Raw genomic sequence first — 55594 nt, 5'->3', positions numbered from 1 at the left:
CCTGGATGTGAGAGCATCCCAGATTGCGGACGAGCTCGATCTCGTCCTGCACCTCGACGCCCTCCGCGGTCGTCTCCATGCCCAGCGCGGTGGCCAGCGTGACGATCGCCTGGATGATCGCCGCATTGCGGCTGCCCGCCATGGCGGCGCCGCGCACGAAGCTCTGGTCGATCTTGATCTTGTCGAAGGGCGCCGACCGCAAATAGCCGAGCGAGGAATAGCCGGTGCCGAAATCGTCGAGCGCGAGCCGCACGCCCACGCCTTTCAACGCCGCGAACATCCGGTCCGACGCCGCCGAGTCGGTCAGGAAGACCGATTCGGTGATCTCCAGCTCGAGCCGGCCGGGGGCGACCCCGCTGCCAGCGAGCGCGCTCATCACGATGCTGGGGAGGGCGGGGTTGCTGAACTGGATCGGCGACACGTTGACCGCCAGTCGGATGTCGGGACCCCAGGTGGCCGCGTCGCGCGTCGCGGAGCGGAGCACCCATTCGCCGATCGCCTCGATCATCCCGCATTCCTCCGCGACCGGGATGAACTCGGCCGGGGACACGGCGCCCCGGGTCGGATGGTTCCAGCGGACCAGCGCCTCGAATCCGACGATGCGCGTGCTGTTCGCGCAGACCACGGGCTGGTAGGCGACATGGAGCTGGTTGGACTGCAGCGCGAGGCGCAGATCGTCCTCGAGCCGCTTGCGCCCTTGTGCCCCCGCCAGCAATTCGGGGCGATAGAAGCGATGAAGGCCGCGTCCGTCGGCCTTGGCGGCATAGAGCGCGAGGTCGGCGTTGCGGACCAGCGTGTCGGCGTCGCTTCCGTCCTCCGGCGCGATGGCGACACCGATCGAGCAGCCGATCGATATCGACGATCCGCCGATAAAATAAGGCTGGCTGAGCGCGCCGATAAGGTCGCGGGCCAGATCGGCGACGCGCTCGCGATTGCCTTCGCCGCATAGCAATACCTGGAATTCATCGCCGCCGAGCCGCCCGACGAGCCCGGCGTCGCCGATGGAACGGGTAAGGCGCTGTGCCACCTGCTGCAGCAGCGCGTCGCCGGTCTGGTGGCCCAGCGTATCGTTGACGGCCTTGAACCGATCCAGGTCGAGCAGCAGCAGCGCGTTCGCGCGGTAGCCGGCGCCTGCGGTCGACAAGGTTCCGTCGAGCGATACCTTCATCCGCTGGCGGTTGGCGAGCCCGGTAAGACCGTCGAACAGCGCGAGCTTGGTGATCTCCGCCTCCGACCGGCGCTTTTCGGTCAGGTCGCTGCCATGGCCGGCGAAGCCGTGAAAGCCGCCGAATTCATCGAACAACGGCCGCCCGGAGACGGACCACCAGCGATCCTCGCCGGCGCCCGCCGTCGTGACCGACAGGTCGGTGAAGGCGGTACGCGACGACAGGTGAAAAGCGAGCGTGCGCTTGTTGTGGCCGTCCTCGTCGGTGCGGAACAGGCGGGAAAAGGGGCCGCCGCCGCCGGCCGTGTCGGCGATCACCGCGACGACCTTGGCCGACAGATAGGTCATCTCGCCGTCGCGGTCGGTGCGCCAGAACCAGCCCGCGCCCTGCGCCTCGAACTCCCGCACGAGCGTGAGCGCCAGGCGGCCGCGTTCCAGTTCGAGCTGCTCGGACGTCGTGCCGCGCTCTTCGGAGGCGAACAGCCGTCGGAGCCGGGACGGTCGGGCTGTCTGGGGCGACGAACTCATGCGGCCGATTAGCCGAGCGCGGATTGCGAGCGCGTTTCGCATCGCGGTTAACGCAGGTTAGGCGGTCACCTCGGACGGGCTGGTCGCGCCCGAGCGGTGAAGGACAGTCACTCGGCCTCCACGACCTCGTTCAGGTCGATGCTGTTGGCGTCGAGCATCTCGGCGGCGTCGTTCAGCTGGCGCGCTTCGTCGGTGGTGACCTGACCGGGCTCGTCAGGCGTGGCCGAGCAGGCGGCGAGAAGCAGGGCAAAGGAGAAAATGGAGAGGCGCATCGGCCGACCATAACCCCCTCCCGCGAAAGCGGGAGGGGGTGGATCCTCAATCCTCGATCGCCTTGCCCGCGCGGGTCATCGCGTTGCGCGTGGCGTCGGCGACCGCGTCGGCGCCGTTGCCGATCGCGGCACCGGTCGCGTCCGCGCCGTTCTCGATCGAGCGGCCTGCCTGATCGACCGACTGCTCGGCCGAACCAAAGGCGTTCTCGGTCGCGGCGTCGACATCCTCCACCGCCTCTCCCGTGGCGGCGGATGCATCGGCGGCGGTGGCGTTCGCGGCCTCGGCGCTCTCGTTCTGGGCGTTCTGGCTGCATGCGGCGAGCGCGAGCGCGGCCGCAATCGGGAGGGCAAGCTTCTTCATCGACATACCTTTTAATGATTATATCCAGGACGGAGAACGCGGGGAAGTCGTTCCGGGTCCGTCGGGATGGTCGGTTGACCCCATATAAAGATATCTTTATATCCTTATATCATGACGGAGCCGCTCGACATCTTTCGCGCCCTGGCGGACGCGACGCGGCTGCGCATCCTGGCGTTGGTGCAGCGCATGGAGCTGTCGGTGGGCGAACTGGCCCAGGTGCTCGGCCAAAGCCAGCCGCGCGTGTCGCGCCATGTCAAGATCCTGATCGACGCCGGGCTGGCGGATCGTCGCAAGGAGGGGAGCTGGGTATTCGTCGCGCTGGGCCCCGACCTGGTCGTCGCCCCCGTGAGCGCGGCGCTCGACGCCTGGGGACGCGGGCGGTTGGACGAGTGGGTCGCGGCCGATCTCGCGCGGCTGGCGGCGGTGCGCGCGGACCGCGCAACGGCGGCGGCGGCGTGGTTCGAGGCCCATGCAGGCGAATGGGACGCGATCCGGTCGCTCCACATCGCCGAGAGCCAGGTCGAGGCGGCGATGGCGGCGATGCTGGGCGAGGCACCGGTGGGGGTGCTGGTCGATATCGGCACGGGCACCGGGCGGATGCTCGAACTGTTCGGGGAGCGCGCGCGCGAGGCGATCGGGATCGACCGTTCGTCCGAGATGCTGCGCCTGGCGCGCGCCAAGCTCCACGACCGCGCCAATACCGAACTCCGCCAGGCAGACCTGTACCGCCTGCCGATCGGCAGCGCGCAGGCGGACCTGGCGATCCTCCATCACGTGCTCCACTTCGCCGAGGCGCCTGATCTCGCCATTGCCGAGGCGGCGCGGGTGCTGGGGCCGGGGGGACGGTTGCTGATCGCCGATTTCGCACCGCATGGCCGCGAGGAACTGCGCCAGCGCGACGCTCATGCGCGGCTGGGCTTTTCGGACGAGCAGGTGGCGGGCTGGTTCGAGGCGGCGGGCCTCGCATCGACACGGACCGAGACGCTGGAGGGCGGCGAGCTGACGGTGAAATTATGGCTCGGGCGACGCCCCGGCGCGCGATTGAAGGAGGTGAGGGCGGCATGACGACACTTACGGTCCCGCAGATGGACGAGGCGCGGCGCGCGCTCGCCGAACCGATGTTCGCCGATCTGGCGGGCGACATGGCCGTGTCGTTCGAATTCTTTCCACCGAAATCGGACAAGATGGACGCGCAATTGTGGAGCGCGGTCGAGATGTTGGCGCCGCTGGGTCCGCGTTTCGTGTCGGTCACCTATGGCGCGGGCGGGTCGACGCGCGAGCGGACGCATGCCACGGTGGCGCGCATCCAGCGCGAGACACCGCTCGCCGCCGCGGCGCACCTGACCTGCGTCGAGGCCTCGCGCGAGGAGATCGATCAGGTCGCGACCGACTATTGGGCGGCGGGCGTGCGCCACATCGTCGCATTGCGTGGCGACCCGCCCACGCCCGACACCCCCTTCGCGCCGCATCCCGGCGGCTATGAGAATGCGGCGGCGTTGGTGGCGGGGCTGCGCAGGCTGCACCCGTTCGAGATCTCGGTCGCGGCCTATCCGGAGCGGCATCCCGATTCGCCGTGCGATCAAAGCGACCTTGACAATCTGAAGCGCAAGATCGACGCCGGGGCGAACCGCGCGATCACGCAGTTCTTCTTCTCGCCCGACGTCTATTTCCGGTTTCGTGACCGGGCGGCGGCGGCGGGGATCACGGCGGAAATCGTGCCGGGCATCCTGCCGGTGATGAGCGTGGCCCAGGTCCGCCGGTTCGCGGGCCAGTGCGGCGCGGCGATCCCCGACTGGATGGACCGGTTGTTCGAAGGGCTGGACGACCATCCCGGCGCCCGCCAGCTCGTCGCGGCGACGATCGCGGCCGAGATGTGCCGGCGCCTCTATGCGGGCGGCGTGCGCGAATTCCATTTCTACACGCTCAACAAGGCGGAGCTGGCCTATGCGATCTGCCACATGCTCGGGCTTAGGCCCAAGGCAGCGATCCGGGCGGAGGCGGCGTGATGGGCGCACGTGCCAAGCTGCTGGCGGAGGCCGAAAAGCGCATCCTGATCACCGACGGGGCGTTCGGGACCGAGATTCAGAACTGGAAGCTGGACGAAGGGGCCTATGCGGGCGAGCTCGGGCTCGGCCATGACCAGAAGGGGAATAACGACATCCTCGCGCTGACCATGCCCGAGGTGCCGCGCGCGATCACGCGGGCGTATCTGGAGGCGGGGTCGGACATCGTGTCGACCAACACCTTTTCCGCGAACCTGATCAGCCAGGCGGATTACGGGGCGGAGCATCTGGTGCGCGACATCAACCTCGCCTCCGCACGGATCGCACGCGAGGAGGCCGATGCGGCGGAAGCGTGCGATGGCCGCCCGCGCTTCGTCGCGGGGGCGATCGGGCCGACCAACAAGACGCTGTCGCTGAGCCCGGACGTCAACGATCCGGGTTATCGCGAGATCGATTTCGACCATCTGAAGGGCGTGTACCGCGACCAGATCGACGCGCTGGTGGAGGGCGGGGTCGATTTCGTGCTGATCGAGACGGTGTTCGATACGCTCAACGCCAAGGCGGGGATCATGGCCGCGTTGGAGGCAGGATGGGCCCTTGGGCGCGACCTGCCGATCATGCTGTCGATAACCCTGACCGACCTGTCGGGGCGGAACCTGTCCGGGCATACGGTGGAGGCGTTCTGGTACGCGGTCCGCCACGCCAAGCCGGTCACCATCGGCCTGAATTGTTCGTTCGGCGCCGAGCAGTTGCGGCCGCATGTTCGTACCCTGTCGGAGATCGCCGACACGCTGATCATGGTCTATCCGAACGCTGGCTTGCCCAACGAGCTGGGCGCCTATGACGAGGCGCCGGCGACGACGGCCGGGCTGGTCGGGGAATGGGCGCGGGCGGGGCAGGTCAACGTGCTGGGCGGGTGCTGCGGGTCGACCCCGGCGCATATCCGCGCGATCGCGGACGGCGTGGCGGGGCTGGCGCCGCGCCGCGTGCCGACGCCCGCGGTCAGGACGCGGCTGGCGGGGCTGGAGCCGATGACGATGGCGGCGTGATTTTCATACTCCCTCTCCCCGTCGGGGAGAGGGTTGGGGAGAGGAGCCGTCCAGAGCGCCCATCCTCTCCCTCGAACGGCCCCTTTCCCCGGCCCTCTTCCCAAGGGGAGAGGGAGAAGGCATCAGATGACCCTCACCACCGCCCAGTTCGTCAATATCGGCGAGCGCACCAACGTCACCGGCTCGGCCCGGTTCAAGAAGCTGATCATGGCGGGCGACTATCCGGCCGCGGTCGAGGTCGCGCGTCAGCAGGTCGAGGCCGGCGCCCAGGTGCTCGACGTCAACATGGACGAGGGGCTGCTCGACGGCACCCAAGCCATGACCACCTTTCTGAAGCTGATCGCGGCCGAGCCGGACATCGCGCGCATCCCGTTCATGGTCGACAGCTCGAAATGGAGCGTGATCGAGGCGGGGCTGAAATGCGTGTCGGGCAAGCCGATCGTCAACTCGATCAGCATGAAGGAGGGCGAAGCTCAGTTTCTCTCTCAGGCTCGCACCTGCATGGCGTACGGCGCGGCGGTGGTCGTGATGGCCTTCGACGAGGTCGGCCAGGCGGACACCGAGGCGCGCAAGGTCGAGATCTGCGCGCGGGCCTACGACCTGCTGACCGGCATCGGCTTTCCGCCGGAGGACATCATCTTCGATCCCAACATCTTCGCGGTCGCGACCGGGATCGAGGAGCACAACAACTATGCGGTCGACTTCATCCAGGCGTGCCGCGCGATCAAGACGCGGTGCCCGCACGTCCATATCTCGGGCGGGCTGTCGAACCTGAGCTTCTCGTTCCGCGGCAACGAGCCGGTGCGCCGCGCGATGCATTCGGTGTTCCTCTACCATGCGATCCCGGCGGGGCTCGACATGGCGATCGTCAATGCCGGACAGCTCGACGTGTACGACACGATCGACGCCGAACTGAAGACGGCGTGCGAGGACGTGATCCTCAACCGCGATCCCGGCGCGACCGAGCGGCTGATCGTGCTCGCCGAACGCTATCGCGGATCGGACCCGGTGGTCGAGGCGCAGGCGGCGGAATGGCGCGGCTGGGACGTGCGTCGACGGCTGGAACATGCGCTGGTCAAGGGCATCGACGCGCATGTCGTCGAGGACACGGAAGAAGCGCGGCAGGGCTATTCGCGCCCGATCGAGGTGATCGAGGGGCCGTTGATGGACGGGATGAACGTCGTCGGCGACCTGTTCGGATCGGGCAAGATGTTCCTGCCGCAAGTCGTCAAATCGGCGCGGGTAATGAAAAAGGCGGTGGCGCACCTGCTGCCCTATATCGAGGCGTCCAAGGAGCCCGGCGCGCGCGGCAAGGGCAAGATCGTGATGGCGACCGTCAAGGGCGACGTGCACGATATCGGCAAGAACATCGTCGGCGTCGTTCTCCAGTGCAACGGATTCGACGTAGTCGATCTGGGCGTCATGGTGCCCTGGTCGAAGATCCTGGAGGCCGCCAACGAGAACGACGCCGACATGATCGGGCTGTCGGGGCTGATCACGCCCTCGCTGGACGAGATGGTGACCGTAGCGGAGGAGATGAAGCGCGCGGGGATGGCGATGCCCCTGCTGATCGGCGGCGCGACGACGTCGAAGGTCCATACCGCGCTGCGCATCGCTCCGGCCTATGACGGGCCGGTCGTGCACGTCCTCGACGCCAGCCGCGCGGTGGGCGTCGCGACGACGTTGGTGAGCGACACGACCCGCGACGACTATGTCGCGGGGATCGCGGCCGACTATCACGCGGTGCGCGAGGCGCGGGCGGGGCGGGGCAATAACGATCTGCTGCCGATCGCCGAGGCACGGGCGCGGGGCTTTCCGGCGGACATGGCGCTGAAGGCCCCGGCGGCCGCGAAGCCTGGGGTGCACCGGTTCGACGCCTGGGACCTGGCCGACCTGCGCCGCTACGTCGACTGGACGCCCTTCTTCCGCGCCTGGGAGCTGGCGGGCACCTTTCCCGCGATCCTCGATGACGCGGTGGTGGGGGAAAGCGCGCGCGGGCTGTACGCGGACGCGCAGGCGATGCTCGACCGGATCGTCCGGGAGCGGTGGCTGACCGCGCGCGGCGTGGCCGGGCTGTGGGCGTGCCGCCGCGACGGGGACGACGTGGTGCTGGAGGACGGGACGCGGCTGCCCTTTCTGCGCCAGCAGATCGCCAAGCGCGAAGGACGCGCCAATATGTGCCTGGCGGATTTCGTCGATCCGGCCGGGGACTGGATCGGCGGGTTCGCGGTCGGCATCCACGGGATCGACCCGCACATCGCCGCCTACAAGGCGGGGCATGACGATTATAACGACATCCTGCTGAAAGCATTGGCCGACCGCTTGGCCGAGGCGTTCGCCGAGGCGTTGCATCACCATGTCCGCACCGACCTGTGGGGCTATGCCCAGGGCGAGCAGATGACCAACGAGGCGCTGATCCGCGAGAAATATCGCGGCATCCGGCCCGCGCCGGGCTATCCGGCCTGTCCGGAACATTCGCTCAAGCGGCAATTGTTCGACTTGCTGGGGGCGGAGGACGCGGCCGGCTTGGAGCTGACCGACAGCTTCGCGATGCTGCCGACCGCGGCGGTGTCGGGTTTCTATTTCGGCCATGCCGAGGCCGAATATTTCGGGGTGGCGCGGATCGGGCGCGATCAGGTGGAAGAATATGCGATCCGGCGCGGCGTGCCGATCGAACAGGCGGAGCGGTGGCTGCGGCCCAATCTCGACTGACCGGCCCGTTTCGGGACGGCGCGGGCGTTAACGCCGTTTCGCCCTAGCCGGGGCGGGCGAGAACGCGCAGGTCGGAAGTCGAAAGGTATCCCTCCCATGCGCCTCACCATCGCCCTGCTGCTCGCCCTCGCCGCCCCCGCCGCCGCGCAGACTGGCGGGCCCTATCTCGTGGCGGAAACGGGCGAACGGTTCGGCAGGCTCGGCGACGCGCTGATGTCGGTGCGCGGGCGCGACGCGACCATTACCATCGCGCCCGGCGTCCACCGCGACTGCGGCATCCAGCAGGCGGGCCGGATCATCTTTCGCGCCGAGCGGCCGGGAACGGCGATCTTCGACGGAACGGCGTGCGAGGGCAAGGCGGTGCTGGTGCTGCGCGGGGCTGGGTCGGTCGTCGACGGGCTGGTATTCCGGGGCATCCGCGTGCCCGACGGCAATGGCGCGGGCATCCGGCTGGAGACGGGCGACTTGACGGTCACCAACTCCATGTTCCTCGACAGCCAGGAAGGCATACTCGGCAATGTCGAGGATGCGCGCCAGATCCTGATCGACCGGTCGACCTTCGCCGAGCTGGGCCAGTGCGACGAGACGCCCGACTGCGCCCACTCGATCTATCTGGGCACGCCGGGCAAGGTGACGGTCACCAATTCGCGTTTCGAGCGAGGGCGGGGCGGGCATTACGTTAAATTGCGCGCGGCGACCGTGTCGATCACCGACAACAGCTTCGACGACGTTGGAGGATCCAAGACCAATTACATGATTGATTTGCCGGAAGGCGCGTCGGGGCTGATCGCGCGCAACACCTTCGTCCAGGGCCGGGCCAAGGAGAATTGGTCCGCGCTGATCGTGGTCGCGGCCGAGCAGAAGCGATATCCGTCGGCCGGACTGCGCATCGAGGGCAACGACGCCAGGCTCGCGCCCGGCGAGACGCGCTCGCCCGCGTTCGTCGCCGATGCCAGCGGGGAGCGCGTGACGATCGGCGCGAACCGGCTGGGTGAGGGCATCAAGGCGTATCAGGTGCGCTAGAGCGGTCGGCAGGTGTCCGCCTCGCCGGGATCGAGGTCGAGGCAGCGACCGTCGATGCCGGGCACGACGAGCCCGAGCGGCGCGGCCAGTGTGGGGAGGATGTCGACCGTCTCGACCGATAGCGGCTGCTCGAAGCCGGGTTGCCCCTTGCGCCAGAATAGCAGCGGCACGCGGCGGTCATAGTCCCACGGGCTGCCATGCGTCTCGACATAGCCGGGGCCGGGCTTCTCGATCGCGGTGACGCGGGGCTTCAACAGCACCAGGAGGTCGCCCGAGCGTGTCGGGTCGTGGCTGGCGCGGGCGCGCTCCAGCAGCGTCCAGGTCTCGGGCGGGGTGGTCGGCAGCGGGGTGGCGGCGATCTCGGCGGCGGTATGGGCGGCGGCGACCTGGGTCTGGCCCGAATAGCGGCGCTTGGCCGCGGCGAGGACGCGGGCGCGGGTGGCGGGCGGCAGTTTCCGGTCGATATACACGTCGCCCTCGGCGGCGAGCAGGACGGGGCCGGCCAGTTTCAACTCGGCGGCGATCGCGGCGTCCATCGCTTTCAACGACAAGGCGGGTTCGACGCGCGCCTCCATGGGCATGGCGCGCTCGCGCTGGCGCTCGGTCGCGTCATGCGCGCCGTGATCGGCGGTGAGCATCACCTGATAATCGACGCCGGTCCGGTCGAGCACCTCGAAGAACCCGGCCAGCGCCGCGTCGAGCTCGGCCATCTGCAGGCACATCTCGGTGCCGCCGGTGCCGAAGCTGTGGCCGATATAGTCGGTCGCCGACGCCCCGATCGAGATCACGTCGACCGCGGGCCCCCGGCCGAGCTTCATGTCCTGGATCAGCCCCGCGGCCATCGAGAGCACGGCGGCGTCGGCGGCGGGGGAGGCGCGAAAGGCGCGCGTGTCGCCGGCGGCGCGTTCGAACCGGCCCCTGCCCAGCACCTGCTCGCCGATCCGCGTGGCACGGTCGACGGGGGCGCAGAAGGCGGGGAGCGAAAGCGGCTCCTGCGGCTGTGCGATCATCGCGGCGACCGCGTCGCGCGTCCGCTGCACGACCGGCGGGATCGCACGCCCGGCATAGGAGCTGAACGTCTTGCCGTCCCACCACCAAAGCTCGTCGACCTTGTGGCCGCCCATCATGATCGCGGCGCGATCCTTGCCCGCGACCGACACGACGCGCGACGCGGGGGTGACGGCTTTCAGACGCTCGCCCAAGGTCGGCACTTTCAGGTGCAGGTCGGAGGCGGTGTATCTGTTGTGGTCGGAGCCCGGCGCGCGCTCGTCCTCTGCGCAATAGACGAGCTTGTCGGCGCGCGGGGCGTTCTGGTCGACCCAGGTATTGGCGACGATCCCGGTCCGGGCGGGGTGATAGCCGGTCAGGATCGTCGAATGGCCCGGGCAGGTCTCGGTCGCGGCATGGCCCTGATAGGCGGAGGGGAACACCGCCCCGCGCAGCAGCCGCGCGAAGCCGCCGGTGAAATGGCGGCGATATTGCGCGAACAGGTCGGCGGAAAGCTGATCGACCGAGATAGCGACGATCAGCTTGGGCGGGGTGCGCGGCGCGGATACGGAGGTCGGCGTGTTCGTCTGGGCTGGCAGGGGCGCGGCGACCGTGGCGAGGAGGGCGGCGAGCATCGTCTTCATGGAAGCGGTCCTTGGCATGGCGGCAGTCCTTGGGGTCCGGGGCTGGCCGCGCTATGTGCGGGCGATGGACTTCCCGCAATGATCCGCGCGCTTCTTTGCATCGTGATGACGCTGCTCGCCTGGAGTGGAGTCGCGTCGGCCCAGGCGCCGGGGCCTAAGCATATCGCGATGGAACTGGTCGCCGAAACGCCGCGCCCGGCCGCGGGCGGGCGGGTCACGCTGGCTTTCGTCTCAACGCCCGAGCCGGGCTGGCACGGCTATTGGAAGAATGGCGGCGACGCGGGGGTGGAGACCATATTGAAATGGGCGCTGCCCGCAGGCGTGACGGCGGGGCCGCTGCGCTATCCGGTGCCGAGCCGGCTGATCGTCTCCGGGCTGATGAATTACGTGTATGAACGGCCCTTCGTGCAATTCGCCGAGCTGACGGTGCCGGTCGGGCTGCCCGCGGGGACGCGGCTGCCGGTGCGGGTCAAGGCCGATTACCTGGTCTGCACGGTCGAGATCTGCGTGCCCGAGTCGCGGGAGCTGGCGACCGAGCTGGTGGTCGGCGACGGCGCGATCGACCCGGCGGCCCGCGCGCGCTTCGACGGGTGGCGCCAGGCGCTGCCCAAGCCGCTCGGCAGCGAGGCCAGCTTCGCGATCGCGGACAAGCGGTTCCGCATGGCGGTGCCCTTTCCGGCGGACGCGCCGCTGGGCGATGCCTATTTCTATCCGCTGGAGGGCGGCGCGATCGATTATGCCGCGAAGCAGGCGGTCACGCGGTCGGGCGACACCGTGCTGATCGAGACGGCGGCCGCGCCGATCGGCACCCCCCCCGCGCTGCTGACCGGCGTGCTGGCGACCGGCGAGGGGCGCGGCTTCGCGATCACCGCGCGGCCGGGGACGGTGACGGCGGGCGTGTCGGAGGCGGCCGGGATCGACTGGTCGGGGGCGTTGCTGGCCTTTGCGGGGGCGGTGCTGGGCGGACTGCTGCTCAACGTCATGCCCTGCGTGTTCCCGATCCTGAGCCTCAAGGCGCTGAGCCTCGCCAAGTCGGGCGCGAGCGAGCGCGCCGCGCGGCGCGAGGCGCTGGCCTATACCGCCGGCATCGTGCTGGTGTGCCTGGGGCTGGGCGCGGCGATCCTGGCGCTCCGCGCGGGCGGCTCGATGGTCGGCTGGGCGTTCCAGTTGCAGGACCCGCGCGTGATCGTCGTGCTGCTGGCGCTGTCGGTCGCGATCGCGCTCAACCTGTCGGGGCTGTGGGAGGTGCCGTCGGTGAGCGTCGCCACAAAAGGCGGGCCGGGCGGCGCGTTTGCGACGGGGGTGCTGGCGGCGGTGGTCGCGACGCCGTGCACCGGGCCGTTCATGGGCGCGGCGCTGGGCGCGGCCTTGGTGCTGCCCTGGTATGCGGCGCTGCTGATCTTCGGGGGGCTGGGTCTGGGGCTCGCGCTGCCCTTCCTCCTCATCGGCTTCGTGCCCGCGCTCCGGCGGCGGCTCCCCAAGCCGGGGGCGTGGATGGAGCGGTTCCGCCGGGTGCTGGCGGTGCCGATGTGGCTGACCGCGCTCGCCCTGGCCTGGGTGCTCGGGCGGCAGGCGGGGGTCGACGCCATGACGCTGGGGCTGCTCGCGGCGCTGCTCGTCGGCTTCGCGCTGTGGATCGCGGGACGGCGACAGGGCGCGGGGCGCGGCGCGGGCACGGCGTTGATCGCGGCGCTGGTGCTGACGATCGGCGCGGCGGCGCTGGTCCCGCGCGCCAAGTCATCGGCCGAGGTCGCGCAAGCGGGCGACGAGGCGTTCAGCGAGGCGCGGCTGGCGAGCCTGCGCGGTGAGGGGCGGCCGGTCTTCGCCTATTTCACCGCAGACTGGTGCCTGACCTGCAAGGTCAACGAAGCGGGCGCGATCGACCGCGCCGCGGTGCGCGACGGCTTCGCCGCGAACAGGGTGGCGGTGCTCAAGGGCGACTGGACCGACGGCGACGCCGAGCTGGGCCGCTTCATCGAGCGTCACAATCGGGCGGGCGTGCCGCTTTATTTGTGGTATGCACCGGGCCAGGCCAGCCCCCGCGTCCTGCCGCAGGTGCTGACGCCGTCGATGTTGACCGCCCTGGCCGGCGAACGGCGGGGCTGAACGGAGGAGAAGACCGATGCGTTTCCAGATCGTCGCCGTCATCACCGCGCTCGCGGTCGCCCCTGTCGGCGCGCAGCAGACCACCGGCAAGGCCGCCGGCAATTTCCGGCTCACCGACATGAACGGCAAGGTCGTCCAGCTGTCCGACTATCGCGGGCGGCCGGTGGTGCTGGAGTGGAATAATCCGGGCTGCCCCTATGTCAAAAAGCACTACGACAGCGGCAACATGCAGCGCACCCAGGCCGCGGCGACCGCCGGCGGGGCGGCGTGGCTGACGATCAACTCGGGAGCGCCCGGCAAGCAGGGCCATATGACGGGCGCGGAGGCGAAGGCGTTCGTCGCGAGCGCGAAGGCCAAGCCGACCGCCTATCTGCTCGACGCCGAAGGGCGCGTCGGGCGCGGTTACGCCGCCAAGACGACCCCGCATCTGTACGTGATCGATGCGCGGGGCGTGCTGCGCTATCAGGGCGGGATCGACGACAAGCCGACCGCCGACCGGTCCGACATCGCCGGCGCGCGCAACCATGTGCTGGCCGCTTTGGGCGAGCTGAAAGCGGGCAAGCCCGTGTCGATGGCGGAGACGCGGCCCTATGGGTGCAGCGTAAAATATGCAGGCTGATCTAAAGCACTTGCCAGCGGCCGTTCGCCTGCGCAGCATGGACGAGTGAAACGACCCGCTTATGACGAGATAAGGGACCGCGCCGAGCCGGGCTTCGCCGCGCTCGGCGAATGGCTCGACGGCACCGCGCCCGGCGACCTGCGGCGGCGCCAGGCATCTGCCGAGGCGACGTTCCGCCAGCTCGGCATCACCTTCGCGGTGTACGGCGAGGGCGAGGCCGCGGAGCGGATCATCCCGTTCGACATCGTCCCCCGGCTGTTCACCGCCCCCGAATGGTCGCGGCTGTCCGAGGGGCTGGTGCAGCGCGTCCAGGCGATCAACGCTTTTCTGGAGGATATCTACGGCGATCAGCGCATCCTGAAGGAAGGGGTGATCCCCGCCGATCTGGTGCTGGGCAATTCGCAATATCGGCGCGAGGTGGCGGGGGTGCGGCCGCCGCACGGCATCTGGGCGCATATCTGCGGCATCGACCTGGTGCGGACGGGGCCGGACAGCTTCTTCGTGCTGGAGGACAATGCGCGCACGCCCTCGGGCGTCAGCTACATGCTCGAGAATCGCGAGGCGATGCTCAGGCTCTGCCCCGAACTGTTCGACCGGCTGCGCGTGGCCGCCGTGGACAGCTATCCCGACCGGCTGCTGCGCATGATGCAGTCGGTGGCGCCCAAGGGCGCGGGCACTTGGCCGACCTGCGTGGTGCTGACGCCCGGGCGCCACAATTCGGCCTATTACGAGCATAGCTTCCTGGCCGATTCGATGGGAGTCGAGCTGGTCGAGGCTCCCGATCTCGTGGTCGAGAACGATTGTGTGTGGATGCGCACCATCGCGGGGCCGGTGCGCGTCGACGTGATCTATCGCCGGGTCGACGACGATTATCTCGACCCGCTGGTGTTCCGCCCCGATTCGCTCCTGGGTGTGCCGGGATTGATCGGCGCCTATGCGGCGGGCGCGGTGGCGATCATCAACGCGCCGGGCAACGGCATCGCCGACGACAAGGCGATCTACAGCTACATGCCCGAGATCGTGCGCTTCTATGCCGGCGGCGACGCCACGCTCCCGAATGTCGAGACATGGCGCTGCCGCGAGCCCGACGCGCTCGCCTATGTGCTCGAGCATCTGCCCGAACTGGTGGTCAAGCTGGTCGACGGATCGGGTGGATACGGGATGCTCGTCGGGCCGACCGCGAGCCGTGTCGAGATCGAGCGCTTCCGCGCGGCGCTGATCGCGGAGCCGCACCGCTACATCGCCCAGCCCACGCTCGCCTTGTCGACGGTGCCGACCCTGGTCGAGCAGGGGGTCGCGCCGCGCCATGTCGATTTCCGCCCCTTCGTGCTGTCGGGCGCGCACGGCGTCGACATCGTGCCGGGCGGGCTGACCCGCGTCGCGCTGCGTGAGGGGTCGCTGGTCGTGAACTCCAGCCAGGGCGGGGGCACCAAGGACAGTTTCGTGCTGATGGGCGACGAGGTACCTGCGCGACGCCAGAGCCAGTCGCAGTTCCAATCGCAGTCACAATCTCAATCTCAATCCCGGGGCCTGGGCCGGTAATGCTGTCGCGTACCGCCTCGTCGCTCTACTGGCTCGGCCGGTACATCGAACGCGCCGATTTCATCGCGCGCCTCGTCGAGGCCACCGTGCGGCTCGACACGCTGTCGACGCGCCCGGCGGGGGAGGCGGCCTGGGTGTCGGCGCTGGCGGTGACCGACACGGAGGAGGCCTTCGCGGCGAGCGGCGCCTGTCCCAGCCAGCGGACGGTGGCCCGCTTTCTGACCACCGACGCCAGTCACCCGGGATCGGTGGTGAGTTGCCTGGACATGGCGCGCGGCAACGCCAAGGCGGTCCGCACCGCGCTGACCCGCGACGCCTGGACCGCGATCAACCGCGCCTGGCTGCTGTTCGAGCGCGGGCGCGCGGTGGACCATCCCGCCGACGCGCTGGCGCTGGTCGAGGAAGTGAAGCACGAAGCGCGCGGCTTCGAGGGCGCGGTGCACCGGATGCTGCGTAACCACACCACCTGGTTCGTGCGGCTGGGCCAGGCGGTGGAGCGGTCGGACAACACGGCGCGGCTGCTCGACGTCAAATATCATATCCTGCTGCCTGCGGGGGAGCCGGTCGGCGGCGTCGTCGATCGCGATCAGTGGACGACGATCCTTCACACCGTCGCGGCGGTGACGGCCTATCGCTGGCTTTATTCGGACGGGCTGACCCCGGCCAATGTCATCGACATGCTGCTGACGCGCGTCGAACTGCCGCGCAGTCTGGCCGCCTCGACCGAGGAGGTGGTGGAGCTGCTGGGGCTGCTCTCGCGGCGGACGGCCCAGCATGGCGGCGCCGACCAGATGGCGCGCGCGCGGGCGATGCGGGTGGCGCGGACGCGGTCGGGCGACGTGATCCTGTCGGGGCTGCACGAACATCTGCAGGCGTTCATCCGCGAGAACGACCAGCTCCACGCCGCGATCGGGCGGCAGTTCCGCTTCGGCTGAGGCTTTGTCCGCCAACCGTTCGTCCTTAGTAGCCGCTGAGCTTGTCGAAGCGGCATATCGAAGGACGAACGGGAGCGGGCGAGGCTAAAGCATCACGCGTCAAACGGTCAGGCGCGGGCGGGGCGGCAGAGCGGGCGCAACCTCGTCCTCCATGCGGCGCCAGCCGGCGGGGCCGAGCACCTCGATCGGGCGATAGCGGGTCTTGTACGCCATGCGCGGCGATCCCTTCACCCAATAGCCGAGATAAACATAGGGCAGTCCCGCCTCCCGCGCGCGGAGGATGTGGTCCATGATGACGAAATTGCCGAGGCCCGGCCGGCCTTCCTCGTCGGCGGCGAAGAAGCTGTAGATCATCGACAGCCCGTCGGCCTGGCGATCGGTCAGGCAGGCCGCGACCAGCCGTCCGCGCCCGTGCGCGGCGGGCTCGCGATATTCGATGATGAGCGAGTTGACGGGGGAATGCTCGACCATGTCGGCATAATCCTCCTCGTCCATCCCCGCCATGCCGCCCGTCGGATGGCGGGTCGCCAGGTATCGGCGGAGCAGCTGATATTGCTCGTCGGTCGCCCAGGCGCGGCAGGCCGAGACCTGGAGGTCGTCATGGCGGCGCATCAGCTTGCGCTGGGTGGCGTTGGGCCGGAATTCGGGAGTGACGACGCGCACCGACACGCAGGCGGAGCAGCCCGCGCAGGACGGGCGATAGGCGACGCCCTGGCTGCGGCGGAAACCGATCCGGCCGAGCGCGTCGTTCAACTCGCCGGCATGGGGACCGACGAGTTCGGTGAACACCTTCCGCTCCTGCTTCCCCGGCAAATAGGGGCAGGGCGACGGGCTGGTGACGAAGAAGCGCGGGAAACGGAAGGGCGCGGTCACCGCCTGTCGGACCTTTCTGTCGGTGCCGGGCGATCCGACGGGTTGCAGCGCTTATGAAGGGGTAGAGCGGGAGAAGAAAGGCGGTTCACCACGATTGAGGGTTAACGCGCTCCGTCCGCGAAATAAAGTCACGCCAGCTCGACCGGCGCCACGTCGTACCCGCCCGCGCGCAGCGCCGCGAACAGCCGGTCGAGATGGGCGCGGTCGCGCGTCTCGCACTCGATCTCGGTCACCAGGCCCTTGGCGGGCAGGGTGGTGAAGACGCGCTGGTGATAGACCTCGATGATGTTGACGCGTTCCTGGTCGAAGATCCGCGCGACGTTGAACAGCGCGCCGGGCTGGTCCTGGAGGCGGATGCGCAGCCGCGCGAGCCGGCCCGAGCGGGCCAGGTCGCGCAGCAGCACATTGGCGAGCAGCCGCGTGTCGATATTGCCGCCGCACAGCACCACGCCGACGGTCCGCCCCCGGAACCGATCGGGATGCTCCAGCAGGGCGGCGAGCCCGGCCGCGCCGGCGCCCTCGACCACCGTCTTCTCGATCTGGAGCAGCAGGCTGACCGCTTCTTCCAACCGGCGTTCGGAGACCAGCACGATGTCGTCGACCAACTCGGCGACCATCAGCGAGGTGATCCCGCCCGGCTCCTTGACCGCGATGCCCTCCGCCAGCGTGTCGCCGGCGCACGGATGGTCGGTGCCGCGGATGCGGTTGTACATGGAGGGGTAGAGCTCGGCCTCGACCCCGACCACCTCGATGGCGCGCCCGCCCCGCTCCCGACCGGTCGCCCGCGCGACGACGCCCATGCCCGAGATGAGCCCGCCGCCGCCGATCGGCGTGACCAGCATCTCGATCGCGGGCACGTCCTCCAGCATCTCGATCGCGACCGTCCCCTGGCCGGCGATGATGCGCGGGTCGTCGAACGCGTGGACGAAGGTCAGCCCGCGCTCGACCTCGAGCAGGCGGGCATGGGCATAGGCGGCGTCATAGGTCTCGCCCTCGATCACCACGGTGGCGCGGTGCCCTTCGGTCTGGGTGACCTTGGTGATGGGCGTAGTGCGCGGCATCACGATCGTGGCGGGGATGCCGAGCCGGTTGGCGTGATAGGCCAGCCCCTGCGCATGATTGCCCGCCGAGGCGGCGATGACGCCCGCCGCCCGCGCCTGCGGCGAGAGCTGGAGCAGCGTGTTGAGCGCGCCACGCTCTTTATAGGCTGCGGTGAACTGCAGATTCTCGAATTTCAGATACACGGTCGCGCCGGTCAGCTCGGACAGGGTGCGGCTGATGAAGGTCGGGGTGCGGACGATCTGGTCGCGGATACGCGCATGGGCGGCACGGACATCGGCGAGGGTGACCGGCAGGTCTATCAGGGACGGAACGCGCTGGGTGGCCATCGCCCGGCGCTAGACCATCTGGCGCGGGTGGGGAACCGCTCCTATGACCCGGTCCCATGAAGATCGCATGGATCGGGACGGGCGTGATGGGCGCCCCCATGGCGGGGCACCTCGCCGCGGCGGGGCACGAGGTGGCGGTGTATAACCGCTCGCCCGCCAAGGCGGCGGCGTGGAGCGCGGCGCATGGCGGGCGCGTGGCCGCCATGCCCGCCGCCGCCGCCGGTGGCGCGCAAGCGGTGTTCACCTGCGTCGGCGATGACGACGACTTGGCGAGCGTGACGCTGGGCGAGAGTGGCGCGTTCGCGGCGATGGACGCGGGTGCCCTGTTCGTCGACCATACGACGGTGTCGGCGGCGATCGCACGGCGACTGGCGGAGGAGGGGGGCAAACGCGGTCTGCTGGTGCTCGACGCGCCGGTGTCGGGCGGGCAGGCGGGCGCGGAATCGGGCAAGCTGTCGGTGATGTGCGGCGGGTCGGCCGCGGCCTTCGCGGCGGCGGAACCCATCCTCCAGGCCTATGCCGCGCGGATCGTCCATGTCGGGGCTGCGGGAGCGGGGCAGCAGGCCAAGATGGTCAACCAGATCGCGATCGCGGGCGTACTGGGCGGGCTGTCGGAGGCGCTGCGGTTCGCGCAAGCCAGCGGATTGGACCTGGAAAAGGTGTTCGAGGCCGTCTCCGGCGGCGCGGCGCAGAGCTGGCAGATGGTGAACCGCTGGGGATCGATGGCCGAGGACCGGTTCGACTTCGGCTTCGCGATCGACTGGATGCGCAAGGATCTGGGGCTGGCGATCGACGAAGCGCGCGCGAACGGCGCGGCGCTGCCGGTCGCGGCGCTGGTGGACCAATTCTATGCCGAGGTGCAGGCGATGGGCAGCGGCCGGCAGGATACGAGCGCGTTGGTGCGGAGATTGCGGAAGTGACGAAATTTGGTGTGCCTACCCTGCTCCTGGCGGCGGCCCTGCTGCCCGCGCCTGCCCTGGCGGACGGGTTGGTCTATAACGCGACGGGCGTGACGCTCGACAAGGACGGCAAGGTCGAGCGCTTTTCGGCGATGCAGGTGACCCGAGACGGGCGGGTCGCGAAGCTGCTCAAGACGCGCGACAAGCTGCCCGACAAGCTCGACTGGCGCGTCGACATGAAGGGGCGGGTGCTGTTGCCGGGGTTCGTCGACGCGCATGGCCATGTGATGGGGCTGGGCTTTCGCGCGCTCGCGCTCGACCTGTCGGGCACGCGCTCGCTGGCCGAGGCGCAGGCGGCGATCGCGGCCTATATCAAGGCCAATCCCGAGCGGAAATGGATCCTGGGCGGCGGGTGGAACCAGGAAAGCTGGGGTCTGGGGCGTTTTCCCACCGCCGCCGATCTCGACGCGGTATCGGCCGACCGCCCGATATGGCTGTCGCGCGCCGACGGCCATGCGAGCTGGGGCAATTCGGCCGCGCTCCGGGCGGCGGGGGTGACCGCGCGCAGCGTCTCGCCCGCGGGCGGCCGGATCGAGTTGGCGAACGGCCAGCCATTGGGCGTGTTCGTCGACGCGGCGCAGGCGCTCGTCGCCAAGGCGGTGCCCCAGCCGCTGGCCAAGGAACGCGACGCGGCCTTTCTGCGGGCGCAGCAATTGCTGCTCGAAAGCGGCATCACCGCGACCGCCGACATGGGCACGACGCTGGACGAGTGGCAGACCTATCGCCGGATGGGCGATCTCGGCAATCTGCGTGTGCGGATCATGAGCTATGGCAAGGGCGTCGAGGAGACGGTGCGGATCGGCGGCACCGGGCCGACGCCCTGGCTGTACGGCGACAAGCTCAAGCTCGTCGGGGTCAAGATCTACGGCGACGGAGCGCTGGGATCGCGCGGGGCGTGGCTGAAGGCGCCCTATGCCGATGCGCCGCGCGAGCGGGGGCTGGGCTTCCAGTCCGACGACGTGCTGCGCAACCTGATGAGCCGCGCGGCGATGGACGGTTATCAGATCGCGGTGCACGCGATCGGCGACCGCGCGAACGCGCAGGTGCTCGACGCGATCGACGAACTGGCGCTGACCTATAAGGGCGATCGGCGCTGGCGGGTCGAACATGCCCAGGTGATCGACCCGGTCGATCTCGCCCGGTTCGGCAGAAACGGCGTGATCGCGTCGATGCAGCCCGTCCACCAGACGAGTGACCGGACGATGGCGGAGGCGCGGCTGGGGCCGGCGCGACTGGGCGGCGCCTATGCCTGGGCGTCGGTGCTCCAGCGTGGCGGGCGGCTGGCCTTCGGGTCGGACTATCCGGTCGAGCGGCCCGACCCGTTTGCGGGCTGGGCGGCGGCGTTCACGCGCGCCGATGCGGAAGGCCGGCCTTTCGGCGGGTGGCAGCCACAGGAGCGGGTGACGCGCGAGCAGGCCTGGCGCGGCTTCACCGGCGACGGCGCCTATGCGGGGTTCGCGGAGGACAGGTTCGGGCGACTGGCGCCGGGACAGCGCGCCGACTTCATCATCGTCGACCGCGATCCCACGCTCGCCTCGCCGACCGAATTGCGCGCGACCAGCGTCCGGGAGACCTGGGTCGGCGGCGAGAAGATGTTCGAACGGAAGTGAAGGAAAGGGCGGGAACCGAAGCTCCCGCCCCGTCCGGTCACATGCCCGAGGACATGGACGCCGGCGCCATCTGCTTGGCGTGCATGACATGGCGTTCGATGATCGGCACCGCGGTGGCGGCGACCTGGCGCAGCGACGCGTCGGCCCCGTCGGTGGCGAAGCCCTTGTGCAGTGCCCAGGCGGTCTGGTGCGCCTGCATCTGCTGCTGCAGGTACAGATTGTCGAAGCTGTCCTTGGGCGCACGTTTCAGCAGCGCGATCTTAGCGGCATTGTCGGCCGACAACCGGGTCGACGGTTTGGCGATGGTGCGATCGCCATTCCTGAGCGCCGCCATCAGCGCCTTGGACGTGGTGGTATGGTCCGCGATCATCTCGCGCGCGAAACCTTTCACATCGGCGCGCTTGGACTTGCTCAGCGCCAACCGGCTCGACTGCATCTCGTACAGGTCGCTGTCGGCGGCCATCTTGACGTAATCGGTCGGCGTCGTGCCGGTGATCGGCGCCACGCCGACATCGGCGGCGGTCATCGACGCGCCGGCCGGCATGGCGTGGTTCATGCCCTGATGGCTGGTCTGCGCGGCGAGCGGAGCGGCAAGCGCGACCGCGGTGGCGGCGAGAAAGAAATGCTTCATCGTTCGAGTCCTTATGTCTTTCGAGAACCCGCACCCAACGAAGCGGGCGTCAAGCCGTTCCATCTGAACGACAAAAGGCCGCGGCACCCGAGAGTGCCGCGGCCTTTTCGACGAGTGAAAAGAAGTCAGGCGACCTGCGCGGCCACCATCTCGTCGGGCTCGCGCAGCACATAGCCGCGACCCCATACGGTCTCGATATAGTTCTCGCCCTCGCAGGCGAGCGACAGCTTCTTGCGGAGTTTGCAGATGAACACGTCGATGATCTTGAGCTCGGGTTCGTCCATGCCGCCATATAGGTGGTTGAGGAACATCTCCTTGGTCAGGGTCGTACCCTTGCGGAGCGACAGCAGCTCCAGCATCGCATATTCCTTGCCGGTCAGGTGCACGCGCGACCCGTCGACCTCGACGGTCTTGGCGTCGAGATTGACCGCCAGCTTGCCCGTGCGGATGACCGATTGCGAATGGCCCTTGGACCGACGCACGACCGCATGGATGCGCGCCACCAGTTCCTCGCGGTGGAACGGCTTGGTCACGTAATCGTCGGCGCCGAAGCCGAAGGAGCGGACCTTGGAGTCCATCTCGTTCACGCCCGACAGGATCAACACCGGGGTGGTCACCCGCGCGACGCGCAGCTTCTTGAGCACGTCGTACCCATGCATGTCGGGCAGGTTCAGGTCGAGCAGGATGATGTCGTAATCATACAGCTTGCCGAGATCCAAACCCTCCTCGCCGAGGTCGGTGGTATAGATGTTGAAACCTTCGGTCGTCAGCATCAGCTCGATCGCCTTGGCGGTCGTCGGCTCGTCTTCGATCAGCAACACGCGCATCGATCTGTCCCCCCGTTCGCGGCCCGCATCCACCCCGGCCACGCGGTTTAATTAACCAAACGACATCTGAAGGCAAAAGGTTAATTCCGGGTTAGCGCCCGATCAGTCGCGCAGATATCTGGCGAGCCAGGCGATCAGCGCCTCGACGCGCGCCGGGCGCAGATTGCCGGGCGGGGTCAGCAGGTGCAGCGCGGTCGGGGGCGGGTTCCATTCGGGCAGGATCGCCTCCAGCGCGCCGCTCGCGAGATGCGGGCCGATGATGAAGCCGGGCAAGCGCGCGATGCCGAGCCCGGCGAGCAGCGCGGGCACGAGCGCGTCGCCGCTATTGGCGGAAAGCGGACCCGTCGCGTGCACGACCACCTCCGCGCCGCCGGGCCCCCTGAGCCGCCACGGGCCGGGGCGGTTGGTATAGCCGAGCAGCCGGTGCGCGCCGAGCTCGCCCGCATGGACCGGCCGCCCGTGCTGGGCGAGATAGGCGGGCGCCGCGACGATGTGGCCCGGAATGCCGCACAAGCGCCGCGCGAGCAGCGAGCTGTCCTCCAGATCGGCGATGCGTAGCGCCAGGTCATACCCTTCCGCCACGATGTCCACGCGGGCGTCGGAGAAATGGAGTTCCACCTCAACCGCGGGATGCGCGCGCAGGAATGCGGCGAGGACGGGCGCGACCTTGAGCGCGCCGAAGCTCATCGGGGCGGCCAGGCGGACGCGGCCCGCCGTGGTCGTCGCCGAATCGCGGGCGATCTCCTCCGCCCCGCGCGCCTCCGCCACCATGCGTTGCGCCCGCTCGGCCAGCGGGCGTGCGGCCTCGGTCAGCGCCAGCCGGCGCGAGGTGCGGTGGAACAGCGACTGGCCGAGCTGCGCCTCCAGCCGCGACACCGCCTTGGACACGGTCGACTTGCCCAGCCCGAGCGCCGCCGCCGCCCCGCTGAACGAGCGCAGCTCCGCGACCGCGGCGAAGATCGCCCAGGCTTCCAGATCGGGCAGCTTGGTCATGGGGTGGCCTCCCCGGACAGGTTAACCACGGAAACGATCCGTTTCCAGCGTTTCCATTTACGCACGAAACGCGGCGCCTATCTTGGCCGTAACCAAGAGGAGTCGCTCATGATCGACACGCTTTCCACCATCGACCGCCGCCCCTTCGCCTCGCTCGGCCATGCCGACCATGGCTGGCTCGATGCGCGGCATCATTTCTCCTTCGCCGGCTATCATGATCCCGCGCGCATGGGCTGGGGCGCGATCCGGGTGTGGAACGACGACGTGATCGCCGCCAGGTCCGGCTTTCCGCCGCATCCGCACCGCGACATGGAGATCGTCACCTATGTCCGCTCGGGCGCGATCACCCATCAGGACTCGCTGGGCAACCGGGGCCGGACGGAAGCGGGCGACGTCCAGGTGATGAGCGCCGGGACCGGCGTGCGCCACGCCGAATATAATCTGGAGGACGAGGCCACCACCCTGTTCCAGATCTGGATCGAGCCGCGCGAGGCGGGCGGAGAGCCCGGTTGGGGCGCCAAGCCCTTTCCCAAGGGCGCACGCTCCGGCCGGTTCGTGACGCTGGCGAGCGGCTTCGCCGCGGATGTGCTGGAGGAGAATGGTGGAGCGCTGTCCATCCGCGCCGACGCGCGCGTCATGGGGGCCACGCTCAAGGCGGGCGAGCGGACCGAGCATCAGGTCGGCCCCGGCCGCCACGCCTATCTGGTCCCCGCGACCGGGCGGCTGCTGGTCGACGGCGATCCCGTCGAGGCGCGCGACGGCGTGGCGCTGACCGGCGGCCGGACCGTCACGATCGAGGCGGTCGAGGACGCCGAGATCGTTCTCGTCGACTCGGAATGAATGACCATCATCAGGGAGAAAACGCGATGACCAAGGTTCTGGTGCTCTATTACTCGTCCTACGGCCATATCGAGCGGATGGCCGACGCGGTCGCCGAGGGCGCGCGCGGGGCGGGCGCGCAGGTGGACATCCGCCGCGTCGCAGAGACGGCCCCGCCCGACGTGGTCGCCGCCGCCCATTTCAAGACCGACTCGTCCCATCCGGTGATCGAGAGCGCCGACGCGCTGGCCGGCTATGACGCGATCATCGTCGGGGCGCCGACGCGGTTCGGGCGGATGCCGAGCCAGATGGCGAGCTTCTGGGACACGACGGGCGGGCTCTGGGCCAAGGGCGCGCTGATCGGCAAGGTCGGCGGCGCCTTCACCTCCACCGCCAGCCAGCACGGCGGACAGGAAACGACCCTGTTCTCCCTCATCACCAATCTGCTCCACCACGGCCTGACGATCGTCGGGCTCGATTACGGGTTTCAGGGGCAGATGGGCGTGGACGAGGTGGTCGGCGGCTCTCCCTATGGCGCGACCACCATCTCGGGCGGGGGCGGTGAGCGCCAGCCGAGCGCGGCCGAACTCGACGGCGCGCGCTATCAGGGCCGCCGGATCGCCGAGGTCGCGGCCAAGCTGGCCGCCTGACCTAACGTCGCCGCCGCTTCCTCTTTGCCGGTTCGACCGGCGGGGGAGGCGGTGGGTCGGCGATCGTCCGCACCACGCGCGGCGGATCGACCAGCCCCGGATCGGCGGGAAACTCGGCGCGCGCGCGGGCGAAGACGAACCGCGCCCGCGCCGCGCCGGGGACCAAGCGGCTGCGGCCGACCCAGCGCCAATGCCAGGGCTCCCATTTCACCCCCTGCCGGTTGCCGGCGGCGAAGCTCTGCTCGAACCCGAACCGCGTCGCGTTCTCGCGCAGCCAGCGTGCCGCCGGCAGCGCGGACATGCATGCCTCCGCATCGGGGCAATTGGGCGAGGGGCGGATCGCGAAGTCGATCGCATAGCCGGTGGTATGCTCGCTATGCCCCGGCGGCGCGACCGAGATGGCGCGGTCGGCGGGGTCGCCGTCCGGCCGCTCGCGGCAGAAGACCGATCCCTGGCGCGTCAGCGTCCGGTGACAGGATAGGCCGCGCAGCGTTCCCCCCGTGCTCGGGTCCGCCCCTGCCGCGTCGAGCAGCCGCTGGAGGTCGGGCAGCATCTCGGCCCGCACTCGGCACCGCCCCAGCGCGAAGCCGGGCGGCGCGTCGACCAGTTCGGTGTCGGCGACCTGGCCATAGGGAAGGTGACCCAGCACGCGGCCATCGGGGGACCGTCGCCCGCTTTCTCCGTCGCAAAGCTGCGCGGCGGCGGGGGTGGACAGCAGCAGCGCGGTTGCGCCCAGCACCCCCCAGATGCCATGGCGGCGGCCATGCATGGTGAGCGCGTATTGTTCCTCGACGGCGAGGCCCTGGTGATCGACAAGCCCGCGGGGCTGCCGGTCGATCCGCCCCGCGACGGGTCGTTGAGCCTCGAAAACCATCTCGACAGTCTCACCTTCGGGTTCAAGCGCTGGCCGCTGCCCGTCCACCGGCTCGACCGGGACACGAGCGGCTGCCTGCTCCTGTCGCGCAACCCCAAGGCCCATGCGCGGTTCCAGCGTTTGTGGGAAGCGGGCGCGGTCGAGAAACGCTATCTCGCGGTGCTGGACGGCGTGCCGACGGGCGAGGCCGGAACGGTCGACCTGCCGCTGCTCAAGGTGTCGACCGCCGAGACCGGGTGGCGGATGATCGGCGACGCGAACGGCAAGGCCTCGCGCACCCCCTGGCGGCTGATCGAGGCGCGCGACGGGCGCTCGCTGGTCGAGTTCCGGCCGGAGACGGGCCGCACGCACCAGATCCGCGTTCACGCGGCATCGGGGCTGGGCGCCGCCGTGGTCGGCGACCCGGTCTATGGGCAGGCGGACCGCGCGGGCATGATGCTCCACGCGGCGTGGCTGAAGCTCGACCGCGGCGACAAGCCCCCGATCGAGGCGACCGCGCCGACCCCCGAGCGCTTCGGCGCCTACGGGTTCGGGGCGGCCGGGTTGGGCGATGGTTGACGTACCGGAGGACGCGCTGGAGGAGCGCTTCCTCGCCGCGACCGGGCCGGGCGGGCAGAACGTCAACAAGGTCGCCACCGCCTGCCAGTTGCGCGTGGACGTGTTCCGGCTGGGGCTGCACCCCGAAAGCTATCGGCTGCTGAAACTCGCGGCCGGATCGCGACTGACGGCGGCGGGCGTGCTCGTGCTGACCGCCCGGCGCTACCGCACGCAGGAGGCGAATCGCGCCGATGCGCGGGCGCGGCTCGGCGCGCTGCTCGTCCAGGCGGAGGCGCGCGAGGCGCGGCGGGTCAAGACCAAGCCCAGCCGGGCGGCCAAGGCCCGGCGCGTCGACGCGAAGAAGGGCCGGGGCGCGGTCAAGGCTGGACGCGGCCGCGTTGATATGGACTGAAGGGGCTCTCCCCATCAAATGGGGAAAAGGACGGGGATCAGGAGCAACATGTACCAGTTCGACATCGCCGCCGGCTCCAAGGACGAGCTCTACCGCGAGTTGCGCGGCGCGCTGGGCGCGCTGACGGAGGGCGAGCGCGACGGGATTGCCAACATGGCCAATGCCGCCGCGCTGCTGTGGGAATATCTGCCCGACCTCAACTGGGCGGGCTTTTACCGGCTGGTCGGGGACGAACTCGTGCTGGGGCCGTTCCAGGGCAAGGCGGCGTGCATCCGCATTCCGCTGGGCAAGGGTGTGTGCGGCACCGCCGCGGCGACGGGCGCGACGCAGGTGGTGGCTGACGTCCACGCCTTTCCCGGCCATATCGCGTGCGACGCGGCGAGCCGGTCGGAACTGGTCGTGCCGATCAGGCGCGGCGGCCGACCGGGCGGCGCGGTGATCGCGGTGCTCGACCTGGACAGCCCGGTCCCCGGTCGCTTCGACGCGGCGGACGCGTGCGGGTGCGAGGCGCTGGCGGCGATACTGGGGGAACGGCTGGATTGACGAGGAACCGGCTGATCCGTTTCGGGACCGGCCCGGCGGTTCCCCCGATGGTCGGCAACGTGATAACCTCCTGAGCGTTGCGCGGGTGAGACGATCCGCTCGTTTTGGGCGCCGGTTCGAGGGAGACAGGGTGATGCGGTATGTGCTGATCGCGGGTTTGGGGCTGTTCGCTAGCGGGGCCGCCGCGCAGCAGGGGCCGGGCGCCGGCTATCCACAACCGGGCGCGCGTTCCGCGCCGCCGGCCCATATCGCGCCGTCGCGCGCGGCCGGCGGGCGCTGGGGCAGCAAGGTCGATGGCCGCTGGTGGGGCGGGGTCAACGCGCCGGGCGGTTACGCCGCCTATCGTCGTCCCGCGCGCGGCGTCACCGTGGCGCGTTACTGGACCTCGCCGCGCTTTCACGTGAACGACTGGCAGGCTTACGGTCTCGCCCAGCCGCCCGGCGGCTATCGCTGGGTGCGCTATTATGACGACGCGGTGCTGATCGACGATCGCGGGTCGGTCTACGACACCGAATTCGGGGTCGATTGGGACCGGGTCGATCGCGGGCCGGTCTATGCGGGCGATCGGATGGAGGCGGGGCCGGCCTATCGGTCCGACGGCTATGCGTCGGACGATTACCGGCGCCGGGAAGACGGGTTGGGCGGTGCGGCGATCGGTGCGGTCGCGGGCGGGGCATTGGGCGCGGTGGTCGCCGGTCGCGGCGACCGGCTCGGTGGTGCGCTGATCGGCGCGGGCGTGGGCGGGGTGGCCGGCTATGCGGCGGACAGGGCGGAGGATCGCGGGGTGCGCGACCGCCGGGTCGAGCGCCGTATCCGTCGCGGCCCGCCCCCCGCCTATGGCGCCGGCTATCCGGCGCCCGATTACCCCTATCCGCCCGAGCCCTATCATGGCGGCCATGGCCATTCCGGCACCTATACCACGACCGTGCCCGCGGGCGGGAGCCATGTCGTTCATGCCGGGCCTGGGGTGACGACCGTGACCGTCCAGTCGCAGCCCGTGGTGACGACCACCACGACGACGACCGAATATGTCGACGAGGCGGTGACCTATTCCCGCCCCGCCCGGCGCGTCGTCGGCAAGCGGGTCTACCGGTCCAAGCTCAAGCGGCGGTGATCGTCACCGCCGCGCGGGCGCGACCTCGCGGCCGGCGAAGCTGACCAGGCTTTCGCTCCCGTCCGCCGCGACCGCCGACACCCCGACCAGATGGTCGTCGACGGGCACCTGGGTCAGCGTCGTCGTCGCGCCCGTCACCTCGCGCAGGTCGGTCCATTCCATCCGGTCGGTCCGGCGCCACCGGACGCGGTAGCGTTGCGCGCCCGGAACCGGGTTCCACTTGACCGTCGTGTCGCGGCTCAGCGCGCCGGCCATCGACGCGTTGTCGGGTGCGGCGGGCGCCGCCGCCAGCCGTGCGGCGGCGGCGATATTGATCGCGGTGACCTTGGCCAGATAGGCGAAGTCCATCCCCGCCACCGTGTCGCCATACTCGACGCCCCCCACCGTGCGCAGGTCCTGGTGCTGGCGGTCCCAGTTCTCGTTGGCGACGCTGAAACGCACCGCCGGAAAGCCCAGCTTCAGGAACGGCTCATGATCGCCCCCGCGCCCGAAACGATCGGGCCGGCGGTCGACGAACACGTCGAGCCCGCCGCGCAAGCCCGCCGCCTCGCCGTCGATCAGCTTGGCGAGCGCGCGGCTGGGGCCGTCATCCTCGCCCCCGTCGCCGCGCCGGCGAAGCTGGTCCGTCAGCTCCTCGGACGCGCGAATGCCTTCGGAAAAGACGCGCACCCGGCCCGCCTCGCGCACGCCGCCCTGGCCCACCGAATTGCCGACGATGTCGTTGTTGAGCATCGCCGATACCCGCCATCCCCGCGCGCGCGCCGTCTCGGCCAGCAGGGTGCCGCCCCACAGCCCCTGTTCCTCGCCGGAGAATATCGCGTACACGATCGTCGCGTCGAACCGCCGCTTCGACAGCGCGCGTGCGGCCTCCAGTACCAGCGCCACGCCCGAGGCGTTGTCGTTGGCGCCGGGCGCGTCGGAGGTGAAGTCCATCTCGCCCGACACGCGGCTGTCGATATGCGCGCCGATGATGACGAAGCGATTGGAGTCCCGCCCCCGCTGGATGCCCAGCACGTTCTCGACAACGACGCCCGTCGGCGCGCGCGGGCCCGTGAAGATGCGCGACTGGCGCTCGACCGCGATACATCCACCGCAGTCGCGCGCGATCGCCTGGAAGCGCGCCGCCGCCCAGTCGCGCGCGGCGCCGATGCCGCGCGCCGGATCGGTCGTGGTCGACAGGGTGTGCCGGGTCCCGAACCCGACCATCGCCTCCACATCGGCGCGCAGGCGGGCGGGGGAGGGCTGCACGACGGCGGCCGCGGCGAGGAGGATGATTGACATGGCGTAGTGAGTGGCCCCGTTCGCGTGCCGGCTCAAGCCCCGATCGCACGCCTTCACGGGCGGGGAGCGAGGGGCTAGGGCCGGAGCGCCCCCCTTCGGAGACCGCCCCCATGAAGCAGCTTGTCGCGTTCGACCTCGACGGAACGCTGGCCCTCAGCAAACAGCCGCTTCTGGAGGATATGGGCGAGGCGCTGGCCGACCTGCTCGGCGTGGCGCATGTGGCGGTGATCTCGGGCGGGGACTGGCCGCAATTCCAGAAGCAGGTCGCCTCGCGCCTGCCCGAACGCGCCGACCGGTCCCGGCTGTGGCTGATGCCCACCACCGGCACCAAGCTCTACACCTTCAAGTCCGACTGGGCGCCCGTCTACGCCGAATTGTTCAGCGACGTGGAACGTCGCGGCATCATCGACGCCTTCGCCGCCTCGCTCGCCGCGACCGGGTTCAAGCCCGAGCGGACCTGGGGCGAGCAGGTCGAGGATCGGGGCAGCCAGGTCACCTTCTCCGCGCTCGGCCAGCAGGCCCCGCTGGAGGAGAAGGAGCATTGGGACCCCGATTTCGCCAAGCGCAAGGTGATCCAGGCCGACCTCGCCGAACGGCTCCCCGGCCTGTCGATCAACATGGGCGGCGCCACCTCGATCGACATCACCCGCGAGGGCGTCGACAAGGCTTATGGATTGAAGAAGCTTCGCGACGCGAGCGGCATTTCGCTGGAGGCGATGATGTTCATCGGCGACGCGATCTTTCCGGGCGGCAACGACTATCCCGCCAAGACCCTGGGCCTCGACACCGTCCGCGTCCGCGATCCGCAGGAGACCATCTCCGTGATCGCGGCGATCGTCGCCTGCGGGAAATGATGGTCAGCTCAACCGGTCGATCGCCTCCGGGCTGAGCGAGCCGGGGATGATCATCACCGGCACCGCGAGCGCGCCCGCGTCGGTGCCCGCGAAATGCGCGATCAGCGGGCCGGGGGCGCCGGTCGCGGCGGCGCCGAGCACGAGCGCGGCGATATCAGGGTTGGCGGCGATCAGCTCGCGGATGATGCGGGGACCCTCGCCCTGGCGCACGGTGATGGAGGGACGCAGCCCCGATTCCTCGATGATCGTCCCCGCCGCCCCCGCGACCAGTCCTTCGGCGTGGAGGCGGGCCTCCTCCTCGATCGTCGCCTGGATGCCCCCGAACGCGATGAATTCCTGCGGGGGCACCAGCGCCAGTATCTCGACCCCGCCGCCGGTCTTCACCGCCCGCCGCGCGGCGAAACGCAGCGCGATGCCCGATTCGGGCGTCTCGTCGACGACCACCAGATAGATGCGCATGTGCCCGCCCCCTCGGACCAAGATTGGCGCGGCGCGAACGGCGGCGCAAGGGCGGCCGTCGGGATCGGCGGCTTGACGCGCGCGAGGGGCTGGGCTTGTGAGGGTGGCGCTTCACTCGCCCGAGGTCCTCCCCATGCCGACGCCCATCAAGATGCCCGCCCTCTCGCCGACGATGGAGGAAGGGACGCTCGCCAAATGGCTGGTCAAGGTCGGCGACGCGGTGAAGTCGGGCGACATCATGGCCGAGATCGAGACCGACAAGGCGACCATGGAATTCGAGGCGGTCGACGAGGGGGTCATCGCGTCGATCGACGTGGCCGAGGGCACCGACGGGGTGAAGGTCGGCACCGTCATCGCCACGCTGGCGGGGGAGGATGAGGAACCGGCTAAGACCGCGGCGCCCACGGCTCCCCCTGCTGGCGACGCCGCGCTGAAGGATCAGGGCGCGGTCGAGCACCCGGTCGAGCAGGCCGAGGATCATGGCCGCCCGCCCGTGACCGGCCCCGCCTCCGCGCCCACCGCCGATCCCGACAAGCGGCAGGTCGGCGCGCACGCCACCGCCGCCACGCCCGACGCCCGGAGCGGCGACCGCGTCAGGGCGAGCCCGCTCGCCCGCCGGATCGCGGCCGAGCGCGGGGTCGACCTGGCGGGGGTCACCGGATCGGGGCCGAACGGGCGCATCGTGCGCGCCGATGTCGAGGGCGCGGAGACCGGGACGAGACCGGCGGCGGCTCAGGCGCCCTCGTCGTCGGACGCGGGCATGGCCGCGCCGGCCGGGCCGCACGCTGCGGCTTCGCCGAAGCCTGCGGCCATCCCCGACATACCCCACGAACTCGCCAAGCTTTCCAACATCCGCAAGACGATCGCCCGTCGCCTGACCGAGTCGAAGCAGACCGTCCCGCACATCTATCTGACGGTCGATGTCGGCCTCGACGCGCTGCTGAAACTGCGCGGCGAGCTCAACGCGGCGCTGGAGCCGCGCGGGGTCAAGCTGTCGGTCAACGACCTGCTGGTGAAGGCGCTCGCCGCCGGCCTGATGCAGGTGCCCAAGTGCAACGTCATGTTCACCCCCGACCAGCTGGTGACCTTCAAACGCGCCGACATCTCGGTCGCTGTGTCGACGCCCACCGGGCTGATCACCCCGGTGGTGACGGAAGCCGACACCAAGCCGCTGTCCGCCATCGCGACGGAGATCAAGGACCTCGCCGCCCGCGCCCGCGACAACAAGCTCAAGCCGGAGGAGTACCAAGGCGGCACCGCGTCGATCAGCAACATGGGCATGTACGGCATCACCCAGTTCGACGCGGTCATCAACCCGCCCCAGGGCATGATCCTGGCGGTGGGCGCGGGCGAGAAGCGCCCTTGGGTGATGGAGGACGGCAATTTGGGCGTCGCGACGATCATGTCGGCGACGGGCAGCTTCGACCACCGCGCGATCGACGGTGCCGACGGGGCGGCGCTGATGCAGGCGTTCAAGACGCTGTGCGAGCATCCGCTGGGGATGCTGGCCTGACATGCGACGGACGCTCGTCGAACTCTTCTTCCTCGCGCTCGGTCTCCTGGCCGGCTTTGCGCTCAGCTGGGCCTGCGCGTGGAGCTACCCGGTGGGCGCGGACATTATCTGGACCTGCGGCGGGCTGGCGATGCTCGCGACGATGCTGATGGGCGTGGGACCGCTGCGCCGTGCCTGGCGCGCGGACCGGGCGGGCGCATGAGCGACCGTCCGCCCGACACCGCGCCGACGATCCGCGTCACCGCCATGCCCGCCGACGCCAATCCTTATGGCGATATCTTCGGCGGCTGGCTGATGGGGCAGATGGACCTGGCCGCCGGATCGGTCGCGTCGCGCCATTGCGGCGGCCGCGCGGTGACGATCGCGACCGGGGCACCCCGCAAAGTATTACTTTGCGGGGTGCCCACCGAGGAGATGAAGTTCCACCGTCCCGTCTTCGTCGCGACGAGCTGTCGGTCCACGCGACGCTGGTGCGCGTCGGGACCACGTCGATGACGGTCGAGGTCGAGGGGTGGCGGCGCGGGCGGCATTCGGAGGACGCCTACCGCGTGACGCAGGCCCGCTTCACCTTCGTCGCGATCGGCGAGGACCGCCAGCCGCGGCGGGTGCCGGGGATGGCAGGGTGATATCTTCAAAATCTGCTACCGCTTCACACGGTCGTTTGGCAGTGAAGACGACTGTTGCCGTCCTGCTCTTCATGCTGCTCTCGCTAACCCCGGCCTACTTGTTAGAGCATCTTACCGGCGTTGAGATCGGCGCTGTAGCTGTCGTCGGGCTGTTTCTTCTTGCGGTACCGATAGCGATCGCCGTGATTGGCTTAATAGTATTCTGCTGTAGCCGCGAGATGACAATCGATCATGCGCGGATCGAAGTTCCTCGTCCGCCCTGGCAACCAGCTGTCGTACTCGCTTTAGCTATACCGTTACTTGTCGTCGCACTCGGCGATCCCTTGAAGCTGATCGATGTGGCATATCTGGCTTGGGTAGGCGCGGCGCTTGGCGGGAGCGCCGGGCTGGCGAATTTTTATATTCCGGAAATGAGAGACAATCGTCATGCCTGACACCTTCGACCTCGTCATCCTCGGCTCCGGCCCGGGCGGTTACATCGCCGCGATCCGCGCGGCGCAGCTGGGGATGTCCGTCGCCATCGTCGAGCGCGAGCGGCTGGGGGGCATCTGCCTCAACTGGGGGTGCATCCCGACCAAGGCGCTGCTGCGGACCTCGGAGATCTACCACTATATGACCCATGCCGACGCCTATGGCCTGTCGGTCGAGCGCGCGTCGTTCGATCTGGGCAAGGTGGTCGAGCGCAGCCGCAAGGTCGCGGGCCAGCTCAATGCGGGCGTCAAGGGCCTGATGAAGAAGAACAAGGTCAAGGTGTTCGAGGGCGTCGGCAAGCTCACCGCGCCCGGCAGGCTGTCGGTGGCTCAGGGCGACAAAACCACCGACATCCAGGCGAAGAACATCATCGTCGCCACCGGCGCGCGCGCGCGCGACCTGCCCTTCGCCAAGGCGGACGGCGAGCGCATCTGGACCTACCGCCACGCCATGACGCCGCCCGTGATGCCGACCGAGCTGCTGGTCATCGGATCGGGCGCGATCGGGGTCGAGTTCGCGAGCTTCTATTCGGACATGGGCGCCAAGGTCACGATCGTCGAGATGCTGCCCCGCATCCTACCCGTCGAGGACGAGGAGGTGTCGGCCTTCATGGAGAAGCAGCTGACCAAGGCGGGCATCGCGATCCGCACGGGCGCGGGGCTGGAGGCGCTGACGGCCGGCCCGGACGGCGTGACCGCCCGCATGAAGGGCAAGGACGGCCAGGCGGCGGACGAGAAGTTCTCCCACGCCATCGTCGCGATCGGCATCGTGCCCAACACCGAGGAGATCGGCCTGGAGGCGCTCGGCGTCGAGACCGAGCGCGGGCACATCAAGACCGACGCATACGGCCGCACCAACGTCCCAGGCGTCTGGGCGATCGGCGACGTGACGGGCGCTCCCTGGCTGGCGCACAAGGCGAGCCATGAGGGCGTGGTCGCGGTCGAGGCGATCGCCGGGCTAGACCCGCACCCGATGAACACCGCCAACATCCCCGGCTGCACCTATTCGCGCCCCCAGGTCGCCAGCGTCGGCATGACCGAGGCCAAGGCGCGTGAGGCGGGTTATGAGCTGAAGGTCGGCAAATTCCCGATGATCGGTAACGGCAAGGCGATCGCGCTGGGCGAGGCGGAGGGCTTCGTGAAGACGGTGTTCGACGCGAAATCGGGCGAGCTGCTCGGCGCCCACATGGTCGGCGCCGAGGTCACCGAACTGATCCAGGGCTATGTCATCGCCCGCCAGCTCGAATCGACCGAGGCCGAGCTGATGGAAACGGTGTTCGCGCATCCGACGCTGTCCGAAGCGATGCATGAAAGCGTGCTGGGCGCCTATGGCCGGGCGCTACATTTCTAGGCCGCGGCAGGCCGACAAGGCGCAGCCTTATCGGCCGACCAAGCCGCGGCCCGGCCGCCGGGCGTCCACGCCCGTTCGACGACGCGGGATTTACTCCCGCGTCCGACCGCGCGGGTCCCTAGTCGCCCCGGCCTTGACTCGCAGTCCCGCTTCCCGCGGCAGCCAGCGGGAAGAAGCGGGACCCTGGGTCAAGCCCTGGGTGACGGAACGAGATTGGTGAACGACCCTTCGCCGATCGCCGACGTGGCGCTGGTCCGCTCGCTCCTGGTCGAGGCGGCGCGGGCGGGGGAGGCGATCAGCTATTCCGAGTTCCTCGCGCGGCTCGGCCTGGCCTTTTCGCGGCCCAAGATGCGCGCTTTGTGCCGCACGCTCGACCGGATCGACCAGGATGGCGGCGCGCGGGGCGAGCCGGGGCTGGCGGTGCTGGTCGTGCGCGAATCGGACGGACTGCCCGGCCAGGGCTGGTGGGCGGGCTGGCGCGCGGCCGAGCTTTGCTGGGAAAGCAACTGGACGGGGCCGGCGGCGAAAGCGTTCGTCGCCGCGGAACAGCGGGCGGCGTTCGACTGGTGGCGGGATCGATGACGAACGCGGTTGCCAGCGCCGGGCAAAGGCTGGAACATATGGGTCCCGGACGGCGCCGGGGACGGAACAGGGGACGGCTATGCTGAGATATTGGGGCGCGGCGCTGCTCGCCGCCGGGACCGCGACACCGGCCGCCGCCGACACGGTGGTGGTGGTGACCGCCCGGCACCTGCTCGACGTCGAGAGTGGCCGGACGCTCGAGGATCCGGTGGTGGTCGTCACCGACGGGCGGATCGCGTCGGTCGTGACGCGCGGCGGGGCGCGGCCCGACATCCCCGCGAACGCGCGCCGGATCGATCTGGGCGAGGCGACGATCCTGCCCGGGCTGATCGACATGCACGTCCATCTGACCAGCAACCCGAAATATGGCGGCTATACCGGCCTGCAATTCACCGACAGCTTCTGGATCGCGCAAGGGGCGGGCAATGCCGGGCGGACGCTGCGCGCGGGCTTCACCACGGTGCGCAATGTCGGGTCGGACGGCTATGCCGATGTCGGGCTGAAACAGGCGATCGAGGAGGGCTGGATCGAGGGTCCCCGCATCGTCCCCGCCGCCTATGCCCTGGGCGCCACGGGCGGGCATTGCGACGAGACCTTCCTGCCGCCCTCCTTCGCACGCACGTCGCCCGCCATGGGCGACTCCCCCGACGAGCTGCGCAAGCGCGTCCGCGAGCAGCGCAAATACGGCGCGGAGGTGATCAAGGTCTGCGCGACCGGCGGCGTGTTCAGTCGCAACACCGCGCCCGGCGTCCAGCAGCTGCGCGAGGAGGAGCTGCGCGCGATCGCCGAGGAGGCCCATTTCTGGAAGCTCAAGACCGCCGCCCACGCCCACGGCGCCGACGGCATCAAGGCGGCGATCCGCGCGGGGATCGACACGATCGAGCATGTGAGCTTCATCGACGCGGAGGGCATCGCGCTCGCCAAGGCCCGCGGCGCCTGGCTGGGCTTCGACGTGTACAACACCGAATATACGCTGGCGGAAGGCGCGAAGAACGGCGTCCTGCCCGAGAACATCGCCAAGGAACGCGCGGTGGGGACGCTCCAGCGGGAGAATTTCCGCGCTGCCGCGAGGGCGGGCGCGAGGATGATCTACTCGACCGATGCCGGCATCTATCCGCACGGCGACAATGGCAGGCAGTTCGCGGTGATGGTGCGTTTCGGCCTGGCGCCGATCGACGCGATCCGGTCGGCGACCTCGAACGCGGCCCAGGCGCTGGGACGTACCGGCGATGTTGGCGCGATCCAGGTCGGGCGCTACGGCGACATCGTCGCGGTGGAGGGCGATCCGACGCGCGACGTGACGCTGCTGGAGCGGCCGGTCGCGGTCATCAAGGGCGGGGAGCGGGTACGATGATGGCGTCGGGGCCCGGCACCTCGCCCTTCGCCCTGCTCTGGCCGACCTTCGCGCTGGTCGCGCTGATCATGGGCGTCTGGCTGACGTTGATGGTCCGTCGTCTGCGCCATGTGAAGAAGAACCCGCCCACGCGCGAGACCTTCGCCAGCGGCGACGCCGCGCGGCGCTATTTCGAGCCGGTCGAGACGCCCGCCGACAATCTTGCCAATCTGTTCGAGATGCCGGTGCTGTTCTTCGCGCTGGTGCCGCTGCTGCTGATGTTCCGCCAGGTCACGACCGCCCAGCTGATCCTCGCCTGGCTGTTCGTGATCCTGCGCGCGGCGCACAGCCTGATCCATCTCGGGCCCAACGTCGTGAAGTGGCGCTTCCAGGTCTATCTGGCGTCGGCGGCACTTCTTTTCGCCATGTGGATCGGCTTCTTCGTCGACGCGCTCGCCGGCTCGCGGCTCTACGCGATCCATTCGGGGTTGATGGCCTAGCGCCGGCGCGGCCCCCCGCTAGGCCGCCGCCGAATCGCTCCAGCGCCGCTGGTTCGCCAGGTCGCGTGCCTCGGCGATGGGCAGCGGGCGCCCGAAATAATAGCCCTGGACCTTCGAGCAGCCGAGTTCCTGCACCATGTGATGCTCGCTCTCGGTCTCGACGCCCTCGGCGGTGGTCGCCATGCCCAGGCTCTTGGCGAGGGCGACGACCGCGCGGATGATCGCGATCGCCTCGCGCACGCCCTTGGACGCGCTCTGGACGAAGCTGCGGTCGATCTTGATCGTCGAGAAGCGGGTGCGCGACAGATAGCCCAGCGACGAATAGCCCGTGCCGAAATCGTCCAGGCTCAGCCGGACGCCCAGGTCGAGGATGCGCTCCAGCGTCCGCACCGCGCCCGTGCCCTCGCGCATGAAGACCGACTCGGTGACCTCCAGCTCCAGCCGGTCCGCCGACAACCCGCTATTGGCGAGCGCGGAGGTGACCACCGTCAGGAAATTGGGATCGTGGAGCTGGTCGGGCGACACGTTGACCGCGACGCGCACGTCCGACGGCCAGCGCGCCGCTTCCTGGCAGGCCGTGCGCAGCACCCATTCGCCGATCGGCGCGATCAGCCGCGCTTCCTCGGCAAGCGGCACGAACTTCACCGGCGAGATGGGGCCATATTCGGGGTGGATCCAGCGCAGCAGCGCTTCGAACCCCGTGAGCCCGCCGGTCCCGGCGTCGACCACGGGCTGATAGACCAGATGCATCTGTCCCTGCTCGACCGCGACGCGCAGCGCCATTTCGAGACGGCGGCGTTCTTCGGCTTCGACGTGCAGCTGCGGCTCGTACACATGATATTTGCCGCCGCCCGCGTCCTTGGATCGGTAAAGCGCCAGGTCGGCCGACCGGATCAGCATCTCGGCGGTTCGCCCGTCGCGCGGGCCGAAGGCCAGGCCGACGCTGGCGCCGATATACAGCGTGTGCTGGTCGACCTCATAGGGACGCGACAGGGTGTGGATGATCCGTTCGGCGGTGCGCTCGACCGCCTGGGGATCGCCCGCATCGCGGACCACGACCGCGAATTCGTCGCCGCCGAGGCGGCCGCAGAGTTCGTTGGCACTCATCAACTGGTCCAGCCGCTCGGACACGCGGCTGAGGAGGCGGTCGCCGAGCGGATGGCCCAGCGTGTCGTTGACCGCCTTGAACCGGTCCAGGTCGATCATCATGAACGCGCACCGGCCGCCCCATTTGTCCGATTCCGCCATGGCGCGGGCGAGCGTCTCGTTGATCAGCAGGCGGTTGGGCAGGCCGGTCAACGTGTCGTAACGGGCCATGCGGTTGATCTTGTCGGCGGACGCGCGCTGCTCCGTGACGTCCGACCCCACGCCGCGAAAGCCGCAAAACGCCCCGCGCTCGTCGAAGCGAGGCGAGGCGGCGATCTCCCACCATCGCTCCTCGCCATCGACGTTGACCGGCAGGCGCAGGTCCCGAAAGCTGTCGCGCGCCTTCAGCTTCTCGGCCAGATCGCGCAATCCGGCGGCGAACGCCCCCGATTCCCAGGCCGGCCCGGCGAGCAGCTGGAGCAAGGGCATGCCGTTGATCGTGACGGGATCCATCCCGCAGGCGAAGGCGAAGCGCGGGCTGGCCTTGATGACGCGCCGCGCGGCGTCGGTTTCCCAAAGCCAGTCGGCGCCTGCCTCCTCGAACTCGCGAAGCAGCAGACTGACGGTTTCGTCGCGTTCGGCGAGGGCGATCTGACCGGCGCGGATCATCACAAGCGCGCGCGCGCGGCTCAGGCAGCCGAGCATCAGGAGCGCGGTGAACAACAGGGTGGCGCCGCTGGCGGCATAGGCGCCCGACAGGCCCAGCTTGACCGCCACGGCCAGGCCGGTGCCGCCGACAAAGGCCAGCGTGGACAGGGCCAGCGGCGCCATCGCCACCGCGCCCGCGGTCATCAGGACGGACAGCACCATCCACAGGCCGTAGCTGGAGCCGGTGCCGGCGTCCGCGAACAGCAGCGGCGGGATCGACCAGACGACCGCGAGCCCCAGTCCCTCGAAACCGGTATCGCGCAGTTCACGCAATGAGGCATAGCCGCCGTCCTGGTGATGGGCGCGCAGCCGCCGCACCGCGACCGTCACCGCCACGAGCGCGGTGACCCCGCTCCAGGCACCGAGCAGCCACAGCGGGACGCTTTGGGCCAGAAACCCCGCCGTGACTCCCGCCGCCAGCAGGTTGGCACCGAGCAGGAACAGCGCGAGTTCGCGTCCCGCCCTGAGCTGCGAGGCGCGAACGCGTCCCCATTCCGCGGGGTCGGCACCCTCGCGCAGACCGACCAGGGTGCGGAAGTCTACCGGGACGGGGCCGGCGGCGGGGGCTGCATCGGTGTTCACCCGGACGGTCGTAACGCGCGTTGGTTAGCGGTTCGTTGGCGCGTCGGGGAGTTGTGTCGATTTTGGTGGTTAACGGCGTTTCCGGGGCGGACACGCGGGCGCGACCTTACGCCGCGCGCACCTCATAAGGGCGGATCTCGCCCGTCAGATACAGGTTGCGCGCCTTGGTCCGGCTGAGCTTGCCCGAGCTGGTGCGGGGCAGGGTACGCGGCGGGATCAGCTCGATCACGCAGTTCATGCCGGTCACCGCGCGCACGCGCTCGCGAATCGTGTCGCGCAGCCGCAGCCGCTCGCCTTCGTCCGAGCTGCGGCACTGGACGAGCACGGCGGGCGTCTCCTCGCCGCCGGGCGTCGTGATCGCAAAGGCGGCGATATCGCCCGCCTTGAAACCGGGAAGCTGTTCCACCGCCCATTCGATGTCCTGGGGCCAGTGATTGCGGCCGTTGACGATGATCATGTCCTTGGCGCGGCCGACGATGTAGAGATAGCCGTCCGACAGATAGCCCATGTCGCCCGTGTCGAGCCATCCGTCCGCCAGGCACGCCGCCGTCGCGTCGGGATCGCGGAAATAGCCGACCATGACCGACGGCCCCGAACACCAGATCTTGCCGATCGCGCGCTCCGGCAGGGTTGTGCCGTCCTCCTCGCGCACCTCGACGCGCATGTCGCGCGCGGGACGGCCGCAATTGACGATCGCGCGATAGCGGCGTGGATGGCCGTTGTCGTTGGCGATCCCGGGATCGCGGCCCGACAGCTCGGTCTCTTCGACCAGCTCCATCCGGATGCCCTCGCCCGGCGGCATGATCGACACCGCCAGCGTCGCTTCGGCCAGGCCATAGGAGGGTAGAAAGGCCGACGCCTTGAACCCGGCATCGGCGAAGGCGTCCACGAACGCCTGCATGACGTCGGGGCGGATCATGTCGGCGCCGTTCCCCGCCACGCGCCAGCGCGACAGGTCGAAGCGATCGGACGCGCGGGTCTGGCTGGACATGCGGCGCGCGCAGATGTCGTAGCCGAAGGTCGGCGAATAGGACATGCTTGTCCCGGCATTACGGCTGATGAGGTCGAGCCAGGCGAGCGGTCGCCGGGCGAAATCCTCCGTTTTCAGGTAATCGGTCGACATCTGGTTGGCGACCGGGGACAGGAAGCAGCCGACCAGCCCCATGTCGTGATACCAGGGCAGCCAGGATATGCAGCGATCGGTCTCGATCACCTCCATGCCGTGGCTGTGCGCCGCGAGGTTGTTGAGCAGCGCGCGATGGGTGATCGCGACCCCATGGGGAAAGCGCGTCGAACCGCTGGAATATTGCAGATAGGCCACCGCGTCCGGGCTGGCCTCCGGCAACATCGCCTCCGGCGCGTCGCGGGTCGCCAGTTCGGCCCAGTCGATCGCCGTCACCCCGCCGAGCCGCGCCGCCTCGCCCGCCATCTCGCCCAGTTCGGGCGGATAGACGAGCAGCACGGGATCGCAGCTGGCCAGCTGGGTGCGGAGCTGGTCGATATAGCTGTCCTTGCCCCCGAAGGAGGTCGGGAGGGGCAGCGGCACGGGCCAGGCGCCGACATAGACGACCGCGAAGAACAGGGCGGCGAATTCCGGCCCCGTCTCGGCGATCAACGCGACGCGGTCCTCGGGTCCGACCCCCGCCGCGACGAGCCGGCGGGCCGTCACCAGTGCGTCGTCGCGCAGCTCGCGGTAGGTGTAGGCGCGGACCAGCATGCCGCGCGCGTCGTGGAAGTTCAGGCCGCGCACGCCCGTCGCCGCGTAATCGAGCGCATCGCCCAGCGTCGCGAAATCGGCCAAACGGCGTGGAAGCCGATCCGCACTGGGCGTCGGCGCGAGCCGTTCATCGGCTGGCCCGGTATCGGTACGCTGCTCGATCGTCATACCCGGTTCTTCCTGTTCGACCCGTGTGCGTGGCTGTCTGTCGAGCTTCATCATCGCCGATACGCGGACATCCGATTTGTTTTCGGTTGGCAAACTCCGACTCCACTGTGGCACAAACATGGCGCATGCGCACCGAACGCCGCCCCGCTCCTCCGCTCGACCGCGACAAGCTCGATCGGCTGGCGCTGCGTTATGTGGAACGGTTCGCGACCACGCGCGGCCGGCTGGCCGATTATCTCCGCCGCAAGATCCGCGAACGCGGGTGGGAAGGCGAGCCGGCCGACCCCGACGCGCTGGCGGACCGCATGGCCGAACTCGGCTATGTCGACGACCGCGCCTTTGCCGAAGCGCGCGCGCGGTCGATGGGCAGGCGCGGGCTGGGCGCACGCCGGGTGGCCGATGCGCTGCGTCATGCACGCGTCGGGGCCGAGGACGCCGAGGCGGTCGCGCCCGAGGTGGAAGAGCGGGCGCCCGAGGCCGCCTTGGCCTTTGCCCGACGCAAGCGGATCGGCCCCTATGGGCCGGCGCCCGCCGACCGCGAGACGCGGGCCAGGCAATTGGCCGCGATGGCGCGCGCCGGTCACTCCTACGACCTGTCGCGGCGCATCGTCGACCTGGGGCCAGGCGCCGATGTCGATCCCGACGAGTTGCGCTAAGCAGCGAGAATTGTTGCGAGACGGTGAGCGGGTCGGTAACGATACGCGACGGGGGATTGAAGCATGGGCGACCTGACCTCTGCCGCAAGCGGACAGCCCGCCGCGTCCGACGGCGCGGCGGCGCCCCTGCGCATGGGCGGCGTGATCAAGTGGTTCGACGTGACCCGCGGCTTCGGCTTCGCGGTCGCCGACGACGCCGATCTGGGCGACGTGCTGATCCACTTCTCCGTCCTCCAGCCGCTCGGCCGCCGCAGCCTGCCCGAAGGCGCGCGGATCGAGGCGCTGGTCGTGCGCCGCGATCGCGGCTTCCAGGCGCGCGAGATCACCGCGCTCGACCTTTCCACGGCCGTCGAGGAACCGCTCCGTCCGCAGCGCCCCAGCGATCGTATCGATCCGGTCGGGCTGATCGATGCGGCGGGGCCGTTCGAACCGATGCTGGTGAAATGGTTCAACCGGCTGAAGGGCTATGGCTTTCTGATCCGCGCGCGCGACGGGGCGGATGTCTTCGTCCACATGGAAACGCTGCGCCGCGCCGGGCTGACGGCGGTCGAGCCCGACCAGCCGATGCGCGCGCGCGTCGTCGAGGGCCGCAAGGGTCCGTTGGCGGTCATGGTCGAGGCGCCGGAATGACCGTCGCGGTCAAGGCGATGCTGGCCGGCCTGCTGGCGCTCGGCGTCGGCGCGGGCGGCGTCGCCTATCTGCGCGACGCCCCGGCCACGGACGCGACCACGACCGAGACCGTCGCGGTGACGATCGCCGGCGCGGGCGGCGCGCATCGTTTCCTGGTCGAGCTCGCCGATACGGCGGCCGAGCAGAGCCGGGGCCTGATGTACCGGACCGACCTGAAGCCGGACGGCGGTATGCTGTTCGCGCCCTATCCGCCCGAAGGTGGCCCCCCGCGCGACGCCAGCTTCTGGATGAAGAACACGCCTTCCTCGCTGGACATCGTCTTCATCCGCGCCGACCGCAGCATCGCGCGCATTGCCGAAAATACCGTGCCGCTGTCGGAACAGCCGGTCGCCTCGGGCGAGCCCGTCGCCGCGGTGCTTGAAGTGCCCGGCGGGCGGATGGCGGAGCTGGGCCTGGCGGAAGGCGACCGGGTCGACTGGGCCCACCCGAAACGGTGACGCGCGGTTGAAGGGTGCCGCCAACGCGGGTAAGCGCCGGGGCATGGGCATCCTCGCATCGATCTTCACCTGGTGGAACGGCGCCACATTGGGCACGCACCTGGCGCTCCGCAACAAGAAGCGGGTCGGCGACGACGAGCTCGGCAACGTCTATTACGAGGGCGCACCCCGGACCGACGGGCGCAACCAGCGCTGGGTCATCTATCAGGGATCCAACGACGCCAGCCGGGTTCCGCCCGAATGGTTCAGCTGGCTCCATCACCAGCTCGACGACGTGCCGTCGATCTCCATGCCGCCGGCGCGGCCGTGGCAAAAGCCGATGGCGGCGAACATGACGGGCACCCCGCTCGCCTATCGTCCGCGCGGCGCGTTGGAGAAGGGCGGCCAGCGCGCCGCCTCGGCGGGCGATTACGAAGCCTGGACGCCCGAGGGATGATCGGGAGCGGGGCCGCCACGGCGCGGGTCGCGGCGGCGCTGGTCGGGGTGGCGGTGATCGGGGCGGGCGGCTGGTATGGTTACCAGGCGCTCACCGACCGCAAGGCGCCCGCGGCGGTGCAGGTCCTGCCCGCCGGGGCCGCAAGCGGCGGCGAGGTGATCGGCGAGGTCGAGACCGTCGCCGCGGGCGACGCGCAACCGGTCGATACGGGCTCTACCCCGATGCGCGAGCGCGTGGCGGTGCTGGGGCTGCTCAACAAGCGCAACGGCCTGGCCCGCGACGTGACGCTCAGGCCGGGCCAGGCGGTCCGCCTCGGCGACACGGTGGTGCGCCTGCGCGCCTGCGAGCGGACCGCGCCCTGGGAGGCGGAGGAGCTGACCGGTGCGTTCGTCCAGTTCGACGTTCGTGAAGCCGATCAGCGATGGAAGCGCGCATTTTCGGGGTGGCTGTACAAGGAACGGCCGGGGCTGAACGTCGTCCAGCATCCCGTCTACGATGTCTGGACCAAGAGCTGCACGATGGCCTTTCCCGACACGGGCCCCGACACGGTCGTGCTCGACGCGGGACCGGCCGCCGGTAGCGCGCCGAGCCGGTCAAGCGCGCCGAAGTCGCCCGCGCCGGCTCCGGACAATATGAGCGAACGGCCATCGGCGCCCGACAGCGCGGCGCCCAGCAACGCGATATAGCGTTTCCGACCGATCTCGACCGCGCCCAGGCTGGCGAGGTGATCGGTCTGGAACTGGCAGTCGAGCAGCGTGAAGCCTCCGGCCCGCAGACGCGCGACGAGCCAGGCGAGCGCGACCTTGGAGGCGTCGGTCGCGCGGCTGACCATCGACTCGCCGAAAAAGGCGCGGCCCAGCGCGAGGCCGTAAAGACCGCCGACGAGCCGGTCGCCGTCCCAGCATTCGATCGAATGCGCGAAGCCGCGCGCATGGAGCGCGACGAAGACCTGTTCGATATCGCTGTTGATCCAGGTCTCGGGCCGGTCGTCCACGGCCTGGGCGCACAGGCTCAGGACGTCGGCGAACGCCTTGTCGGCGGTGACGCGGAAGCGGTCGGCCGCGACGACCTTGCGCAGCGAGCGCGACAGGTGGAAGCCGTCCAGCGGCAGGATCGCGCGGCGGCGGGGTTCCACCCAGTGGACGCCCGCCGCGTCGCGGTGATCGGCCATGGGGAACACGCCGACCGCATAGGCGCCCAGCACCAGATCGGGGTCGAGCGTGACCGCGCGGATGCTCATGCCCGGGCGGTCAGCCGGCCAGGCGTCGTTCGACCGCGCGCCACACGCCCAGAAAGGACTGCGCCGCCACCGAGCGGGGCGCAAAGGCGCCCAGCGGCGTGCGGGCGGCGGCTGCGGCCTCGGCGTCGCTGGCCATGGCCACGATCGGCCATTCGGGTTCGGCCCGAAGCGCTTCCGCATGGAGCCGGCGGCGGCGATCCACCATCGAGTGGACGGGAAGCACCGGCGTCCGCCCGCGCAGATGGTCGAGCACCTCCTGATAGGCGCGGGTCGACAGCGCGGAGGGTGTGACGGGCACGACGACGAGATCGGCCGCGCGCATGGCCTGGTCGGCCGTCTCCGTCAGTCCCGGCGGGCAGTCGAGCAGGACGCGATCATGATCCAGCCCGTCGATCAGACGGCCCAGCCGCTTCTTCTTGTCCAGATCGTGAAGCAGATGGTCGAGGCCGCGCAGCGACGCGTCGGCGGGAAGCAGGTCCAGCCCCGGATAGGCGGTCGGGCGCACGAGCTGGGCGGGCGCGATATCGCGCGAGAACACCGCCTGGGCCCGGTCGCGCCGCCGATTCTCCGGCCGGTCGTCGTACAGGATCCAGCTCGCGGCGGCTTGCGGATCAAGGTCCCAGAGCAGGGTGCGGCGCGACGATCCGACCGCCGAGGCCCAGGCCAGATTGACGGCGAGGGTGGTCTTGCCCACCCCGCCCTTCAGGGAATAGATCGCGACGGTTGCCATCACGGCCGACCGTGCCGCGACGCTCGCCCGTGTGCAAGCGTCGCGGATAGCGGCATCAGCCGCGGCAGCTCTGGGCGGGCTTGCCCGGCGTGGCGAGGGTGACCGTGTCGGGGCCGCCCGTCAGTGAATAGCCGCCCTCGGCGGTCAGGGGTTCGCCCGCCGTTGCGGCGCGCAGCGTGGTGGGCGTACCGCCTTCCTCCGTACGCAGGACGGCCTGCTTGTCGCCTTCGAAGAAGGTCACATAGGCGAGGCTGTTGTCCTTGCAGCGCAGGGTCTTGTCCGCCTTGATCGCGGGGGGCAGCTCGACGGGGGCGGCGTTGGCGAGCTGGTTGGCCATGGGATCGGGGTTGGTGTCGATCACCTCGGTGGCGGGTTGCTGACAGGCCGACAGCGCGAGGAGCGCGGCGGCGGCGGGGAGGAGGATGGCTTTCATGGCGCGGCGGCGCTTGGCGGACCCGCGACGTTGCGTCAACCAGCGTCAAGCGGAGCTTTAGCCGCCCCGCCAAGCCCTTGGCTTGCCCGATTCGCGCGCCGGGGCCATTGACGCCGGGATGTACACGATCCCCGACACGCTCGCGCTCATCGGCAATACCCCGCTCGTCCGGCTCAAGGGTCCGAGCGAGGCGGCGGGCGCCGAGATCTTCGGCAAATGCGAGTTCACCAACCCGGGCGCTTCGGTGAAGGACCGCGCGGCCCTGTTCATCGTCGAGGACGCCGAGGCGCGCGGGCTGCTGGAGCCCGGCGGCACGATCGTCGAGGGAACGGCGGGCAATACCGGCATCGGCCTGGCGCTGGTCGCCAACGCCAAGGGCTATCGGACGATCATCGTCATGCCCGAGACGCAGAGCCGCGAGAAGACCGACACGCTCCGCGCGCTCGGCGCCGAGCTGGTGCTGGTGCCGGCCGCGCCCTTCTCGTCGCCCTGCCATTTCGTCCACCAATCTCGCCGCATCGCGGAGGAGACGCCCGGCGCGATATGGGCGAACCAGTTCGACAACGTCGCCAATCGCCGCTCGCACATCGTCGGCACCGCCGAGGAGATCTGGACGCAGATGGAGGGGCGGATCGACGGCTTCACCTGCGCGGTGGGGACGGGCGGCACGCTGGCGGGCGTCGGGCTGGGACTCAAGGCGAAGGACGAATCGGTGGTGATCGCGCTCAGCGATCCGCACGGCGCGGCGCTGTACGACTATTACGCCCATGGTGAGCTTCGCAGCCAAGGCAATTCGGTCGCGGAAGGGATCGGCCAGGGGCGGATCACGGGCAATCTGGAAGGGGCGCCCGTCGACAGGCAGTTCCGCATCTCCGATGCCGAGGGCTGGGAATGGGTCGAGCGGCTGCTGACGGAGGAGGGGCTGTGCCTCGGGCTATCCTCGGGGATCAACGTCGCGGGTGCGATCAGCCTCGCGCGCGAGTTGGGGCCGGGTTCGCGGGTGGTCACGATCCTGTGCGACACCGGATTCCGCTATCTGTCGACGCTTCACGACCCCGACTGGCGGGCCGCCAAGGGCCTGTCGGCCTGAGCCGATCGAAGCCCCGAAAGCGTTTGGGTCGACAAACGGACCGACCGGCGTTAATCTTGTCGCGGTTATGAAACGCCTCGCTGACGAAAAAGCGCAAGCGATGCAGCGCGTTCGCGTCGGGATGATCGGCCTAGCCGCCATCATCCTGCTGATCGGCCTGGCCTCCCTGGTCCTGTCCGGCGCGCGCGACGGCCGGGCGGATGGGGCGGCGGCGGGCAGCAACGCAGCGGTGGTGGCGACCATGGCGTCGGCCGACGACGCGCCGGGCAATGATTCGGACGAGCCGCTCGCCGATCTGGGCGTGGCGCCGGGATCGGCGAGTGTGGACAACGGCCAGAATCGCTGAAGCGCCGTTACCGGGAGGCCTGCGGGTCCGAATGGCGGTCGGGAAGGGGCACCCCAGCCTGGGCCCGACCGGGCGCCATTTGCGACAGATCCAGGCCTCCCTTCCCCAAAAATCCCGTAATATCCCGTTGCGTCCCGACGGGGTGGTTGGTACACCCGGATCACAGCGGGGCAGGCTTACTGTTTACTGGCAACAGGGTCGGATCGTGACGAGGGTCGCGGTTCGAGAACAGTGGGTCGTGCGCTTCCCAGAATTGAGGGTGGCGTGTCGGATCGGCGTTTATATCAGGGGGGAGGGCTTGGACTGGTGGACGACAAGGGTCGCGTCGCCATTCCCAACGCGCTTCGCTCGATCCTGGCCGAGAACGCGCCCCGGCCCGACGGCAAGGACGGCGGCACCATCATCATCGCGGTGCATGAGGACCAGCCCTGCCTCATGGCGTACGACCCCGCTTATCTCGTCGAGCTGAAGGACGAGCTGGACCGCCGGGTCGAGCTGTCGCGCGGGGTGGACGGCAAGGTCGATCACAACATCAAGCGCAACGGCGCGAACGGCGAAGCGGTGCCGTTCGACGGGTCCGGGCGCTTCATCATGCCGGGCTTTCCGCGCTTTCACGCAGGCATCGGGCAGCACGCCTTTTTCTGGGGCACGTTCGATTATATCGAGGTCTGGGACCCCAAGACGCTGCTCGCCACGCCGGGCGTCGCCCATGCCATGGTGTCCGCCTGCCGCTTCCACTGCCAGGAAAAGGGGATCGCGCTGTGAGCGAACTTCCCCACGTCCCCGTGCTCTTGGATGAGGTGCTCGGTGCGCTGGATCCGCGGCCGGGCGACGTGATGATCGACGCGACTTTCGGGGCGGGCGGCTATGCGCGCGCCCTTCTCGCGCGCGGCGCCGCGGTGATCGCGTTCGACCGCGATCCTGACGCGATCGCGAACGGCCGCGCGCTGGAAACGGGGTCCGACCTGCGGCTGGTGCATGACGACTTCTCCGGGCTGGAACGCGGCGTCGATGCGCCGGTCGACGGGGTCGTGATGGATATCGGCGTGTCGTCGATGCAGCTCGACCAGGGTGAGCGCGGCTTCTCGTTCCAGGCGGACGGGCCGCTCGACATGCGGATGAGCCGCGAAGGCCCGAGCGCCGCCGATTTCCTGAACGAGGCGGACGAGGCGGAGATCGCCGACGTCATCTATGCTTACGGGGACGAACCGAAATCGCGTCGCGTCGCGCGCGCCATCGTCGATGCGCGCCCGCTGACGCGCACGGGCGAGCTGGCGGCGGTCGTGCGCCGCGCGCTGGGTCATCGTCCGCACGACAAGAAGGACCCGGCGACCCGTGTCTTCCAGGCGATCCGCATCCATGTGAACCGCGAACTCGGCGAACTCGCGGACGGGCTGGTGGCGGCGGAACGGGTGCTCAAGCCCGGCGGCCGGCTGGCGGTGGTGACCTTTCATTCGTTGGAGGACCGGCTGGTCAAGCGCTTCCTGCGTGACCGGTCGGGTGCGGCGCCGGGCGGCTCGCGTCACCTGCCGCAGGGGCCGGGCGGTCCGGCGGCGAGCTTCGAGAAGATCGGTCCGGCCATCAAGGCCGGCGAGGACGAGCTGGCGCGCAATCCGCGCGCGCGCTCGGCGACATTGCGTACCGCGCGGCGGAGTTCGGCCGCGCCCTGGGTGGAGAAGAGCGTATGACCGCGGCGTATCGGTTGAAGGGTCTGGGCTGGTTCGCGAGCTGCACGGCGATCGTGCTCGGCTTCTACCTGGTATCCCTCCAGGTCGCGTCCGAACGGAACAAGCTCGACGCGCTCAACGGCCGCATCCGGACCGCCGAGCGCGACATTCGTGCGCTCGAGACCGAGTTCGACACGCGCGCGAACCTGCAGCAGCTCGAACGCTGGAATGGCGACATCCTGGCGCTCTCGGCGCCGGTCGCGGGCCAGTTTGTACGGAGCGAGGCGCAACTGGCTTCGGTGAACTTCGACGGGGTGGTGCCGCTTGGCGGGGCGGAGATGAAGACGGCGGCTCTGGTTGTGCCGTCAATGCCCGCGCTCGCGCCCGTCGAGGCACCGGTGGTGGTCGCGTCGATCGGCCCGGCGGTTCAGCGGACGCCCAGCACCCCGGCGACCGCGCGCCGCAACGACGGTGCACCGGCCGAGGCGCCGGTCGCCATTCGAGCCAACCTGGCCGCATCGGCCGCGCCTTCGGCCAAGCTGCAGCGGGTGGCGATGCTCGACGACGGCTTCTTGGCGGATCTCGGCGCGGCGGCTCGGGCCGAAGCGGGACGTCGGTGACGCTGATCCTCGCCCGGCCGATCGCCTCTCAGCGCCGCACCGCGGGTCAGCGGCATGCGCTGGTCGCGGTCGCGCATATGCGCCTGATGATGCTGATGCTGCTGTTCGGCACGGGCGTGACGCTGGTGATCGGGCGGCTGGCGATGCTGGCCCTGCTGTCTGGCGGCGAGGCGCGGGCGGGAATGCTGACGGAGGCGCCGCGCGGCGACATCGTCGACCGCAACGGCCAGCCCCTCGCGCGCACCATCGACGCCTGGACGATCGCGGTCCATCCCCGCAAGCTGATCGGCGACCCGGCCGAGATCGCGATGAAGCTGGCCGAGCTGATGCCGGAAAAGGGCGATCAGGCCTTTTTTCACCGGCTGCTGACCAACGATGTCAGCTTCACCTATCTGCAGCGTCGCGCCTCGCCCGCCCTGGTCGAGGCGGTCAACGCCATTGGCGAGCCGGCGATCGTTTTCGACCGCGAGACGCAGCGGCTCTACCCGCAATCGACCATGGCGGCGCATGCTCTCGGCTTCCTGTCGGCGGACGGAAAAGGCATGTCGGGGATGGAACGCGTGCTCGACGAGCGGCTGACCAATCCCGCGCTCAACGGCAGGCCGGTCGCGCTGTCGATCGACACCCGCGTCCAGGCGGCGATGGAATCGGAACTCGGCCGCGCCATGACCGCCTATCAGGCGCGGGGCGCGGCGGGCCTGGTGCTCGACGTCGACACGGGCGAGGTCGTGTCGATGGTGTCGCTGCCCGTCTTCAACCCCAACCGGGTCGGGATGGCGGGGACGGAGGAACTGCGCAACAACACGGTTCAAAGCGTGTACGAGCTGGGATCGACCTTCAAGGTCATCACCGCCGCGATCGCGCTCGAGACCGGGGTGGCGGACCTGTCGCGCCGTTTCGACGCGAGCAGCGGAGCCCTCCAGGTCGGCCGATACCGGATCAGGGACGATCACGCTCAGCGGCGGTGGCTCAACATTCCCGAGACGCTGATCCATTCGTCGAACGTCGCCACGGCGCGGATCGCGGACGAGATCGGGGCCGCGCGGATGCAGGCGATGTTCCGCCGGGTCGGTTTCGATACCAAGCCCGATGTCGAGCTGCGCGAAAAGGGCCGGCCGCTATGGCCGACCTATTGGGCGCGCACCACGGTGATGACGACCGCCTATGGTCATGGCATCGCGGTGACCCCGCTCCACCTGGCGAGCGCGTACGCCGCGATGATCAACGGCGGGATCTGGCGACCCTCGACGCTGCTCAAGGTCGAACCGGGTCGCGCGCCCAAGGGCCGCCGCGTCGTCAGCGAGAGGACCAGCCGGCAGATGCGGCAGATGCTTCGCCTGATCGTCCAGGAGGGCACCGGCCGCAAGGCGGAGGCGCCGGGCTATCGCGTCGGCGGCAAGACGGGGACGGCCGAGGTCCCGCAGGCTGGCGGATATGCCAAGAACGCTAATGTCTCGACCTTCGCGGCGGCCTTTCCGATGGACGCGCCGCGCTATGTCGTGATCGCGATGATGGACAGCCCCAAGCGGGTCGAGGCGAACCAGTTCCAGACCACGGCCGCCTATACCGCCGCGCCCGTCGTCAGCCGCGTGATTGCGCGGACGGGGTCGATTCTGGGCGTGATCCCGGACGACCATGCCGATGTCGACCAGAGCGACGTCCTGCCGCTGCTGTGGCGCGCGCCGGGCGAGAGCGGGGCGCACGGCGAGTGAGACTGGGCGTCCTTACCGGTGGCGGCGAAGCGGCGACGGTGACCGGGTTTGCGATCGATCACCGCAAGGTCGCGCCCGGTACGATCTTCGGCGCCTTTCCCGGACAGCGCTTCAACGGCGAACAGTTCATCGACCAGGCCGTGGACAGCGGCGCGGTGGCGGTGGTGGCGCGTCCGGATGCGCGGGTCGAGGGAGCCGTGCATGTCGCCGATGCCAATCCGCGCGCGCGCTTCGCCCAGCTCGCCGCGCGCTTCTTCCGGCCCTTTCCCGACGTGGCGGTCGCGGTGACGGGCACCAACGGCAAGACCTCCACGGTCGAGATGTGCCGTCAGCTCTGGCGGATGGCGGGGCATCACGCCGCCTCGATCGGAACGCTCGGGGTGACGACCGCCGACGAGCGGGTCGTCACCGGACTGACCACGCCCGACATCGTCACCTTCCTATCCAACGTCGCCGGCCTAGCGCGCGAGGGGGTGACGCATCTGGCCTTTGAGGCATCGAGCCACGGGCTCGACCAACATCGTACCGCAGGCGTGGACGTCGCGGCGGCGGCCTTTACCAATTTGTCGCGCGATCATCTCGATTATCACGGCACCATGGAGGCGTATCTCCAGGCCAAGCTGCGGCTGTTCGCGGAAACGCTCGCGCCGGGCGGCGCGGCGGTGGTCTGGGCGGACGATCCCGTCGCCCGGCAGGTGATCGCGGTCGCACGGGCACGGGGCGCGCAGGTGCTAACGGTCGGCGCGGGTGGCGATACGCTCAGGCTGGTCGGCAGGACGCCGACCCTGCTTGGCCAGGCGCTGCTGATCGAGGCCGAGGGCGTGACGCACAAGGTCGACCTGCCGCTGATCGGCGCCTATCAGGCGGCCAACGCGCTGGTCGCGGCGGGGCTGGTGATCGCCACCGGCGGTCCGGTCGCGGCGACGTTGCAGGCGCTGTCCCGGCTGCAGCCCGTACGCGGCCGGCTGGAGCGCGCGGTGATCGCGCGGTCGGGGGCGCCCGTCTATGTCGACTACGCCCATACGCCCGACGCGCTGGAGGCCGCGATCGCCGCGCTCAAGCCCCATGCGGGCGGGCGGCTGATCCTGGTGTTCGGCGCGGGCGGCGACCGTGACCAGGGCAAGCGTGCCGCCATGGGCGCGATCGCGGCCCGCGACGCCGATCGGGTGATCGTCACCGACGACAATCCGCGCGGCGAGGATCCGGCGGCGATCCGCCGCATGGTGATCCAGGGCGCGATCGGCGCCCTGGAGATGGGGGACCGTCGGCACGCCATCGCGGCGGCGATCGGGGAAGCGGGACCGGCCGATATCGTGCTGGTGGCGGGCAAGGGGCATGAGCAGGGGCAGGTCGTCGGCGACCTGGTCCTGCCGTTCGATGACGTGGCTGTGGCCCGGGAGTGTGCAGGATGAGCGTGACGGAACGTAAGGCGATGTTCGAGCCTCGCAAGGACGAGGCGAAGCGGCCCAAGCTGGGCCTGAAGTTCGGCGCGGGGGACACCTCGGCGCGTCCGCTGCCCCGGGTGGAAGGCGCCAGGTGACCCTGTGGACCGCCGCCGAGATCGCGCAGGCGACCGGCGGATCGATGTCTGGGGATTTCACGGTGAACGGCGTCGCGTTCGACTCGCGCGAGGTCGGCGCGGGCGATCTGTTCGTGGCGATGGCCGGCGAGGCGACCGACGGGCACCGTTTCGTGCCGCAGGCGCTGGCCGCGGGCGCGGGCGGCGCGATCGTGTCCGCGCCGTGCGACGGACCCCATGTCCGGGTGGCGGACGGATTCGCCGCGCTGCAGGCGTTGGGCACTGCGGCGCGCAAGCGGTCGGCGGCGCGGATCGTCGGGGTCACCGGGTCGGTCGGCAAGACGTCGGCCAAGGAGGCGCTCCACGCCGCGCTCGAACGGTCCAATCACGGCCGGGTGCACCGGTCGGTCAAGAGCTACAACAACCATACGGGCGTGCCGCTCAGCCTCGCCCGGATGCCGCGCGACGCCGCCTTCGGCGTGTTCGAGATGGGGATGAACCATGCCGGCGAGCTCGCCGCGCTGACGCGGATGGTCAGGCCGCATGTCGCGATCGTCACCGCCATCGCGCCCGCGCATCTGGAGTTCTTCGCGGACGAGGCGGCGATCGCGGACGCGAAGGCGGAGATATTCCAGGGGCTGGAGCCGGGCGGCGTCGCGATCGTGCCTTGGGACAGCCCGCACCGCGACCGGCTGATCGCGGCGGCGCGGCCCCATGCCGATCGGATCGTCACCTTCGGGTTGGAAAAGGGCGCGGACGTCCATGCGCGCGAGGTCATGCGTCTCGGGCAGGGCGGCACCTTCGTCACCGCGACGCTGGGCGGCGGACGCGAATTGAGCTTCACCGTCGCGCAGCCCGGCCTGCACTGGGTGTCGAACGCGCTGGCGGTGCTGGCCGCGGTGGACGCGCTGGGCGCCGATCTGGGGCAGGCGGGACTGGCGCTGGCGGAACTGGGCGGACTGGCCGGACGCGGAAAGCGGACCGTCGTTTCGGCCGGTGACGGCGACGCGCTGCTGATCGACGAATCCTATAACGCGAACAGCGCGTCGATGCGCGCGGGTCTGGCGGTGCTGGCGGAAGAACCGGGGCGGCACCTCGCCGTGCTCGGCGAGATGCGCGAGCTGGGTGACCGGTCGGCCGCGCTCCACGCCGATCTGGCGGACGCGGTAGTCGCCGCGCGCGTCGAAACGGCGCTGCTGGTCGGCGAAGCGATGGCGCCGCTGGCGCGCGCGCTTGAGGGCAGGATCAACTTGGTGCATGTCGCCGATGCCGAAACGGCACTGGCCTCCTTACGCGATCTGCTCGCGCCCGGTGATGCGGTGCTGGTCAAGGGATCGAATGGTGTGGGGCTGTCGCGCATCGTCGCGGCGCTCGGGGGCGGGTAGATGTTGTATTGGATCGCGGAGCCGCTGGGCTTTCCCGGCGCGCTGAACCTGATCCGCTACCTGTCGTTCCGGACGGGGGGCGCGGTCGCGACCGCCTTGTTCATCGGGCTGATCATCGGGCCCAAGTTCATCGGCTGGTTGCGCGTGCGCCAGGGCAAGGGCCAGCCGATCCGCGCCGACGGGCCGCAGACGCACCTCGCCAAGCGGGGAACGCCGACCATGGGCGGGCTGATGATCCTGACCGCGCTGACGCTGGCGGTGCTGATCTGGATGGACCTGTCCAACCCGTTCGTCTGGGCGTGCCTGTTCGTCACCCTCGGCTTCGGCGCGATCGGGTTCATGGACGATTGGGACAAGGTCCGAAAATCGAGCACGGCGGGCGTGTCGGGTCGGACCCGGCTGCTGCTGGAATTCGCCGTCGCCGGGCTGGCGGCGTGGATCGTCATGCAGGAGAACGGAACGCCGCTCTATTTCCCGTTCACCGATCGCTATTATCTCGACCTGGGCTGGTTCTACCCCGTTTTCGCGGCGTTCACGATCGTGGCGTTCGGCAATGCGGTGAACCTGACCGACGGGCTCGACGGTCTCGCGACCATGCCGGTGATCATCGCCAGCGTGGCGTTCATGATCATCGTCTACCTGGCCGGCAACGCCCGCTTCTCCGATTATCTGGGCATTCCGCATGTTCCAGGCGCGGGCGACCTGGCCATCTTCTGCGGCGCGGTGGTCGGCGCGGGGCTGGCCTTTCTGTGGTTCAACGCGCCCCCGGCGGCGGTGTTCATGGGCGACACGGGCAGCCTGGCGCTGGGCGGCGCGCTGGGAACGATCGCGGTGGTGGCGCATCACGAGATCGTGCTGGGGATCATCGGCGGGCTGTTCGTGGCCGAGGCGATGTCGGTCATCATCCAGGTCTTCTTCTACAAGCGCACCGGCCGCCGCGTGTTCCGCATGGCGCCGATCCACCATCATTTCGAGCAGCTCGGCTGGAGCGAGCCGACGGTGGTGATCCGCTTCTGGATCATCAGCCTGGTGCTGGCGCTCGCCGGTCTTTCCACGCTGAAGCTCCGTTGATCGCGAGCCGGTCCTGGGCGGGGCGGCGCTACGCCGTGCTGGGGCTGGCCCGATCGGGTGCGGCGGCGGTCGCGGCCTTGGTCGCTGGCGGCGCCGAGGCGACGGCATGGGACGGCGACGCGGCCCGGCGGGATGCGGTCGAGGGTGCGGCGATCG

The 55594-nt window shown here is 69.7% G+C and carries 56 protein-coding genes and 2 pseudogenes (1 of these 58 cut by a window edge); 41 read left to right on the top strand and 17 right to left on the bottom strand.

Annotated elements, in window-relative coordinates; genetic code table 11:
- The 3 genes from VF592_RS10100 to VF592_RS10090 form a co-directional block, all read right to left on the bottom strand.
- Positions 1-1693: the 5' portion of an EAL domain-containing protein gene (locus VF592_RS10100; RefSeq protein WP_331005501.1), read on the bottom strand. The gene continues 374 nt to the left of window position 1, outside the view; 1693 of the gene's 2067 nt are visible here — the first part of the coding sequence; it begins with the start codon at positions 1691-1693; its stop codon lies beyond the left edge, outside the window.
- 107 nt (positions 1694-1800) lie between these two features.
- The gene (locus tag VF592_RS10095) at positions 1801-1965 is read right to left on the bottom strand and encodes a hypothetical protein (RefSeq protein ID WP_331005500.1); all 165 of its coding nucleotides are present in this window, start codon (positions 1963-1965) and stop codon (positions 1801-1803) included.
- 46 nt (positions 1966-2011) lie between these two features.
- Complete coding sequence (locus VF592_RS10090; protein WP_331005499.1) at positions 2012-2326, bottom strand: hypothetical protein; 315 nt, start codon at positions 2324-2326, stop codon at positions 2012-2014.
- 111 nt (positions 2327-2437) lie between these two features.
- Here VF592_RS10090 and VF592_RS10085 point away from each other — a divergent pair, with 111 nt between their 5' ends.
- The 5 genes from VF592_RS10085 (at position 2438) to VF592_RS10065 (ending at position 9113) form a co-directional block, all read left to right on the top strand.
- Positions 2438-3391, top strand: coding sequence for a metalloregulator ArsR/SmtB family transcription factor (locus VF592_RS10085; RefSeq protein ID WP_331005498.1), 954 nt, complete (start codon positions 2438-2440; stop codon positions 3389-3391).
- Positions 3388-4332 (top strand): methylenetetrahydrofolate reductase [NAD(P)H], encoded by a 945-nt coding sequence (gene metF, locus VF592_RS10080; protein ID WP_331005497.1) that lies wholly within the window; start codon positions 3388-3390, stop codon positions 4330-4332. Before VF592_RS10085 ends, metF begins: the two co-directional genes overlap by 4 nt.
- Positions 4332-5378 (top strand): homocysteine S-methyltransferase family protein, encoded by a 1047-nt coding sequence (locus VF592_RS10075; protein ID WP_331005496.1) that lies wholly within the window; start codon positions 4332-4334, stop codon positions 5376-5378. The genes metF and VF592_RS10075 overlap by 1 nt, the downstream gene beginning before the upstream one ends.
- 126 nt (positions 5379-5504) lie before the next feature.
- On the top strand, positions 5505-8090 hold the full coding sequence (gene metH / locus VF592_RS10070) for a methionine synthase (protein WP_331005495.1): 2586 nt from the start codon (positions 5505-5507) through the stop codon (positions 8088-8090).
- A 96-nt stretch (positions 8091-8186) separates the two neighbouring features.
- Positions 8187-9113: a right-handed parallel beta-helix repeat-containing protein gene (locus VF592_RS10065; protein ID WP_331005494.1), complete on the top strand. Its 927-nt coding sequence runs from the start codon at positions 8187-8189 to the stop codon at positions 9111-9113.
- On the opposite strand, the gene VF592_RS10060 is transcribed toward VF592_RS10065, so the two are convergent.
- Complete coding sequence (locus VF592_RS10060; RefSeq protein ID WP_331005493.1) at positions 9110-10744, bottom strand: alkaline phosphatase family protein; 1635 nt, start codon at positions 10742-10744, stop codon at positions 9110-9112. The two genes, VF592_RS10065 and VF592_RS10060, sit on opposite strands and share 4 nt — an antisense overlap.
- 78 nt (positions 10745-10822) lie before the next feature.
- Here VF592_RS10060 and VF592_RS10055 point away from each other — a divergent pair, with 78 nt between their 5' ends.
- From VF592_RS10055 to VF592_RS10040, 4 genes are read left to right on the top strand one after another with little or no spacing between them, the layout of a single operon-like run.
- A complete protein-coding gene (locus tag VF592_RS10055; protein ID WP_331005492.1) occupies positions 10823-12850 on the top strand; it encodes a protein-disulfide reductase DsbD family protein in 2028 nt (675 codons plus the stop codon).
- A gap of 16 nt (positions 12851-12866) precedes the next feature.
- Positions 12867-13469 carry a redoxin domain-containing protein gene (locus VF592_RS10050; RefSeq protein WP_331005491.1) on the top strand — a complete coding sequence of 201 codons (603 nt, stop codon included), beginning with the start codon at positions 12867-12869 and terminating at the stop codon, positions 13467-13469.
- 45 nt (positions 13470-13514) lie between these two features.
- Positions 13515-15011 carry a circularly permuted type 2 ATP-grasp protein gene (locus tag VF592_RS10045; protein WP_331005490.1) on the top strand — a complete coding sequence of 499 codons (1497 nt, stop codon included), beginning with the start codon at positions 13515-13517 and terminating at the stop codon, positions 15009-15011.
- Positions 15011-15946, top strand: coding sequence for an alpha-E domain-containing protein (locus VF592_RS10040; protein WP_331005489.1), 936 nt, complete (start codon positions 15011-15013; stop codon positions 15944-15946). The genes VF592_RS10045 and VF592_RS10040 overlap by 1 nt, the downstream gene beginning before the upstream one ends.
- Before the next feature lie 99 nt (positions 15947-16045).
- Here the strand turns inward: VF592_RS10040 and VF592_RS10035 are convergent, their stop codons facing one another.
- Both VF592_RS10035 and VF592_RS10030 read right to left on the bottom strand, forming a co-directional pair.
- On the bottom strand, positions 16046-16819 hold the full coding sequence (locus VF592_RS10035) for an arginyltransferase (protein ID WP_331005488.1): 774 nt from the start codon (positions 16817-16819) through the stop codon (positions 16046-16048).
- 128 nt (positions 16820-16947) lie between these two features.
- On the bottom strand, positions 16948-18207 hold the full coding sequence (locus VF592_RS10030) for a threonine ammonia-lyase (protein WP_331005487.1): 1260 nt from the start codon (positions 18205-18207) through the stop codon (positions 16948-16950).
- Between the two features lie 56 nt (positions 18208-18263).
- Between VF592_RS10030 and VF592_RS10025 the strand changes: the two genes are divergently transcribed.
- Positions 18264-19127 (top strand): NAD(P)-dependent oxidoreductase, encoded by an 864-nt coding sequence (locus VF592_RS10025; protein ID WP_331005486.1) that lies wholly within the window; start codon positions 18264-18266, stop codon positions 19125-19127.
- Positions 19124-20776: an amidohydrolase gene (locus tag VF592_RS10020; RefSeq protein ID WP_331005485.1), complete on the top strand. Its 1653-nt coding sequence runs from the start codon at positions 19124-19126 to the stop codon at positions 20774-20776. Before VF592_RS10025 ends, VF592_RS10020 begins: the two co-directional genes overlap by 4 nt.
- 37 nt (positions 20777-20813) lie before the next feature.
- On the opposite strand, the gene VF592_RS10015 is transcribed toward VF592_RS10020, so the two are convergent.
- From VF592_RS10015 to VF592_RS10005, 3 genes are all read right to left on the bottom strand, one after another.
- Positions 20814-21407 (bottom strand): DUF4142 domain-containing protein, encoded by a 594-nt coding sequence (locus VF592_RS10015; protein ID WP_331005484.1) that lies wholly within the window; start codon positions 21405-21407, stop codon positions 20814-20816.
- A gap of 125 nt (positions 21408-21532) precedes the next feature.
- Positions 21533-22234 carry a response regulator transcription factor CtrA gene (ctrA, locus tag VF592_RS10010; protein WP_331005483.1) on the bottom strand — a complete coding sequence of 234 codons (702 nt, stop codon included), beginning with the start codon at positions 22232-22234 and terminating at the stop codon, positions 21533-21535.
- A gap of 102 nt (positions 22235-22336) precedes the next feature.
- A complete protein-coding gene (locus tag VF592_RS10005) occupies positions 22337-23227 on the bottom strand; it encodes a LysR family transcriptional regulator (RefSeq protein WP_331005482.1) in 891 nt (296 codons plus the stop codon).
- 108 nt (positions 23228-23335) lie between these two features.
- Between VF592_RS10005 and VF592_RS10000 the strand changes: the two genes are divergently transcribed.
- Together VF592_RS10000 and wrbA are read left to right on the top strand one after the other, a co-directional pair.
- Positions 23336-24067, top strand: coding sequence for a pirin family protein (locus VF592_RS10000; RefSeq protein WP_331005481.1), 732 nt, complete (start codon positions 23336-23338; stop codon positions 24065-24067).
- Positions 24068-24093: 26 nt separating this feature from the next.
- The gene (gene wrbA, locus VF592_RS09995; RefSeq protein WP_331005480.1) at positions 24094-24696 is read left to right on the top strand and encodes an NAD(P)H:quinone oxidoreductase; all 603 of its coding nucleotides are present in this window, start codon (positions 24094-24096) and stop codon (positions 24694-24696) included.
- A 1-nt stretch (position 24697) separates the two neighbouring features.
- Here the strand turns inward: wrbA and VF592_RS09990 are convergent, their stop codons facing one another.
- Positions 24698-25465, bottom strand: a complete 768-nt coding sequence (locus VF592_RS09990; RefSeq protein WP_331005479.1) for a M15 family metallopeptidase — start codon at positions 25463-25465, stop codon at positions 24698-24700.
- Here VF592_RS09990 and VF592_RS09985 point away from each other — a divergent pair.
- The 4 genes from VF592_RS09985 (at position 25460) to VF592_RS09970 (ending at position 28176) form a co-directional block, all read left to right on the top strand.
- Complete coding sequence (locus tag VF592_RS09985) at positions 25460-26128, top strand: RNA pseudouridine synthase (RefSeq protein WP_331005478.1); 669 nt, start codon at positions 25460-25462, stop codon at positions 26126-26128. The genes VF592_RS09990 and VF592_RS09985 overlap by 6 nt on opposite strands.
- Positions 26121-26519, top strand: coding sequence for an alternative ribosome rescue aminoacyl-tRNA hydrolase ArfB (arfB, locus tag VF592_RS09980; RefSeq protein ID WP_331005477.1), 399 nt, complete (start codon positions 26121-26123; stop codon positions 26517-26519). Before VF592_RS09985 ends, arfB begins: the two co-directional genes overlap by 8 nt.
- A gap of 48 nt (positions 26520-26567) precedes the next feature.
- Complete coding sequence (locus tag VF592_RS09975; RefSeq protein WP_331005476.1) at positions 26568-27062, top strand: GAF domain-containing protein; 495 nt, start codon at positions 26568-26570, stop codon at positions 27060-27062.
- Positions 27063-27195: 133 nt separating this feature from the next.
- A complete protein-coding gene (locus VF592_RS09970) occupies positions 27196-28176 on the top strand; it encodes an RcnB family protein (RefSeq protein WP_331005475.1) in 981 nt (326 codons plus the stop codon).
- Positions 28177-28179: 3 nt separating this feature from the next.
- Here VF592_RS09970 and VF592_RS09965 read toward each other — a convergent pair whose 3' ends face one another.
- Positions 28180-29457, bottom strand: coding sequence for a M20/M25/M40 family metallo-hydrolase (locus tag VF592_RS09965; protein ID WP_331005474.1), 1278 nt, complete (start codon positions 29455-29457; stop codon positions 28180-28182).
- A gap of 110 nt (positions 29458-29567) precedes the next feature.
- On the opposite strand from VF592_RS09965, the gene VF592_RS09960 reads away from it, so the two are divergent.
- Positions 29568-30311 carry an HAD-IIB family hydrolase gene (locus VF592_RS09960; protein WP_331005473.1) on the top strand — a complete coding sequence of 248 codons (744 nt, stop codon included), beginning with the start codon at positions 29568-29570 and terminating at the stop codon, positions 30309-30311.
- Between the two features lie 3 nt (positions 30312-30314).
- Here VF592_RS09960 and VF592_RS09955 read toward each other — a convergent pair whose 3' ends face one another.
- Positions 30315-30770 carry a universal stress protein gene (locus tag VF592_RS09955; protein WP_331005472.1) on the bottom strand — a complete coding sequence of 152 codons (456 nt, stop codon included), beginning with the start codon at positions 30768-30770 and terminating at the stop codon, positions 30315-30317.
- 133 nt (positions 30771-30903) lie between these two features.
- Between VF592_RS09955 and VF592_RS09950 the strand changes: the two genes are divergently transcribed.
- The 8 genes and pseudogenes from VF592_RS09950 (at position 30904) to VF592_RS09915 (ending at position 37145) form a co-directional block, all read left to right on the top strand.
- Positions 30904-32283 (top strand): pyruvate dehydrogenase complex dihydrolipoamide acetyltransferase, encoded by a 1380-nt coding sequence (locus VF592_RS09950; RefSeq protein ID WP_331005471.1) that lies wholly within the window; start codon positions 30904-30906, stop codon positions 32281-32283.
- Position 32284: 1 nt separating this feature from the next.
- Positions 32285-32485 (top strand): hypothetical protein, encoded by a 201-nt coding sequence (locus tag VF592_RS09945; protein ID WP_331005470.1) that lies wholly within the window; start codon positions 32285-32287, stop codon positions 32483-32485.
- Positions 32482-32909, top strand: a pseudogene (locus tag VF592_RS09940) (acyl-CoA thioesterase). Before VF592_RS09945 ends, VF592_RS09940 begins: the two are co-directional and overlap by 4 nt.
- Positions 32910-32950: 41 nt before the next feature.
- Complete coding sequence (locus VF592_RS09935) at positions 32951-33343, top strand: hypothetical protein (protein WP_331005469.1); 393 nt, start codon at positions 32951-32953, stop codon at positions 33341-33343.
- On the top strand, positions 33336-34730 hold the full coding sequence (gene lpdA, locus VF592_RS09930) for a dihydrolipoyl dehydrogenase (RefSeq protein WP_331005468.1): 1395 nt from the start codon (positions 33336-33338) through the stop codon (positions 34728-34730). The genes VF592_RS09935 and lpdA overlap by 8 nt, the downstream gene beginning before the upstream one ends.
- A 216-nt stretch (positions 34731-34946) precedes the next feature.
- Positions 34947-35312: a ribose-phosphate pyrophosphokinase gene (locus tag VF592_RS09925; RefSeq protein WP_331005467.1), complete on the top strand. Its 366-nt coding sequence runs from the start codon at positions 34947-34949 to the stop codon at positions 35310-35312.
- 79 nt (positions 35313-35391) lie between these two features.
- Complete coding sequence (locus VF592_RS09920) at positions 35392-36666, top strand: metal-dependent hydrolase family protein (RefSeq protein ID WP_331005466.1); 1275 nt, start codon at positions 35392-35394, stop codon at positions 36664-36666.
- Entirely contained in the window at positions 36663-37145 is a 483-nt protein-coding gene (locus tag VF592_RS09915; RefSeq protein WP_331005465.1) for an MAPEG family protein, read from the top strand. Before VF592_RS09920 ends, VF592_RS09915 begins: the two co-directional genes overlap by 4 nt.
- 18 nt (positions 37146-37163) lie before the next feature.
- Here VF592_RS09915 and VF592_RS09910 read toward each other — a convergent pair whose 3' ends face one another.
- Both VF592_RS09910 and VF592_RS09905 read right to left on the bottom strand, forming a co-directional pair.
- Entirely contained in the window at positions 37164-39521 is a 2358-nt protein-coding gene (locus VF592_RS09910) for a putative bifunctional diguanylate cyclase/phosphodiesterase (RefSeq protein WP_331005464.1), read from the bottom strand.
- A gap of 106 nt (positions 39522-39627) precedes the next feature.
- Positions 39628-41406: a fatty acyl-AMP ligase gene (locus VF592_RS09905; RefSeq protein WP_331005463.1), complete on the bottom strand. Its 1779-nt coding sequence runs from the start codon at positions 41404-41406 to the stop codon at positions 39628-39630.
- Positions 41407-41531: 125 nt separating this feature from the next.
- On the opposite strand from VF592_RS09905, the gene VF592_RS09900 reads away from it, so the two are divergent.
- From VF592_RS09900 to VF592_RS09880, 5 genes and pseudogenes are all read left to right on the top strand, one after another.
- Positions 41532-42062 carry a regulatory protein RecX gene (locus VF592_RS09900; RefSeq protein ID WP_331005462.1) on the top strand — a complete coding sequence of 177 codons (531 nt, stop codon included), beginning with the start codon at positions 41532-41534 and terminating at the stop codon, positions 42060-42062.
- A gap of 63 nt (positions 42063-42125) precedes the next feature.
- Positions 42126-42692, top strand: coding sequence for a cold-shock protein (locus VF592_RS09895; RefSeq protein WP_331005461.1), 567 nt, complete (start codon positions 42126-42128; stop codon positions 42690-42692).
- Complete coding sequence (locus VF592_RS09890) at positions 42689-43189, top strand: DUF192 domain-containing protein (RefSeq protein ID WP_331005460.1); 501 nt, start codon at positions 42689-42691, stop codon at positions 43187-43189. The genes VF592_RS09895 and VF592_RS09890 overlap by 4 nt, the downstream gene beginning before the upstream one ends.
- A 43-nt stretch (positions 43190-43232) precedes the next feature.
- Complete coding sequence (locus VF592_RS09885) at positions 43233-43625, top strand: NADH:ubiquinone oxidoreductase subunit NDUFA12 (protein ID WP_331005459.1); 393 nt, start codon at positions 43233-43235, stop codon at positions 43623-43625.
- A pseudogene (locus tag VF592_RS09880) lies at positions 43622-44080 on the top strand (DUF2155 domain-containing protein); the annotation flags it as partial. The gene VF592_RS09885 and the pseudogene VF592_RS09880, both read left to right, overlap by 4 nt.
- Before the next feature lie 35 nt (positions 44081-44115).
- Here VF592_RS09880 and aat read toward each other — a convergent pair.
- The 3 genes from aat to VF592_RS09865 are packed head-to-tail and all read right to left on the bottom strand — an operon-like array spanning position 44116 to position 46028.
- The gene (aat, locus tag VF592_RS09875; protein ID WP_331005458.1) at positions 44116-44865 is read right to left on the bottom strand and encodes a leucyl/phenylalanyl-tRNA--protein transferase; all 750 of its coding nucleotides are present in this window, start codon (positions 44863-44865) and stop codon (positions 44116-44118) included.
- A gap of 10 nt (positions 44866-44875) precedes the next feature.
- Positions 44876-45595 (bottom strand): ParA family protein, encoded by a 720-nt coding sequence (locus VF592_RS09870; protein ID WP_331005457.1) that lies wholly within the window; start codon positions 45593-45595, stop codon positions 44876-44878.
- Between the two features lie 55 nt (positions 45596-45650).
- Positions 45651-46028 (bottom strand): hypothetical protein, encoded by a 378-nt coding sequence (locus VF592_RS09865; RefSeq protein WP_331005456.1) that lies wholly within the window; start codon positions 46026-46028, stop codon positions 45651-45653.
- 118 nt (positions 46029-46146) lie between these two features.
- On the opposite strand from VF592_RS09865, the gene VF592_RS09860 reads away from it, so the two are divergent.
- From VF592_RS09860 to mraY, 10 genes are all read left to right on the top strand, one after another.
- Complete coding sequence (locus tag VF592_RS09860; RefSeq protein WP_331005455.1) at positions 46147-47118, top strand: cysteine synthase A; 972 nt, start codon at positions 46147-46149, stop codon at positions 47116-47118.
- A gap of 100 nt (positions 47119-47218) precedes the next feature.
- Complete coding sequence (locus VF592_RS09855; protein ID WP_331005454.1) at positions 47219-47464, top strand: hypothetical protein; 246 nt, start codon at positions 47219-47221, stop codon at positions 47462-47464.
- Positions 47465-47728: 264 nt separating this feature from the next.
- Positions 47729-48229 carry a division/cell wall cluster transcriptional repressor MraZ gene (locus VF592_RS09850; RefSeq protein WP_414714202.1) on the top strand — a complete coding sequence of 167 codons (501 nt, stop codon included), beginning with the start codon at positions 47729-47731 and terminating at the stop codon, positions 48227-48229.
- Positions 48226-49152: a 16S rRNA (cytosine(1402)-N(4))-methyltransferase RsmH gene (gene rsmH / locus VF592_RS09845; protein WP_331005452.1), complete on the top strand. Its 927-nt coding sequence runs from the start codon at positions 48226-48228 to the stop codon at positions 49150-49152. The genes VF592_RS09850 and rsmH overlap by 4 nt, the downstream gene beginning before the upstream one ends.
- Positions 49153-49166: 14 nt before the next feature.
- Positions 49167-49751: a hypothetical protein gene (locus tag VF592_RS09840; protein WP_331005451.1), complete on the top strand. Its 585-nt coding sequence runs from the start codon at positions 49167-49169 to the stop codon at positions 49749-49751.
- Complete coding sequence (locus VF592_RS09835; RefSeq protein WP_331005450.1) at positions 49748-51463, top strand: penicillin-binding protein 2; 1716 nt, start codon at positions 49748-49750, stop codon at positions 51461-51463. Before VF592_RS09840 ends, VF592_RS09835 begins: the two co-directional genes overlap by 4 nt.
- Positions 51460-52875: a UDP-N-acetylmuramoyl-L-alanyl-D-glutamate--2,6-diaminopimelate ligase gene (locus VF592_RS09830; protein ID WP_331005449.1), complete on the top strand. Its 1416-nt coding sequence runs from the start codon at positions 51460-51462 to the stop codon at positions 52873-52875. Before VF592_RS09835 ends, VF592_RS09830 begins: the two co-directional genes overlap by 4 nt.
- Positions 52872-53003: a hypothetical protein gene (locus VF592_RS09825; protein ID WP_331005448.1), complete on the top strand. Its 132-nt coding sequence runs from the start codon at positions 52872-52874 to the stop codon at positions 53001-53003. The genes VF592_RS09830 and VF592_RS09825 overlap by 4 nt, the downstream gene beginning before the upstream one ends.
- 44 nt (positions 53004-53047) lie before the next feature.
- Positions 53048-54367, top strand: a complete 1320-nt coding sequence (locus tag VF592_RS09820) for a UDP-N-acetylmuramoyl-tripeptide--D-alanyl-D-alanine ligase (protein WP_331005752.1) — start codon at positions 53048-53050, stop codon at positions 54365-54367.
- Positions 54368-55438, top strand: a complete 1071-nt coding sequence (gene mraY, locus VF592_RS09815; protein WP_331005447.1) for a phospho-N-acetylmuramoyl-pentapeptide-transferase — start codon at positions 54368-54370, stop codon at positions 55436-55438.
- Positions 55439-55594 lie beyond the last annotated feature (156 nt).

It is taken from the genome of Sphingomonas sp. (genome assembly GCF_036388435.1).
In the GTDB taxonomy this organism is placed as follows: Bacteria; Pseudomonadota; Alphaproteobacteria; order Sphingomonadales; family Sphingomonadaceae; genus Sphingomonas.
The sequence above is the reverse complement of the archived record's forward strand: the minus strand, read 5'-3'. Positions and strand labels throughout refer to the sequence as shown.

Excerpts from the sequence above, each read along its gene's own strand:
- VF592_RS09890 (WP_331005460.1), top strand. The coding sequence starts at position 42,689 with ATGACCGTCGCGGTCAAGGCGATGCTGGCCGGCCTGCTGGCGCTCGGC.
- VF592_RS09895 (WP_331005461.1), top strand. The coding sequence starts at position 42,126 with ATGGGCGACCTGACCTCTGCCGCAAGCGGACAGCCCGCCGCGTCCGAC.
- metF (WP_331005497.1), top strand. The coding sequence starts at position 3,388 with ATGACGACACTTACGGTCCCGCAGATGGACGAGGCGCGGCGCGCGCTC.
- VF592_RS09825 (WP_331005448.1), top strand. The coding sequence starts at position 52,872 with ATGAGCGTGACGGAACGTAAGGCGATGTTCGAGCCTCGCAAGGACGAG.
- VF592_RS09905 (WP_331005463.1), bottom strand. The coding sequence starts at position 41,406 with ATGACGATCGAGCAGCGTACCGATACCGGGCCAGCCGATGAACGGCTC.
- metH (WP_331005495.1), top strand. The coding sequence starts at position 5,505 with ATGACCCTCACCACCGCCCAGTTCGTCAATATCGGCGAGCGCACCAAC.
- VF592_RS10095 (WP_331005500.1), bottom strand. The coding sequence starts at position 1,965 with ATGCGCCTCTCCATTTTCTCCTTTGCCCTGCTTCTCGCCGCCTGCTCG.
- VF592_RS10075 (WP_331005496.1), top strand. The coding sequence starts at position 4,332 with ATGGGCGCACGTGCCAAGCTGCTGGCGGAGGCCGAAAAGCGCATCCTG.
- VF592_RS09855 (WP_331005454.1), top strand. The coding sequence starts at position 47,219 with ATGCAGCGCGTTCGCGTCGGGATGATCGGCCTAGCCGCCATCATCCTG.
- VF592_RS09860 (WP_331005455.1), top strand. The coding sequence starts at position 46,147 with ATGTACACGATCCCCGACACGCTCGCGCTCATCGGCAATACCCCGCTC.
- VF592_RS10040 (WP_331005489.1), top strand. The coding sequence starts at position 15,011 with ATGCTGTCGCGTACCGCCTCGTCGCTCTACTGGCTCGGCCGGTACATC.
- arfB (WP_331005477.1), top strand. The coding sequence starts at position 26,121 with ATGGTTGACGTACCGGAGGACGCGCTGGAGGAGCGCTTCCTCGCCGCG.
- VF592_RS09970 (WP_331005475.1), top strand. The coding sequence starts at position 27,196 with ATGCGGTATGTGCTGATCGCGGGTTTGGGGCTGTTCGCTAGCGGGGCC.
- VF592_RS09885 (WP_331005459.1), top strand. The coding sequence starts at position 43,233 with ATGGGCATCCTCGCATCGATCTTCACCTGGTGGAACGGCGCCACATTG.
- VF592_RS10015 (WP_331005484.1), bottom strand. The coding sequence starts at position 21,407 with ATGAAGCATTTCTTTCTCGCCGCCACCGCGGTCGCGCTTGCCGCTCCG.
- VF592_RS09915 (WP_331005465.1), top strand. The coding sequence starts at position 36,663 with ATGATGGCGTCGGGGCCCGGCACCTCGCCCTTCGCCCTGCTCTGGCCG.
- VF592_RS09990 (WP_331005479.1), bottom strand. The coding sequence starts at position 25,465 with ATGCATGGCCGCCGCCATGGCATCTGGGGGGTGCTGGGCGCAACCGCG.
- VF592_RS10085 (WP_331005498.1), top strand. The coding sequence starts at position 2,438 with ATGACGGAGCCGCTCGACATCTTTCGCGCCCTGGCGGACGCGACGCGG.
- VF592_RS09820 (WP_331005752.1), top strand. The coding sequence starts at position 53,048 with ATGTCTGGGGATTTCACGGTGAACGGCGTCGCGTTCGACTCGCGCGAG.
- lpdA (WP_331005468.1), top strand. The coding sequence starts at position 33,336 with ATGCCTGACACCTTCGACCTCGTCATCCTCGGCTCCGGCCCGGGCGGT.
- VF592_RS10025 (WP_331005486.1), top strand. The coding sequence starts at position 18,264 with ATGAAGATCGCATGGATCGGGACGGGCGTGATGGGCGCCCCCATGGCG.
- VF592_RS10055 (WP_331005492.1), top strand. The coding sequence starts at position 10,823 with ATGATCCGCGCGCTTCTTTGCATCGTGATGACGCTGCTCGCCTGGAGT.
- VF592_RS09900 (WP_331005462.1), top strand. The coding sequence starts at position 41,532 with ATGCGCACCGAACGCCGCCCCGCTCCTCCGCTCGACCGCGACAAGCTC.
- VF592_RS10060 (WP_331005493.1), bottom strand. The coding sequence starts at position 10,744 with ATGAAGACGATGCTCGCCGCCCTCCTCGCCACGGTCGCCGCGCCCCTG.
- VF592_RS09870 (WP_331005457.1), bottom strand. The coding sequence starts at position 45,595 with ATGGCAACCGTCGCGATCTATTCCCTGAAGGGCGGGGTGGGCAAGACC.
- VF592_RS09950 (WP_331005471.1), top strand. The coding sequence starts at position 30,904 with ATGCCGACGCCCATCAAGATGCCCGCCCTCTCGCCGACGATGGAGGAA.
- VF592_RS09965 (WP_331005474.1), bottom strand. The coding sequence starts at position 29,457 with ATGTCAATCATCCTCCTCGCCGCGGCCGCCGTCGTGCAGCCCTCCCCC.
- VF592_RS10065 (WP_331005494.1), top strand. The coding sequence starts at position 8,187 with ATGCGCCTCACCATCGCCCTGCTGCTCGCCCTCGCCGCCCCCGCCGCC.
- VF592_RS10000 (WP_331005481.1), top strand. The coding sequence starts at position 23,336 with ATGATCGACACGCTTTCCACCATCGACCGCCGCCCCTTCGCCTCGCTC.
- VF592_RS09945 (WP_331005470.1), top strand. The coding sequence starts at position 32,285 with ATGCGACGGACGCTCGTCGAACTCTTCTTCCTCGCGCTCGGTCTCCTG.
- VF592_RS10090 (WP_331005499.1), bottom strand. The coding sequence starts at position 2,326 with ATGAAGAAGCTTGCCCTCCCGATTGCGGCCGCGCTCGCGCTCGCCGCA.
- VF592_RS09920 (WP_331005466.1), top strand. The coding sequence starts at position 35,392 with ATGCTGAGATATTGGGGCGCGGCGCTGCTCGCCGCCGGGACCGCGACA.
- ctrA (WP_331005483.1), bottom strand. The coding sequence starts at position 22,234 with ATGCGCGTGTTGCTGATCGAAGACGAGCCGACGACCGCCAAGGCGATC.
- VF592_RS10005 (WP_331005482.1), bottom strand. The coding sequence starts at position 23,227 with ATGACCAAGCTGCCCGATCTGGAAGCCTGGGCGATCTTCGCCGCGGTC.
- VF592_RS09865 (WP_331005456.1), bottom strand. The coding sequence starts at position 46,028 with ATGAAAGCCATCCTCCTCCCCGCCGCCGCCGCGCTCCTCGCGCTGTCG.
- VF592_RS10030 (WP_331005487.1), bottom strand. The coding sequence starts at position 18,207 with ATGGCCACCCAGCGCGTTCCGTCCCTGATAGACCTGCCGGTCACCCTC.
- VF592_RS09985 (WP_331005478.1), top strand. The coding sequence starts at position 25,460 with ATGCATGGTGAGCGCGTATTGTTCCTCGACGGCGAGGCCCTGGTGATC.
- VF592_RS10050 (WP_331005491.1), top strand. The coding sequence starts at position 12,867 with ATGCGTTTCCAGATCGTCGCCGTCATCACCGCGCTCGCGGTCGCCCCT.
- VF592_RS09975 (WP_331005476.1), top strand. The coding sequence starts at position 26,568 with ATGTACCAGTTCGACATCGCCGCCGGCTCCAAGGACGAGCTCTACCGC.
- wrbA (WP_331005480.1), top strand. The coding sequence starts at position 24,094 with ATGACCAAGGTTCTGGTGCTCTATTACTCGTCCTACGGCCATATCGAG.
- VF592_RS09955 (WP_331005472.1), bottom strand. The coding sequence starts at position 30,770 with ATGCGCATCTATCTGGTGGTCGTCGACGAGACGCCCGAATCGGGCATC.
- aat (WP_331005458.1), bottom strand. The coding sequence starts at position 44,865 with ATGAGCATCCGCGCGGTCACGCTCGACCCCGATCTGGTGCTGGGCGCC.
- VF592_RS09960 (WP_331005473.1), top strand. The coding sequence starts at position 29,568 with ATGAAGCAGCTTGTCGCGTTCGACCTCGACGGAACGCTGGCCCTCAGC.
- mraY (WP_331005447.1), top strand. The coding sequence starts at position 54,368 with ATGTTGTATTGGATCGCGGAGCCGCTGGGCTTTCCCGGCGCGCTGAAC.